This window comes from Nonomuraea indica, from assembly GCF_002850745.1.
In the GTDB taxonomy this organism is placed as follows: domain Bacteria; phylum Actinomycetota; class Actinomycetes; order Streptosporangiales; family Streptosporangiaceae; genus Nonomuraea; species Nonomuraea indica.
The window spans coordinates 605,326-658,499 of record NZ_KZ559467.1; the positions used below are offsets into that span (position 1 = coordinate 605,326).

General features: G+C 73.0%; 47 protein-coding genes and 1 pseudogene (1 of these 48 running past the window's edge). 25 read left to right on the forward strand and 23 right to left on the reverse strand.

Annotated elements, in window-relative coordinates:
- Together CXR44_RS40675 and CXR44_RS06820 are read left to right on the forward strand one after the other, a co-directional pair.
- Window positions 1–1,478 carry the 3' portion of an ATP-binding protein gene (locus tag CXR44_RS40675; protein WP_245898898.1) on the forward strand. It extends 4 nt beyond the left edge of the window, so 1,478 of the gene's 1,482 nt are visible here — the last part of the coding sequence; its start codon lies beyond the left edge, outside the window; the stop codon is at window positions 1,476–1,478.
- A complete protein-coding gene (locus CXR44_RS06820; protein ID WP_101784005.1) occupies window positions 1,472–2,671 on the forward strand; it encodes a tetratricopeptide repeat protein in 1,200 nt (399 codons plus the stop codon). The genes CXR44_RS40675 and CXR44_RS06820 overlap by 7 nt, the downstream gene beginning before the upstream one ends.
- A gap of 20 nt (window positions 2,672–2,691) precedes the next feature.
- Here CXR44_RS06820 and CXR44_RS06825 read toward each other — a convergent pair whose 3' ends face one another.
- The 4 genes from CXR44_RS06825 to CXR44_RS06840 are packed head-to-tail and all read right to left on the reverse strand — an operon-like array spanning window position 2,692 to window position 7,113.
- Window positions 2,692–4,059: a glycoside hydrolase family 5 protein gene (locus CXR44_RS06825; RefSeq protein ID WP_101784006.1), complete on the reverse strand. Its 1,368-nt coding sequence runs from the start codon at window positions 4,057–4,059 to the stop codon at window positions 2,692–2,694.
- A 2-nt stretch (window positions 4,060–4,061) separates the two neighbouring features.
- Window positions 4,062–4,877, reverse strand: coding sequence for a carbohydrate ABC transporter permease (locus tag CXR44_RS06830; RefSeq protein WP_101784007.1), 816 nt, complete (start codon window positions 4,875–4,877; stop codon window positions 4,062–4,064).
- Window positions 4,874–5,836 carry a carbohydrate ABC transporter permease gene (locus CXR44_RS06835; RefSeq protein WP_101784008.1) on the reverse strand — a complete coding sequence of 321 codons (963 nt, stop codon included), beginning with the start codon at window positions 5,834–5,836 and terminating at the stop codon, window positions 4,874–4,876. Before CXR44_RS06835 ends, CXR44_RS06830 begins: the two co-directional genes overlap by 4 nt.
- Window positions 5,833–7,113 (reverse strand): extracellular solute-binding protein, encoded by a 1,281-nt coding sequence (locus tag CXR44_RS06840; protein WP_101784009.1) that lies wholly within the window; start codon window positions 7,111–7,113, stop codon window positions 5,833–5,835. Before CXR44_RS06840 ends, CXR44_RS06835 begins: the two co-directional genes overlap by 4 nt.
- A 137-nt stretch (window positions 7,114–7,250) precedes the next feature.
- On the opposite strand from CXR44_RS06840, the gene CXR44_RS06845 reads away from it, so the two are divergent.
- Window positions 7,251–8,264: a LacI family DNA-binding transcriptional regulator gene (locus CXR44_RS06845; RefSeq protein ID WP_101784010.1), complete on the forward strand. Its 1,014-nt coding sequence runs from the start codon at window positions 7,251–7,253 to the stop codon at window positions 8,262–8,264.
- Between the two features lie 45 nt (window positions 8,265–8,309).
- Window positions 8,310–8,759, forward strand: coding sequence for a DUF6789 family protein (locus tag CXR44_RS06850; protein WP_101784011.1), 450 nt, complete (start codon window positions 8,310–8,312; stop codon window positions 8,757–8,759).
- Between the two features lie 3 nt (window positions 8,760–8,762).
- Here CXR44_RS06850 and CXR44_RS06855 read toward each other — a convergent pair whose 3' ends face one another.
- A complete protein-coding gene (locus CXR44_RS06855) occupies window positions 8,763–9,911 on the reverse strand; it encodes an alpha/beta hydrolase family protein (RefSeq protein WP_101784012.1) in 1,149 nt (382 codons plus the stop codon).
- A gap of 133 nt (window positions 9,912–10,044) precedes the next feature.
- Between CXR44_RS06855 and CXR44_RS06860 the strand changes: the two genes are divergently transcribed.
- From CXR44_RS06860 to CXR44_RS06870, 3 genes are read left to right on the forward strand one after another with little or no spacing between them, the layout of a single operon-like run.
- Window positions 10,045–11,184 carry a sensor histidine kinase gene (locus CXR44_RS06860; protein ID WP_245898899.1) on the forward strand — a complete coding sequence of 380 codons (1,140 nt, stop codon included), beginning with the start codon at window positions 10,045–10,047 and terminating at the stop codon, window positions 11,182–11,184.
- On the forward strand, window positions 11,181–11,825 hold the full coding sequence (locus CXR44_RS06865; RefSeq protein WP_101784014.1) for a response regulator: 645 nt from the start codon (window positions 11,181–11,183) through the stop codon (window positions 11,823–11,825). The genes CXR44_RS06860 and CXR44_RS06865 overlap by 4 nt, the downstream gene beginning before the upstream one ends.
- A 23-nt stretch (window positions 11,826–11,848) precedes the next feature.
- Complete coding sequence (locus tag CXR44_RS06870; RefSeq protein ID WP_101784015.1) at window positions 11,849–12,205, forward strand: nucleotide pyrophosphohydrolase; 357 nt, start codon at window positions 11,849–11,851, stop codon at window positions 12,203–12,205.
- On the opposite strand, the gene CXR44_RS06875 is transcribed toward CXR44_RS06870, so the two are convergent.
- Window positions 12,163–12,630 (reverse strand): hypothetical protein, encoded by a 468-nt coding sequence (locus CXR44_RS06875; protein WP_144069880.1) that lies wholly within the window; start codon window positions 12,628–12,630, stop codon window positions 12,163–12,165. The two genes, CXR44_RS06870 and CXR44_RS06875, sit on opposite strands and share 43 nt — an antisense overlap.
- Before the next feature lie 88 nt (window positions 12,631–12,718).
- On the opposite strand from CXR44_RS06875, the gene CXR44_RS06880 reads away from it, so the two are divergent.
- Both CXR44_RS06880 and CXR44_RS06885 read left to right on the forward strand, forming a co-directional pair.
- Entirely contained in the window at window positions 12,719–13,306 is a 588-nt protein-coding gene (locus CXR44_RS06880; RefSeq protein ID WP_219601690.1) for a TetR/AcrR family transcriptional regulator, read from the forward strand.
- A gap of 218 nt (window positions 13,307–13,524) precedes the next feature.
- Entirely contained in the window at window positions 13,525–16,968 is a 3,444-nt protein-coding gene (locus CXR44_RS06885; RefSeq protein ID WP_101784018.1) for a BTAD domain-containing putative transcriptional regulator, read from the forward strand.
- 95 nt (window positions 16,969–17,063) lie between these two features.
- Here the strand turns inward: CXR44_RS06885 and CXR44_RS06890 are convergent, their stop codons facing one another.
- Window positions 17,064–17,510: an SRPBCC family protein gene (locus CXR44_RS06890; RefSeq protein WP_101784019.1), complete on the reverse strand. Its 447-nt coding sequence runs from the start codon at window positions 17,508–17,510 to the stop codon at window positions 17,064–17,066.
- A 133-nt stretch (window positions 17,511–17,643) separates the two neighbouring features.
- Here CXR44_RS06890 and CXR44_RS06895 point away from each other — a divergent pair, with 133 nt between their 5' ends.
- Window positions 17,644–20,931, forward strand: a complete 3,288-nt coding sequence (locus CXR44_RS06895; protein WP_101784020.1) for a DUF7824 domain-containing protein — start codon at window positions 17,644–17,646, stop codon at window positions 20,929–20,931.
- A 368-nt stretch (window positions 20,932–21,299) separates the two neighbouring features.
- Here CXR44_RS06895 and CXR44_RS06905 read toward each other — a convergent pair whose 3' ends face one another.
- Window positions 21,300–21,737: a hypothetical protein gene (locus tag CXR44_RS06905; protein ID WP_144069881.1), complete on the reverse strand. Its 438-nt coding sequence runs from the start codon at window positions 21,735–21,737 to the stop codon at window positions 21,300–21,302.
- Window positions 21,738–21,973: 236 nt separating this feature from the next.
- Here CXR44_RS06905 and CXR44_RS06910 point away from each other — a divergent pair, with 236 nt between their 5' ends.
- The 3 genes and pseudogenes from CXR44_RS06910 (at window position 21,974) to CXR44_RS41930 (ending at window position 23,711) form a co-directional block, all read left to right on the forward strand.
- Window positions 21,974–22,783: an alpha/beta hydrolase gene (locus tag CXR44_RS06910; RefSeq protein ID WP_101784023.1), complete on the forward strand. Its 810-nt coding sequence runs from the start codon at window positions 21,974–21,976 to the stop codon at window positions 22,781–22,783.
- A gap of 49 nt (window positions 22,784–22,832) precedes the next feature.
- Window positions 22,833–22,967 (forward strand): annotated as a pseudogene (locus CXR44_RS42095) (hypothetical protein); the annotation flags it as partial.
- A gap of 381 nt (window positions 22,968–23,348) precedes the next feature.
- Window positions 23,349–23,711, forward strand: a complete 363-nt coding sequence (locus CXR44_RS41930) for a DinB family protein (RefSeq protein WP_342748529.1) — start codon at window positions 23,349–23,351, stop codon at window positions 23,709–23,711.
- 124 nt (window positions 23,712–23,835) lie between these two features.
- Here the strand turns inward: CXR44_RS41930 and CXR44_RS06920 are convergent, their stop codons facing one another.
- From CXR44_RS06920 to CXR44_RS06930, 3 genes are all read right to left on the reverse strand, one after another.
- Window positions 23,836–24,081, reverse strand: a complete 246-nt coding sequence (locus CXR44_RS06920) for a hypothetical protein (RefSeq protein ID WP_144069882.1) — start codon at window positions 24,079–24,081, stop codon at window positions 23,836–23,838.
- 648 nt (window positions 24,082–24,729) lie between these two features.
- Window positions 24,730–26,544, reverse strand: a complete 1,815-nt coding sequence (gene recQ, locus CXR44_RS06925; protein ID WP_101784026.1) for a DNA helicase RecQ — start codon at window positions 26,542–26,544, stop codon at window positions 24,730–24,732.
- A 489-nt stretch (window positions 26,545–27,033) separates the two neighbouring features.
- Window positions 27,034–28,275 carry a chymotrypsin family serine protease gene (locus CXR44_RS06930; protein ID WP_101784027.1) on the reverse strand — a complete coding sequence of 414 codons (1,242 nt, stop codon included), beginning with the start codon at window positions 28,273–28,275 and terminating at the stop codon, window positions 27,034–27,036.
- Between the two features lie 577 nt (window positions 28,276–28,852).
- Here CXR44_RS06930 and CXR44_RS06935 point away from each other — a divergent pair.
- Both CXR44_RS06935 and CXR44_RS06940 read left to right on the forward strand, forming a co-directional pair.
- Window positions 28,853–29,098: a type B 50S ribosomal protein L31 gene (locus CXR44_RS06935; protein ID WP_101784028.1), complete on the forward strand. Its 246-nt coding sequence runs from the start codon at window positions 28,853–28,855 to the stop codon at window positions 29,096–29,098.
- A gap of 212 nt (window positions 29,099–29,310) precedes the next feature.
- A complete protein-coding gene (locus CXR44_RS06940; protein WP_101784225.1) occupies window positions 29,311–29,550 on the forward strand; it encodes a DUF3040 domain-containing protein in 240 nt (79 codons plus the stop codon).
- 127 nt (window positions 29,551–29,677) lie between these two features.
- Here CXR44_RS06940 and CXR44_RS06945 read toward each other — a convergent pair whose 3' ends face one another.
- The gene (locus CXR44_RS06945) at window positions 29,678–30,382 is read right to left on the reverse strand and encodes a maleylpyruvate isomerase family mycothiol-dependent enzyme (RefSeq protein WP_101784029.1); all 705 of its coding nucleotides are present in this window, start codon (window positions 30,380–30,382) and stop codon (window positions 29,678–29,680) included.
- Between the two features lie 119 nt (window positions 30,383–30,501).
- Window positions 30,502–31,230, reverse strand: a complete 729-nt coding sequence (locus CXR44_RS06950) for a hypothetical protein (RefSeq protein WP_144069884.1) — start codon at window positions 31,228–31,230, stop codon at window positions 30,502–30,504.
- A 185-nt stretch (window positions 31,231–31,415) separates the two neighbouring features.
- Here CXR44_RS06950 and CXR44_RS06955 point away from each other — a divergent pair, with 185 nt between their 5' ends.
- Together CXR44_RS06955 and CXR44_RS06960 are read left to right on the forward strand one after the other, a co-directional pair.
- Window positions 31,416–32,288 (forward strand): sugar kinase, encoded by an 873-nt coding sequence (locus tag CXR44_RS06955; protein WP_101784031.1) that lies wholly within the window; start codon window positions 31,416–31,418, stop codon window positions 32,286–32,288.
- Between the two features lie 94 nt (window positions 32,289–32,382).
- The gene (locus tag CXR44_RS06960; protein WP_101784032.1) at window positions 32,383–32,910 is read left to right on the forward strand and encodes a carboxymuconolactone decarboxylase family protein; all 528 of its coding nucleotides are present in this window, start codon (window positions 32,383–32,385) and stop codon (window positions 32,908–32,910) included.
- Between the two features lie 58 nt (window positions 32,911–32,968).
- Here CXR44_RS06960 and CXR44_RS06965 read toward each other — a convergent pair whose 3' ends face one another.
- Window positions 32,969–34,228 carry a hypothetical protein gene (locus CXR44_RS06965; RefSeq protein WP_101784033.1) on the reverse strand — a complete coding sequence of 420 codons (1,260 nt, stop codon included), beginning with the start codon at window positions 34,226–34,228 and terminating at the stop codon, window positions 32,969–32,971.
- Between the two features lie 125 nt (window positions 34,229–34,353).
- Here CXR44_RS06965 and CXR44_RS06970 point away from each other — a divergent pair, with 125 nt between their 5' ends.
- The gene (locus CXR44_RS06970; RefSeq protein WP_101784034.1) at window positions 34,354–34,743 is read left to right on the forward strand and encodes a DUF1622 domain-containing protein; all 390 of its coding nucleotides are present in this window, start codon (window positions 34,354–34,356) and stop codon (window positions 34,741–34,743) included.
- On the opposite strand, the gene CXR44_RS06975 is transcribed toward CXR44_RS06970, so the two are convergent.
- From CXR44_RS06975 to CXR44_RS07005, 6 genes are all read right to left on the reverse strand, one after another.
- The gene (locus CXR44_RS06975) at window positions 34,703–35,698 is read right to left on the reverse strand and encodes a LacI family DNA-binding transcriptional regulator (RefSeq protein WP_101784035.1); all 996 of its coding nucleotides are present in this window, start codon (window positions 35,696–35,698) and stop codon (window positions 34,703–34,705) included. The genes CXR44_RS06970 and CXR44_RS06975 overlap by 41 nt on opposite strands.
- Before the next feature lie 32 nt (window positions 35,699–35,730).
- Window positions 35,731–37,101, reverse strand: a complete 1,371-nt coding sequence (locus tag CXR44_RS06980; RefSeq protein ID WP_101784036.1) for a GH1 family beta-glucosidase — start codon at window positions 37,099–37,101, stop codon at window positions 35,731–35,733.
- Window positions 37,098–37,901 (reverse strand): carbohydrate ABC transporter permease, encoded by an 804-nt coding sequence (locus CXR44_RS06985; protein WP_101784037.1) that lies wholly within the window; start codon window positions 37,899–37,901, stop codon window positions 37,098–37,100. The genes CXR44_RS06980 and CXR44_RS06985 overlap by 4 nt, the downstream gene beginning before the upstream one ends.
- Complete coding sequence (locus tag CXR44_RS06990) at window positions 37,898–38,854, reverse strand: carbohydrate ABC transporter permease (protein ID WP_101784038.1); 957 nt, start codon at window positions 38,852–38,854, stop codon at window positions 37,898–37,900. The genes CXR44_RS06985 and CXR44_RS06990 overlap by 4 nt, the downstream gene beginning before the upstream one ends.
- Window positions 38,851–40,146 (reverse strand): ABC transporter substrate-binding protein, encoded by a 1,296-nt coding sequence (locus CXR44_RS06995; RefSeq protein WP_101784039.1) that lies wholly within the window; start codon window positions 40,144–40,146, stop codon window positions 38,851–38,853. The genes CXR44_RS06990 and CXR44_RS06995 overlap by 4 nt, the downstream gene beginning before the upstream one ends.
- A 253-nt stretch (window positions 40,147–40,399) precedes the next feature.
- Entirely contained in the window at window positions 40,400–41,560 is a 1,161-nt protein-coding gene (locus tag CXR44_RS07005) for an acyl-CoA dehydrogenase family protein (RefSeq protein ID WP_101784040.1), read from the reverse strand.
- A gap of 142 nt (window positions 41,561–41,702) precedes the next feature.
- On the opposite strand from CXR44_RS07005, the gene CXR44_RS07010 reads away from it, so the two are divergent.
- The gene (locus tag CXR44_RS07010) at window positions 41,703–42,830 is read left to right on the forward strand and encodes a CaiB/BaiF CoA transferase family protein (RefSeq protein WP_245898901.1); all 1,128 of its coding nucleotides are present in this window, start codon (window positions 41,703–41,705) and stop codon (window positions 42,828–42,830) included.
- The gene (locus tag CXR44_RS07015; RefSeq protein ID WP_101784042.1) at window positions 42,827–43,513 is read left to right on the forward strand and encodes a GntR family transcriptional regulator; all 687 of its coding nucleotides are present in this window, start codon (window positions 42,827–42,829) and stop codon (window positions 43,511–43,513) included. The genes CXR44_RS07010 and CXR44_RS07015 overlap by 4 nt, the downstream gene beginning before the upstream one ends.
- Before the next feature lie 7 nt (window positions 43,514–43,520).
- Here the strand turns inward: CXR44_RS07015 and CXR44_RS07020 are convergent, their stop codons facing one another.
- Together CXR44_RS07020 and CXR44_RS07025 are read right to left on the reverse strand one after the other, a co-directional pair.
- Window positions 43,521–44,408: a serine/threonine-protein kinase gene (locus tag CXR44_RS07020; RefSeq protein ID WP_101784043.1), complete on the reverse strand. Its 888-nt coding sequence runs from the start codon at window positions 44,406–44,408 to the stop codon at window positions 43,521–43,523.
- A 38-nt stretch (window positions 44,409–44,446) separates the two neighbouring features.
- Window positions 44,447–46,231, reverse strand: coding sequence for an HsdM family class I SAM-dependent methyltransferase (locus CXR44_RS07025; protein WP_101784226.1), 1,785 nt, complete (start codon window positions 46,229–46,231; stop codon window positions 44,447–44,449).
- 76 nt (window positions 46,232–46,307) lie between these two features.
- Between CXR44_RS07025 and CXR44_RS07030 the strand changes: the two genes are divergently transcribed.
- The 4 genes from CXR44_RS07030 (at window position 46,308) to icmF (ending at window position 51,692) form a co-directional block, all read left to right on the forward strand.
- The gene (locus CXR44_RS07030) at window positions 46,308–47,078 is read left to right on the forward strand and encodes a PP2C family protein-serine/threonine phosphatase (RefSeq protein WP_101784044.1); all 771 of its coding nucleotides are present in this window, start codon (window positions 46,308–46,310) and stop codon (window positions 47,076–47,078) included.
- 114 nt (window positions 47,079–47,192) lie between these two features.
- Window positions 47,193–48,113 carry a CHAP domain-containing protein gene (locus CXR44_RS07035; RefSeq protein WP_101784045.1) on the forward strand — a complete coding sequence of 307 codons (921 nt, stop codon included), beginning with the start codon at window positions 47,193–47,195 and terminating at the stop codon, window positions 48,111–48,113.
- 22 nt (window positions 48,114–48,135) lie between these two features.
- Window positions 48,136–48,429, forward strand: coding sequence for an isochorismatase family protein (locus CXR44_RS07040; RefSeq protein ID WP_101784046.1), 294 nt, complete (start codon window positions 48,136–48,138; stop codon window positions 48,427–48,429).
- A 53-nt stretch (window positions 48,430–48,482) separates the two neighbouring features.
- Complete coding sequence (gene icmF, locus CXR44_RS07045; protein WP_101784047.1) at window positions 48,483–51,692, forward strand: fused isobutyryl-CoA mutase/GTPase IcmF; 3,210 nt, start codon at window positions 48,483–48,485, stop codon at window positions 51,690–51,692.
- A gap of 4 nt (window positions 51,693–51,696) precedes the next feature.
- On the opposite strand, the gene CXR44_RS07050 is transcribed toward icmF, so the two are convergent.
- Complete coding sequence (locus CXR44_RS07050) at window positions 51,697–52,500, reverse strand: SAM-dependent methyltransferase (protein ID WP_101784048.1); 804 nt, start codon at window positions 52,498–52,500, stop codon at window positions 51,697–51,699.
- 194 nt (window positions 52,501–52,694) lie between these two features.
- Between CXR44_RS07050 and CXR44_RS40680 the strand changes: the two genes are divergently transcribed.
- Window positions 52,695–53,174, forward strand: a 480-nt coding sequence (locus tag CXR44_RS40680; protein WP_342748530.1) for a helical backbone metal receptor, incomplete at its 3' end; no start/stop codon positions are given.

Sequence of the window (53,174 nt, forward strand, 5' to 3'; positions counted from 1 at the left end):
CCGACGATGCCGGCCTCCAGGCGCTCCGCGAGGCGGCGCGCTTCTCTCCGGACAACCTCCCTCTGCGACGGCACCTCGCCGACCAGCTCCTCGCCAAGGGATACCTCGCCGAGGCCGAGGCCGAGTACCGCGCGGCGCTGCTCCTCGCGCCCAAGGACCCGGAGATCAGCGCCGGGCTGGCCGAGGCGTTCGTCCGCCAGAGCTCCTTCGGGGCCGCGCTGACGGCGCTGGAGCCGTTCCTCGCCGAGCCGGGCCACCCGCCGCGCATGGGCCTGCTCGCCGCGCGGGCGCTGCTCGGCGAGGGCGACCTCAGCGGAGCGGCGTACCGCTACCGCGACGCCGTCTCCCGCGACCCGTCGCTCGCCGATCCCGAACTCGCCGCCCGCCTGGCCCCGCCGCCCGCGCAGCCGCCGGCGCACCCGCTGCCAGGTCACGCCCAGCCCTACGGGCAGCCCCACCAGCCGTACGGCTCTCCCCAGCCGGGCTACGCGCAACCGCACCACCCGTACAGCCCTCACCCGCCGGGCCACGGGCAGCCCCACCAGGGGTACGCCCCGCCGCAGCCCGTCCACGCACCGCCGGGAGCCGACCAGAGCACCGCCGAGGTGGAGCGCCCGCCGGTCACCTTCGCCGACGTGGCCGGCATGGAGGCGGTCAAGGAGGCGCTGCGGGTCAAGCTGCTCCTGCCGGTCCAGCAGCCCGAGCTGTTCGCCGCGTACGGCAAGCGCTCCGGCGGCGGCGTGCTGCTGTACGGCCCGCCGGGAGCCGGCAAGACCCACCTGGCCAGGGCCGCCGCCGGCGAGCTCGGCGCGTCGTTCGTCAACGTGGGCCTGGCCGACATCCTCGACATGTACGTCGGCTCCAGCGAGCGCAACCTGCGCGCCACGTTCGAGATGGCCCGGCGCAACCGGCCGTGCGTGCTGTTCTTCGACGAGGTGGACGCGCTGGCCGCGCGCCGCTCCGACATGCGCCAGGCGCACACCCGGCAGCTCGTCAACCAGTTCCTGGCCGAGCTGGACGGCGTGGACGAGCACGCCAACGAGGGCGTCCTGGTGCTGGCGGCCACCAACGCCCCCTGGTACATCGACGTGGCCTTCCGCCGCCCCGGCCGCTTCGACCAGCTCGTGTTCGTGCCGCCGCCCGACGCCGCGGCCCGCGCCGCCATCCTGCGCATCCTGTGCCGTGACAAGCCGCTGGCCGAGATGGACTACGACGCGGTGGCCCGGGTGACCGAGCAGTTCGTCGGCGCGGACCTCAAGGGCGTCGTGGACCGCGCGGTGGAGGCCAAGCTGCACCAGTCGATCGCCGCCGGGCGGCCGATCCCCATGTCCACGCCCGACCTGCTGGCGGCGGCGCGGACGGTCCGGCCGACGTCGGTGCGGGAGTGGCTGGCCACCGCGCGCAACTACGTGCTGCACGCCAACGAGTCCGGCGCGTGGGACGAGCTGATGCCGTGGATCAAGGGCGGAAAATGGTGACAGCGGCGGCGCCGATCGAGCGGGCCCGGACGCTGCTGCAGCTGCGCCGGCCCGCCGACGCCGAACGCGAGCTGCGCGGCGTGCTCGTCCAGGAGCCGCAGAACGCGCTGGCGCACGCCTTCCTCTCCGTCGCGCTGACCGAGCAGCGCCGCGGCCAGGAGGCGGTGGCGGAGGCGGGCGAGGCGGTGCGGCTCGTCCCCGACTTCTGGCTCGGCCACTACGTGGCCGGCCAGGCGCTCTTCCGGGCCGGCCGGCTCGACGAGGCCGTCGCGGCCCTGCGCACGGCGCTGCGGCTCAACATGTCGTACGCGCCCATCTGGGAGGTGCTCGCCCGCGTCCACCTGCAGCGCGGCGAGTGGTCCCGGACCGCCGACGCGGCCCGTCGCGGCCTGGAGCTCGACCCGGAGGACTCCGACCTGGTCAGCCTGCTGGCCCTGGCCCTCATCGGGCTCGGCCAGGCCGCCGCCGCCCTGGACACGGCGGCGCAGGCCATCCGGCTCAGCCCGGAGAGCGCGCTGGCCCACCTGGTGCGCGGGCGGGCGGCGCTGGCGCTGCGCCGCCCGGGGGAGGCGGCCGGCTCCTTCCGCGAGGTGCTCCGTCTCGACCCGGGCTTCGGCCAGGCCAGGGACCTGCTGGTGGCGGCGCTGAAGCAGCGCAACCCGCTCTACCGGTGGCTGGAGGGCCCGCGCCGCAGGTTTTTCGGCGGGTGGCGGATGGTGTTCCTGCTGCCGGTCGCGCCGCCGCTCATCGCCGTGTTCGTGCTCATCGCGCTGCTGCACTGGGCGGCGTGGGTGGCCGAGGCGGTCACCACGCTGCGCCTGACGCGGGCCAGGGCGACCATGCTGCTGTTCGAGGCGGGCGAGAGCCGGGTGGCCGCGCTGTGCTGCGGCCTCCTGGCGGCGGGCGCGGGGCTGCTCGCGCTCGGCATCGCGGTCGCGGGCGAGCCTGTCGGCACGGCGGGGGCGGCCGTCATGGCACTGGTCACCCCCGTTCAGGAGGCCGCCCACACCGGCTCGCCGCTCGGCCGCAGGATCCTGTACGGCTGGACGGGCCTGCTGGCCGTGGCGGCCACCGCGTCGGCGGCGCTCGGGGAGATGTCCGGCGCCCTGCTGAGCTGCTACGCCGCGCTGGCGACGATCTGGATCGCGGCCGGGGTGCGCCGCCTGTTCGCCCCGGCCCCCGATCCGGTCTGAGCCGCGCCGGCCCGCCGGCGCTACCCGCGCAGGTTGGCGGCCAGCAGGTCGAGCAGCGGCTCGCGGCGTACGCACCGCTCCAGCAGGAACGAGTCGGCCAGCGCGGTCAGCTCGTCGTCGCCGAGCCCGCGGAACAGCCCGGCGTACTCCGGCAGCAGCGCCTGCGCGAGCAGGATGTGCCTGACCAGGTCGTCGGTCTGGTAGCGGGCGCCCCACGGGTACGGCTTCCAGCCGGGCGCCTCCTCGGCGAGCAGCCGGTGCAGCGGCGCCAGCACCTCGGCCGTCTCCTCCATCGTCGAGCCCCACCGGTCCACGCCGAGCCGCCGCTTCTTGGCGATGAACGGCCCGAACCGGTCCAGGTACGGCCCCGCCGCGCACACCAGCCCCTGCAGGCCGACGTCCTTGTACGTCCACAGCGACCATCCGGCGTCGTGGGCGTCGTAGATCTCCAGCTGGTCGCGCAGGATCCGGTAGCGCTGCTCGTCCACGGCCGGGTCGCCGGTGTAGACGGGTCCGAACTCGCCCACCCACAGCGGCGTGCCCGTCTCCCGCTGGAAGCGTGAGCGCCTGGCGAACGCCTCCTCCAGTTGGGCCCGGTCACACCACTCGCCCCGGGTGTAGCCGGGGTACGGCCCGCCGTGGGCGAACCCGGCCAGGGCGTAGTCGTGGCAGACGAACACCGTGTTCTCGTACATCTCGCGGAAGACCGTGAAGTCGGTGGCGTAGGTGTTGCCGTCGAGGAACAGCACGTGCCGCGGGTCGGCGGCGCGCACCGCCTTGACCAGCCGGTCGTAGAACGGGCCCACCACCTTCCCGGACGGGTCGCCCGGCTCGTTGACCGGGTTGTAGCCGGCCACCCAGGGATGGTCGCGGTAGCGGTCGGCGATCGCCTCCCACAGGTTCACGACCCGGTCCTGGAAGTGGCGGTGCCGCCAGAACGCGGCCACGTGGGTGGGGTTGTCGGAGTGCCAGTGCTGGTTCTGCGAGCCGGGCAGGGCGTGCAGGTCGATGACGCTGTAGATCCCGTGGGCGCCGAGCAGGCCGATGACGCGGTCGAGGTGCCGGAAGCCGCGCTCGACGATCTCGAACGGGCGCTCGTCGGACTCCAGGTGGCGGTAGTTGACCGGGATGCGCACACAGTTCATGCCCAGCCCGGCGAGCAGGGCGGCGTCGCTGTCGGTGAAGAAGGAGGTCAGCAGCCGGTCGAAGAACAGCTCCGCGCGGTCCTCGCCGAGCACGTCGCGCACGGCGGCCCGCATCGAGCTCTCGTCGGCGGGGTAGCCGGTGATGAAGTTCTCCATGTTGAGCCAGCCCCCCAGGCCGACTCCGCGCAGTCGTACCGGCGTGCCGTCGGGCGCGCGGAGCTGCGATCCGGACACGTGCAGCATGGTCATCCTTTCGTGGCCCCAGCGGTGAGGCCCCCGACGAGGTGCCGCTCGGCCAGGGCGTAGAAGCCCAGCGCCGGCAGCATGGCGAGGACGAGGTAGGCGAGGATGCGGGCGGTGTCGGAGGCGTACTGGCCCTGGAACTGCTGGACGCCGAGCGGCAGCGTCCAGGACAGCTCGTCGCTGAAGACCACCACCGGCAGCATGAAGTTGTTCCAGCTCCCGACGATGGCGAGCACCGAGACGGTGGCCAGCGCCGGGCGGGCCATCGGCAGCAGGATCCGCCAGAAGAAGCCGAACGGGCTGCAGCCGTCGATGATGGCGGCCTCCTCGACCTCTCCCGGGATGCCGCGGAAGAAGCCCCGCAGAATGATGATGGTCAGCGGCAGCCCGAAGGCCGCCTGGGTGAGGATCACGCCGAGCGGGTTGTCGAGCAGCCCGAGCGTGCGCAGCAGCACGAAGATCGGCAGGATGGCCACCGCGAACGGGAACATCAGCCCCATCGTGAAGACCGTGAACAGCACCTCCCTGCCGCGGAAGGCGAACCGGGCGAAGACGAACGCCGCCATCGCCGACAGCAGCACGACGATCACGGTCGTGGTCACGGCGATGAACGTGCTGTTCCAGAGCTGGCGCCAGAACGAGCCCGCGCCGAGCACCTCGGTGTAGTTGCCGGTCTGCCAGGGGTCCGGCAGGCCGAAGGGGTTGGTGGACAGCTGGCCGGTGCTCTTGAAACCGCCGAGGACGGCGTACAGGACCGGGACGAGGATGAACGCGCCGACGATCCAGGCGATGGCGTGCAGCGGAAGGGTGCGTCTCAACGGTGGTCTCCCATCCGGGTGCTGGCGCCCTCCAGGTCGCGGCGCATCACGAACCGCTGGTAGAACAGCGCGAAGATGAAGCTGAGCACGAACATCACCACGCTGATGGCGCTGGCGTAGCCCACCTGGTTGCGGCCGAAGCCGAACTCCATCATCGTCACGGCCATGGTCTCCGAGGCGTGTGACGGGCCGCCCTCGGTGAGGATCCACACCAGGTCGAAGAGCTGGATCGTGTAGATGACCGACAGGAAGACGCTGATCCGGATCGTCGGGCCGAGCAGCGGCAGCGTGACGTGCCGGAAGACCTTCCACGACGTGCCGCCGTCGATCTGCGCGGCCTCGATCAGCTCGTTCGGGATGCCCTGCCGCCCCGCGAGGTAGATCATCATGTGGAAGCCGAAGTACTTCCACGTCATGACCAGGAACAGCGAGTACATCACGGTGTCCGGGGCGGACAGCCACGACGACTCCAGGCCGACGAAGCCCAGCAGGTGGTTGGCCAGGCCGCTCCCCGGCGACAGGATGAGCGAGAACAGCACGCCCGTGATGACCTCGGAGAGCACGTACGGCGCGAAGAACACCAGCCGGTACACCGCCCGCCCGCGGATGCGCTGGTTCAGCAGCATCGCGACGGCCAGCGAGAAGGGAAGCTGGACCACCAGCGAGAACACGACGAGCAGCACCAGGTTGCGCAGATCCTGGTGGAACAGGTCGCTGCCGAGCAGCCGGGTGAAGTTGTCCAGGCCGACGAAGTTGGTGGGCAGGCCCCCGAAGCCGTTCCACTTGAACGCGCTGGCGTAGAAGGCGACCACGATGGGCGCCACCACCAGGAGCAGGAAGAGCACCAGCGCGGGCAGCACGAACAGGGCGACGGTCACCCGGATGCGCCGCCTGCGGGGGTCGGCTCGCCGGAGGGCCGGACGCGCGGGCGCCTCCGGCCCTCGGGTCAGCGTGGTCATTCGCTCTGGGCCACTTCCGTGATCGACCGGACGACCTGCTCGGGTGTCTTCGTGCCGGCGATCAGCTGGGCCACGCTGTCGTTGATCTCCGCGCCGACGGCCGGCGGGTACGCCTGGTCGAGGTAGAGCTGGAAGCCCGTGGCGCCGGACAGCGACTCGGAGACGGCCTTGAGGTTGGGGTCCTTGACCGCGCTCTCCTCGCCCTGCAGCACCGGAAGCGTCCCGCCCGCCGCGGTGCTCTTGCTGTGGACGTCCATCTGGGTGACGTACTTGAGGAACTCCACCGCCTCCGCGGGCGCGTCCGCGCCGACGGCCAGCCCGCCGCCTCCGCCGAGCGCCTCGGTCACCGTGCCCTTGCCGCCGTCGACCGCCGGGAAGGGGAAGAAGGCGAGGTCCTCGCCGAGGCCCTTGCCCGCGTCGTTCTGCACCGACGGGGCCCACTGGCCCATCAGCTCCATGGCGGCCTTGCCGTTGGCGACGCTCGCCGCCTGGCCGTCGGGGGTGGAGTAGCCGGCGCCGAGGAAGCCCTTCTGGAACGGCTGCAGGTCCACCAGCGCCTTGAGCTGCCGGCCGGCGGTCACGAAGTCGGGGGTGTCGAAGTTCTTGTCCACCGCCGCCTGCTGGAGGGCGGGCAGGCCGGCGATCCGCATGGCGAGGTAGGTCCAGTAGTAGTGGCCGGGCCACTTCTCCTTGCCCGCGAGCGCGATCGGCGTGGTGCCAGCCGCCTTGAGCTTCCCGACCGCGTCGAGGAACGCGGTCCAGGTCGCGGGCGGCTGGGTGATGCCGGCCTGCTCGAAGAGCTTCTTGTTGTACCAGAAGCCCACCATGCCGATGTCGTACGGCAGCCCGTAGGTCTTGCCGTCGAACTGGTAGGCCGACAGCGACGCCTTGGTGAACGTGCCGAGGACGGGGGCCACGTCGGCGGAGAGGTCCTTGACCAGTTCGGCGTCGATCTGCTGCTTGAGCACGCCGCCGCCCCAGGTGGCGAAGATGTCCGGGGCCTTGCCGGACTGAGTCAGCGTGGTGAGCTTGGACTTGTACGCCTCGTTCTCCAGGACGGTGGCCTTGATGGTGACGTGGGGATGCCGGGCCTCGAACTCCTTCGCCCAGTTGGCCATGATCGTCTTCATGGGGTCGCTGGTCGACAGGTGCCACATCTCGAGCGTGACCTTCGCCGGCGAGCCGTTCGTGCCCGGTTCGGACGCCGTGGGCCCGCCGCCGCCACCGCACCCCGCGACGAGTGCCGCCGTCGCGATCAGCGCGAGACTCCGTTTCATAGGGGCTCTCCTCAGCCGAAAATTTCGTAAAACCCCCCGATAATTTCGTTGCCCGGAGCATAGGTAAACGCCGTGTTACGCGTCAATAGCAGGAAAGGCAGCATGTTGGGGCCGAAAGTTTCGGTAGACTGCGGGCCATGTCAGCGAAGAGGCGGGTGACGATAGCCCTGATAGCCGAGGAGGCCGGGGTGTCCATCCCCACGGTCTCCAAGGTCATCAACGGCCGTCCCGAGGTCGCTCTCGAGACCCGGCACCGGGTCGAGCGGCTGCTGCGCGAGCACGGCTACCAGCGGCGCGCCAGCCAGGGTGACACCCCGGCCGGGCTCGTGGACCTGGTGTTCGCCGAGATCGAGTCGCCGTGGGCCATGGAGATCGTCCGCGGCGCGGAGAGCGCGGCCCGCGAGGCCGCCGCCAGCCTCGTCATCTCCGTCCTGCACACCCACGCCGGCCCCGGCCGCGACTGGATGGAACGCCTGGCCGCCCGGCGCACCGACGGCGTGGTGATCGTCGCCTCCAAGCTGTCGGCGGGCGTCCAGGGCCAGCTCACCGCCCGTTCCCTGCCGTTCGTCGTGGTGGACCCGGAGGGGGAGCCGGCCCCCGGCGTCGTGTCGGTGGGCGCCACCAACTGGAACGGCGGACTGGCCGCCACCCGCCACCTCGTCGAGCTGGGTCACCGGCGCATCGCCATGATCAGCGGCCCCGCCGACATGCTCTGCAGCCAGGCGAGGATCGACGGCTACCGGGCGGCCCTGGAGACGGCCGGCATCCCGGTCGAGCCGGAGCTGATCCGGCGTGGCACGTTCCTCGTCGACTCGGGGCACGACCACGGCCACGCGCTGCTGTCGCTCGACGACCCGCCCACCGCGATCTTCGCGGGCAGCGACCTGCAGGCGTTCGGCGTGTTCGAGGCGGCGCGCCAGCGCGGCCTGCGGGTCCCCGAGGATCTCAGCGTGGTCGGCTTCGACGACCTGCCGCTGGCCAGGTCGGCCTGGCCGCCGCTGACCACGGTCCGCCAGCCGTTGCAGGAGATGGCGGCCCTGGCCACCCGCACGGTGCTCGGGATGGGCCGCGGCGAGGTGCCCGAGACGCGGCGGGTGGAGCTGGCCACGGAGCTGATCGTCCGCGAGAGCACCGCCCCGCTCCCCGCCTGACCGCGCGGGCGTTTTCCGGCGGCTCCCCGGGGCAGCCGGAGCGTCATGACGCGAACTCTCATCAGCGGGGCGGCCAGGGGCGCCGCCGGCGGCGCGCTCGCCACGGCGGCGATGAGCACGGTCATGCTGGCCGGTGAGCGCGCCGGCCTCATGGGCGACCAGCCGCCCAAGCGCATCGTCCGCTCACTGCTGCCGGGAAGCCGGCACCGGCGCAAGCCGGGTGAGGGCGTGCTCGGCACCGTCGCCCACTTCGGCTTCGGGATCGCCTCGGGCGCGCTGTTCGGCGCGCTGGCCCGGCGCCGCCGCGTGCCGCTGGGAGTCGCGTACGGGCTGGCGATCTGGATGGTCAGCTACGCCGGCTGGGTGCCGAAGGTGGCCACCCTGCCACCGATCCACCGTGACCGGCCGGGCCGCCCCGTCGTGATGGCCGCCGGCCACGTCGTCTACGGGGCGGCCCTGGCCTGCGCGCTCAACCGCTGGGACCGGCGCCGCTGACGATCAGCCGCGCCAGAACTTCACCTCCGGGTACGCCGGCGACGGGCCGTCCAGCAGCGGCCGCCGCTCGCGCAGCAGGTGCCGGTCGACGAACGACCGCACGTACGTCCTGGTGACGGCCACCGCACGCTCGCCGTCGAGCTCCTGCGCCGGCAACCCCACCTGCTCCTGCAGCACGGCGTAGTCGGTGAACGCCGCGTGGTTCGTGCCGGACACGGTCAGCCACCGCTTCCACCCCCGCACGTGCGGCCAGAACTCCGGCCACGACTCGTCACCGGCCGGCGTGTGGTTGACCTCGGTGCCGAGCATCAGGTACGGCCGGCGCACCGGCTCGGCGGGCGTCTTGGGCATGAGGCTGCCGTCCAGGTTGACCCCCGCCCGCACCCGGTGGTCGGCCGCCATCACCTGCGAGACGGCGTTGCCGCCCAGCGAGAACCCGGCCATGGCGATCCGCGACCGGTCGACCAGCCGGCCCCAGCGCCCCCGGAGCAGCTCGTCCAGCACGAAGCGCATGTCCTTCACGCGGCTGGCGGTGATCGTGGCGCCCCACTCCGGGGTCATCTTCTTCTGGCAGGTCACGCAGCCGACGGTCCGGCCGTCGGGCAGCGTCGTCGCCACCGACTCGTGGGTGTGCTCGACGGCCGCGACCACGTAACCGTGGCTGGCGAGATCCTCGGCCAGCGACGTCATGGTCGCCCGGGGGAACGCGTGGCCGGGAGACACCAGCACGAGGGGCAGCCTGCGCTTCGTCGCGACCGGCGGGGCGCCCGCCCGCGCGTGGGTCCGCGTTCTCGCCAGCGCGTCCGGCGGGACCTGCTTGTACGGCGCGAGCACGGCCGCCGACTCGGCCGCCGTCAGGTAGGGAGCGGGCTCGCCGGACGCCCTGGCCGCCGGGTACCACACCGACACCATGAGCTGCCGGTCGCCGAACCCCGGCACCCACGGGTCCGGGCGGCCGGAGTCCACCAGATGCAGCGAGCCGAACCCGACCGGCTGCCTCCCGGTGGGCGCGGGCAGGGCCGTACGGACGTCCGGGGACGGCCCGGTGGAGGGCTGCACGGTGGGGGAGGGCGAGGGGCTCTGGGCGTGGGCGGCCGGCGCCGCGAGGAGCGAGCAGGCCACGCCGAGGGCCACGAGGACATGTCGTTTCATGGTCATCACCCTGGGGGCGCGGATCCGGTCCCGTCCCGGCCCGGACGTCGACGGGCACCCCCTCCTTTCGTCGCATGCCGGCGATCCGATCGGCGCTTCCGGCCCACCGCGATCCGCGCCGTAGCCTGTCGGGGTGCGGGTGAACAGGCAGATGACGCCGGTGCTGCTCGGGGTGGCCGTCTTCGCGGTGTCCCTGGGCTCGACGAGCGGCGGGCTGGGCGTCGTGTCCGGCCTGCCGTTCCCGCTGCCACTGGTGGCGGCGGGGGCGGCCGGTGCGGCGGCCTGGCGGGTGCGGCGCTCGTGGTGGCCGCTCGCCGCGATCGGCGCCGTCGCCTACGTGGTGCTGGTGATGTGGCCGCCGCTGGTGGTCGCTTCCTACCACGCGGGCACCCGGCTGCGCCGGACCCGTGACATCGCCCTCTACCTGGGCGCCGCCGTCGTCGTGCTCGTCGCGTCGGTGGGCGCGGGCCGGATCGCCGGAGGCCCCCGCGAGCTGGCGACGGCCACCCCGGCCAACGCGCTGCTGATGGCCGTCGCGGCGATGGTCCTGCCGCTGGTGTACGGGCTGTGGATCAGGTCCAGGCGCGACGTGCTCGCGGCGGCCAGGGAACGGGCCGACAGGCTGGAGAGCGAGCAGGTGATGCGGGCCGAGCAGGCCCGGTCCCAGGAGCGGGCCCGCATCGCCCGGGAGATGCACGACGTCGTCGCGCACCGCGTCTCGCTCATGGTGCTGCACGCCGGGGCCCTGGAGCTGGCGGCGGGCGACGAGCGCACCGCCGAGGCGGCGGCCATGATCGGCGGCATCGGCCGCGAGGCGCTGGCCAACCTGCGCGAGGTCCTCGGGGTGCTGCGCTCGACCGAGCAGCCCGCCCCCCTGGCGCCGCAGCCCACGCTGGCCGACCTCGACCGCCTGCTCGACCAGTCCCGCGCGCTCGGCATCCCGGTGACCCGCCATGACCACGGCGAGCCGCGCCCGCTCCGCTCCACCGTCGAGCGGACGGCGTACCGGGTGGTGCAGGAGGCGCTCACCAACGTGCACAAGCACGCGGCCGGCGCGGCCACCGACGTGCACGTCCACTTCCTGCCCGGCGAGCTGCGGGTGGAGGTGCGCAACCGTCCGGCGCGGGGCGGCCCGGCGCCGCTGCCCGGCTCCGGCTGGGGGCTCGCCGGGCTGCGCGAGCGGGTGGAACTGCTGAACGGCACGCTGCGCACCGGCCCCGAGGACGGCGGCGGCTTCGGCGTGATCGCCGAGATCCCCCTGGAGGCGGCGTGATCCGGGTGCTCGTGGTCGACGACGAGGCCCTGGTGCGCTCCGGGCTGCGGATGATCCTCGACACGGCCGGCGACATCGTCGTGGCGGGCGAGGCGCGCGACGGCGCGGAGGCCGTCGGCGCGGTGGCCAGGCTCGCGCCGCACGTCGTGCTGATGGACGTCCGCATGCCCGGCCTCGACGGCCTGGCGGCCGCCGCCCGCATCCTGGCCGCGCCGGACGCGCCCCGCGTCGTCATGCTGACGACGTTCGACCTCGACGAGTACGTGCACGAGGCGCTGCGGCTGGGGGCCGTCGGCTTCCTGCTCAAGGACACCCCGCCCCGCGACCTCATCGCCGCCGTCCGGACGGTGGCGGCGGGCCAGGCGATGCTCTCGCCGTCCGTCACCAAGAGACTGATCACGGCGTTCGTGGACCGTGCGCCGTCGCGGGCCGAGCAGGCCCGTGCCCGGCTCGCCGCGCTGACCGGACGGGAGGAGGACGTGGTCAGGGCCGTGGCCCGGGGCCTGTCCAACGCCGAGATCGCCCGCGAGCTGCGCCTGTCGGAGGCGACGGTGAAGGCGCACCTCAGCCGGGTGCTGGCCAAGCTCGGCATGACCAACCGGGTCCAGGCCGCGATCCTGGTGCACGACGCCGACCTGTAGGGCCGGGGATAGGGTCTGCTCACGTGAGCACCGAGTGGGAGCGGCTGTCCGAACGGCTGCGCGAGTTCGTCCGGGTCCGGGACTGGGAGCAGTTCCACACGCCGAAGAACCTGGCGATGGCCCTCGCCGGCGAGGTCGGCGAGCTGGTGGCCGAGCTGCAGTGGCTCACGCCGGAGGAGTCGCGCGACCTCGACCCCGACACCCTGGCCAGGGTGCGGGCCGAGCTGGGCGACGTGGCCGGCTACCTCGTGCGGCTCGCCGACGTGCTCGGGGTGGACCTGGTGGAGGCGGCCCATGCCAAGCTCGACGAGAGCGAACGCCGCTACGACGCCGACTCCTACCGGGGATCGGCCAGGAAGGCGCCCCCGCTCGCCCCCTGACGAGCCCCGGCCCGGCGCCGCCCGCGCCGGGCGGCCAGCAGCAGGGCGCACGGGACGAGCACGGTGACGAACGGCGACGGCTCGAAGCAGATCGCGCCGACCAGCGCCCAGAGGGCGAGCCCGCCCGCCACGTACGCCGGCGGCACCCGGCCGCCGCGCCCCGCCCTCGCGACGAGCGCGCCGAGCAGCCCGAGAGGCACGGCGAAGCTCCCCCAGACCAGCCAGAACGCGCCCACGTTCACCGGCGGTGAGCCGAGCTCGGCTAGCCCGCCCGTGCCCGGCAGCCAGGCCTCGCCGCGGAACCAGCCGGGGATGTGCGGCGCGGCGGCCAGGCCGGTGATGGCGAGGTGCACGCAGGCCAGGAACACGAGAATCCCGCCGGCCCACACCACACTCTTTACGGAAACACTAGTTTCGGAACTCATGGTTCCTTATCCTGACGTCACAGCGAGACCGCCGCAAGGTCGCCTCCGTCACACTTTCCAGAACCGCGAGTCTCGTATGCTGGCCGGTGTGAAACCGTCACTCGGGCGCCCGCGCGACGACCGCGTGGACCGGGCCATCGCCGACGCGACCCGCGCGATCCTCGCCGAGACCGGCTACGCGCAGCTCACGGTGGACGCCGTGGCCGCGCGGGCGGGCGTGGGCAAGGCCGCGATCTACCGCCGGCACGCCACCAAACAGCAGATGATCTTCGCGGCCGTCCTGCACGACCTGCTGCTCGCGCCGCCGCCCGACTCCGGCTCCCTGCGGGGCGACCTCACCGCGCTGCTGCGCGTCATCGTCGCCAACCTCACGGCGCCGCCCGCCGGGGTCGTCCCCGCCCTGCTGGCCGACGTCCACGGCGATCCGGCGCTGGCGGCCGCGTTCACGAGCACGTTCGTCGCCGCCGAGCGGGGATGCGTCGAGGAGGTCCTGGACCGCGCCGTCGCCCGTGGCGAGCTGCCGCACCGCCCGGACCCGGCCGTCGCCCACGCCCTGCTGCTCGGCCCGGTCTTCGCCTGGCTGTTCCTGCTCCGCGAAGACCCGGCCAGGCTCGGCCCGGTGACCGCCGCCCTCGCCGAGACGGCCGCCACCACCCTGACCGCCGCCCCTGCCTGACTCGGCCGCCCCACGCCCGCTCAGGCCGTCCGCCACCCCTGCCTCTGCTCGGGCCGTCCGCCACCCCTGCCTCTGCTCGGGCCGTCCGCCACCCCTGCCTCTGCTCGGGACGTCGCCACCACCACCCCTGCGCTTGCTCGGGACGCCGCCTCACCCTGACCCTGCTGGGGGCGGCCGCCCCACCCTGACCACCCCGCGGCCCCGTTAGGGTGACGGGCATGCGATTCGGGGTGCTGGGCTCGCTGGCCGTCTGGACCGACGCCGGGAAAGCCGTCACGGTGCCCGGCCTGAAGGTGCGCGCCCTCCTCGCCGACCTGCTCGTCAACGCGGGCCAGGTGGTCTCCGCCGACCGGCTCGTCGACGACCTGTGGCGCGGCGAGCCGCCCGCCAACCCCGCCGGCGCGCTGCAGGTGCGGGTCTCCCAGCTGCGCCGCGCCCTGGAGGACGCCGAGCCGGGTGGCAAGAACCTCGTCGTCTCGCGCCCGCCCGGCTACCTCCTCCTCGCCGCGCCGGGCACGCTCGACGCCGCCGTGTTCGCCGAGCTGGTGACCCGGGCCGGCGCCGCGGCGAGCCCGCGCGAACAGGCCGCGCTGCTGGCGGAGGCCCTCGGGCTGTGGCGCGGCCCGGTGCTCGCCGACTTCGCCGACGAGGAGTTCGCCAGGGCCGCGATCGCCCGGCTGGAGGAGCAGCGCCTCGCCGCCCTCGAACAGCACGCCGAGACGCGGCTGGAGCTGGGCCAGCACGGCGCGCTCGCCGCCGAGCTGGGTGACCTGGTGGCCCGCCACCCCCTCAGGGAACGCCTCAGGGCCGCCCACATGCTGGCCCTGTACCGCGCCGGACGGCAGAGCGAGGCCCTGGCCGCCTACGCCGACCTGCGCGACCGGCTGGCCGAGGAACTGGGCCTGGACCCCGGCCCCGAGCTGGCCGAGCTGCACCGGGCCATCCTCGTACAGGACCCGGCGCTGAGCTCGGCGCCGCCGCCCGACCGCCCCCGTACCAACCTGCCGGCCCCGATGAGCGGCCTCATCGGCCGGGACGCCGAGCTGACCGAGATCCGCGCGCTGCTGGAGGACGCCCGGCTGGTGACGCTCACCGGCAGCGGCGGCGTCGGCAAGACGCGGCTGGCGCTGGAGGCCGCCACCCAGGCGGCGGAGGCGTACCCCGACGGCGTGTGGCTGGTGGAGCTCGCCGCCCTCGACCGCCGCCCACCGCCCGCGCCCGAAACCGCGCCAGGAGCCGACCCCGAAACCCCGCCAGGAGCGGGCCCTGAAGCCACGTCCGGCCCCGAACCGGCAGCGGGGCCCGGCGCCACGTCCGGGCCCCAACCCGCAGCCGACCCCGTGGTCACGTCCGGACCCGAACCCGGAGCGGGGCCCGGCGCCGAACACGATGCCGGGCCGGTGGCGGAGGCGGTGCTGGCGGCGCTCGACATCCGGGAGAGCGCCGAGACCCGCACCCCGGCCGAACGGCTGGCGCAGGCGCTGCGCGAGCGCCGCACCCTGCTGGTGCTCGACAACTGCGAGCACCTGGTCGAGCAGGTGGCCGACCTCGTGGAGCCGCTGCTGCGCGCCGCGCCCGGCCTGCGGGTGCTCGCCACCAGTCGCGAGCCGCTGGCCCTGCCCGGCGAGGTGCTGTGGAGCGTGCCGCCGCTCGACCTGCCGGCGGACGACGACCTCGACACGGTGCGGCGGTCCGGCGCGGTCCGGCTGTTCGCGGCCAGGGCCGCCGCCTCGACCAAGGGCTTCGTGCTCGACGCCGGCAACGCCGAGGCCGTCGCCCGGCTGTGCCGCGCCCTCGACGGAATCCCGCTCGCGCTGGAGCTGGCGGCCACCCGGGTGCGGGCACTCGGCGTGCACGGCGTGGTGAAGCGGCTGGGCGACCGCTTCCGGCTGCTCGGCTCCGGCCCGCGCGGCGTCCCCGAACGGCAGCGGACCCTCGCGGCGGTGATCGACTGGAGCTGGGACCTGCTCGGCGAGCCCGAACGCGCCGTGCTGCGCCGCCTCGCCGTCCACGCGGGCGGCTGCACGCTGGAGGCCGCCGAGGAGATCTGCGCCGCCTCAGATCCCGGCCTCGACGTGCTGGACGTGCTGGCCAGGCTGGTGGACCGGTCGCTGGTGGACGTGGTGGAGACGCCGGCGGGCATGCGCTACCGGCTGCTGGAGTCGGTCGCCGCGTACTGCCTCGACCGGCTCTCCGACGCGGGTGAGCTGGACCGGGTCCGTCGCGCGCACGTCCGCCACTACGTGGCGCTGGCCGTCCGCGCCGAACCCGCCCTGTACGGACCCTACCAGGGGGAGTGGCTGGCCCGCCTGGACGCCGAGTCGGCCAACCTGCGGGCGGCGCTCGACATCGCGGCCGGCTCGGGCGACGCGGCGGGCGCGCTGCGGCTGGTCAACGCGCTGACCTGGTACTGGTTCCTGCGCGGCAGGCTCGCGGAGGCCCGGCGCTCACTGGAGACCGCACTGACCACAGCCGACCGAGCCGGCGGCGCGACCGAACGGGGCGATGGCGCGTCGGACCGGGCCGGTGGCGCGACGGACCGGGCCGGCGGCGCGAGCGGCGGGGCCGGTGCTGCGGCGGGCCGGGCAGGGGAGCTGCCCGGCAGGGCCAGGGCGGCGATCTGGCATGCCGGGTTCGCGCAGCTGCTCGGCGAGGACGTCGCCTGGGACAGCTCCGCCGTGACCGACCCGGGCGAGCGGGCCAGGGCCGAGCTGTTCCTCGCGATGGCCGTCAGGGACGTCCAGGTCGCGCAGGAGCTGGTGAGCGGAGCGCTGGCCACGTTCCGTGCGATCGGCGACGAATGGGGCGTCGCCGCGGCGCTCAGCCGGCGCGGCCGCGACCACTTCACCCAGCGCGACCTCGCCGCGCTCGAACGCGACTGCGGGGAGAGCGCCCGGCTGTTCGACCGGCTCGGCGACCGCTGGGGACGGCTCCAGGCCATGGAGTGGCTCGCCGGGCTCGCCGAGATGACCGGCGACGTCGAGCGGGCCCGGCGCCTGTTCGAGGACGGTCTGCGGATGGCCGAGGAGCTGGGGCTGTGGCCGGAAGCCGCCCGGCGCACCGCCTGGCTCGGCTGGATGGCCCTGGGGACGGGCGACTACGACCGGGCCATGGAGCTGTGCGGGCAGGCGCTGCGGCTGGCCGCCGGACAGGGCTACCGGGAGGGCAAGGTCATGGCCGAGATGGGGCTGGCCTTCGCCGCGCGCCGGGCCGGCCTGCTCGACCTGGCCGAGACGCACCTCCTCCACCTGCTCGACGGCGTCCCGCGGCATCCCGGCGCCGAACCCGCCATGCACCTGCCCACCACCTGCATCGAGCTGGGGTACCTGCGCGAGCGGCGCGGCGACCCCGCGGACGCCCGGGAACTGCACCTGGAGGCCCTGGTGGCAGCCACGCGGATCGGCGACCCGAGCACGATGGCCTGGGCGGTGGAGGGCCTGGCCTCCGCCTCGGCGGCGGCCGGCGGCCACGAGCGGGCAGCGCGGCTGCTCGGCCTGGCCGCCGAGGCCCGGCACGCCAGCGGGCTACCAGGCAACGTCTCCGAACTGGGCGAGGTCCAACGCGTCACCGCGGCGGCACGCGCGGCGCTCGGCGAGGAGGCGTTCACCGCCGCGTACGAGCAGGGCCGCACGCTCAAGCCGGACGACGCCGCCGGCCTCTAACACCACGGTCACGCCCCCACACAGCTCGCCCCGCCGGTCGAAGTCCCCGATTCACGCCTGCGACACCAGCTCGCCCAGCCGGTCGAATCCCCGATTCACTGGGACACCAGCTCGCCCAGCCGGTCGAAGAACTCGATCCAGCCCGCCTTCGCCTGCTCGGCGTGCTCCGGGGGCGTGTTGACGCCGTACTGGTGGAACCTCATCAGCGTCCTGTCGCCGTACACGTCCAGCGTCACGGTCACCACCGAGGCCGGTCCGTCACCGGGCTGGTCCGGGTCGCCCGTGGTGAACACGAGCCTGCCGGGCCCCGCCACCTCACGGTAGACCCCGCCGAGCGACACCTCGAAGCCGCCGTCTCCGACGAGCGTCACCTCCCAGGCGCCGTCCGGCCGGACGTCCAGGCGCGTCCGCTCCACCGGCGCGGTCATGGCGCGCGGCCCGAACCAGCCGGAGAACAGCTCCGGCTCCGTCCACGCGGCGAACACCCGCTCGCGCGGGGCGTCGAGGATGCGGGTGATCTCGTACTCGGCGGTCTCGCCCATCGTGCTGCCTTTCGTCCGGTGTTCCGTTCTGCTCGCAACGATGCCGCGGACCGCTTACGGTTTCCTTCCCGTGCTCTTCAGCACGGGTTCTGTCGGTACCGCTCAGTACGGTCCCCGCCATGGAGATCATGGAATGAACCCGTGGCGTGAGGTTCTCGGCCGCATCGAGGCAGGCGACAATGCGGGGCTGGTGGAGTTCGTCGACGGGCTCGGCGACGTCGGCCGCCGCGCGGTCGCGGCGCAGCTGCCCGGGCACCTGGCCGAGCGGCTCGCCCGAGGGTGGCAGGAGCGCTGGGAGCTGCGCGACCGGGCGGCCGGCTACCGCCTCGCGGGCGCCGCCTGCCTGAGCGGCGCCGCCCAGGTCGCGGCCTGGCTCAACCGGCGCGAGCTGCGCGACGTCGCCGGCCGTACCGACGCCGAGCGGATCCTCCGTCTGCTCAGGCGGCGGCCGGAGGACTGGCGCCGAGACCTCGCCGTCCGCCTGGTCGAACGGCTCAGGCTGCCGCGCGGCCGGGCGGCCTGGCGGTGGACGGGCGGGCTGCCGGGCTGGCACCTGGCGGCCGGGCTCGTGCTCCAGACCGGTGTGGAGCCGCCCGCGAACGACGCCTTCACGGCCGGCTGGGTCCTGCGCATGGCCGCGGAACGGGAGGTGCCACGCCCCGACGACCCCCTGCTCGACCTCATGGTGGCGCGGTTGTTCCAGGCCACCGGGGTCGCCGCGGGACTGACATGGAGCCAGGCCCGCAACTCCGGCAACGACATCGTCACCACATTGGTGACGATGTCCGGCGACGGCCGCCTGAAGCGGCAGGACCTGCTCGATGGATGCCTGGCCCGGTTCCTGTCCGGGGCCCCCGCCGACGAGCTGGCGCCGTTCGTGGCGATGTGGCGGCAGCTCGCGCCGGAGGCGGCGGAGATCCCCGTGCTGGAGCTCGCCCGGCTGCTGCCGTCGGCGCCGCCGGTGTTCGCCCAGCTCGCCCTCGACGAGCTGCGGCGCGCCGACCAGGCCGGGCTGCTGGACGGCGAGCTGTTCGGGGAGGCGGTGCAGGCGTTGGCGTACCGGCCCGAGCGCAAGCACGTCACGGCGGCCCTGAAGTGGATCGCCGACACGGTCCCGTCCGGCCGCCCCCGCACCCGCCCCACAACCCCCACCGACGGCCCACCCACCTCTACCTCGACCGCCACAGGCCCGGCCACCTCGCACCCGGCCACCTCGCACACACATCCGGCCACCTCACATCCGGCCACCGCGAACTCGACCACCTCAGCCTCAGCTGCCTCAGGCCCCGCCACCCCAGGCCCGGCCACCTCAGGCCCGGCCACCTCAGGCCCGGCCATCCCAGGCCTGGAGATGTCGGCTGCGGTGGTTTCGGGCCCGGCGACCTCGGGCCGAGTACCGCCGGGTGCGGTGACGTCAGGCGCGGCCGTCTCCCGCGTGAGGGCCGGAGGAGCGCTGATAGCGCTGGCGACGGCGTTCTCCCATGAGGCGCCCGCCGTGCGAGACCGCGCGGTGCGCCTCGCGCTCAAACTCGGCGCCCGCCACGTCCCGGGCGATGGCCCCGGCTCGGGCCGGGGCCGAGGCCGCCACGTCCCGGGCGGCGACCCCGGCCCGGCGTCCGCTTCAGGTCCCGAGCACGCGGCCGAGCACGCGGCCGACGAGACGGCCGACGAGACGGGGGCACCCGGCACCGCACCCGACGACTTGCTCACCCAGGGGTGGGACGCCGTCCGGGAGGCCGCAACGGCCCTTCCCGACGACCTGCGTGTACGGGTGGCCGCCGTGTTCGGCGAGGTGGCACCGCCCGACGACGAGCCGTCGGCGGGGGCACCGGTGCCGGCGGCCCGCCCGCTGCCCGCGCTCCTGCCGCCGATCGAGACGCCTCACGAGCTGGCCGACGAGCTGTCCCGGTTGAGCCGGCCCGAGGACCCGGCCGTCTTCGAGCGCATCCTCGCCGCGCTGGTCGCCCTCACCCACCGCGACCGCGCCGCCGTGGTGGAGGCTTTGGGGCCGTGGTGGCGCGACACGTGGGCGCAGCCTTTCGAGCCCCGCCACTACGCGTACGCAGGGGAGCTCGACCGGAATCCCGGGCCCCTGCTGCAGCGGTGCGCGCTGGCCGTCGTGTCGCCCGCCGACAGCCGCGCGTTGACCGCAGTCCTCGACGACGGCATGACTTCTCACTTCCCGTATGACGAGCCCCCGCTCCAGCAGTTCATCCAGCGGCGGCTGCGGGAGGTGATCAGCCTGTTCGAGCGGGGCGGGACGGTCCCCGTGCTGCTTGCCACCCCGACCACGCCCACCGGCCACGTCGACCCCGAGACACTGCTGGCCCGCCTCGAACTGCTCGAGGGCGCGGAGCCGCTCCCGGCCGACCTCGATCAGGCGCTCCTCCGCCTCCCTCGCCTGACCGCCGCCGCGCCCCTCCCACCCGGAGCACCAGCTGAGGACACCTGGCCGGTAGCCGCGACCGTCCAACCGGGCACGGCAGCAGAGACAGACGCATCGGCCGTCCAACCGGGTGCGGCGGTGGAGATAGACGCATCGGCCGTTCAGCCGGGTGCGGCGGCGGGGACGGACGCTCCCGTCGCTTCCGTCAGGCTGCTGCCCTGGTTGTCAACGCTCGCCGGACGCGCCGACGCGATCGGTACCGAGGCCGGGCGGCGGCTGGCAGGCTGGTTGCGCGCCGGCGGGCTGCCCGACCCGGTCGTCCGGTGCACCCTCAGGCCCGCCCCCGCCGTTTACGGCGAGACGAGCTGGGACACGCGGATCACTCCGGCCGCCGCCGTTCCGGACGGGATCGCCGACCTGATGGTGGTTCCTGCGCCCACCAGCAGCTGGGGTGGCGCGGTCTGGTGGCCCTGCAGCATGCCGTCCCACCGCGAGATCGTCGCGGCGCACCTGCTCCCCTTCGTGAACGGGTTCGGCGAACCTGGCTTGGCCGAGGCGCTGGCCATGCTCGTCCACGGTGACGGACCGCTCGGCGAGGCGACCGCGACTGCGCTCGCGACGGTGATGGGCGACAGACGACCCGAATGGCGGGCCGCCGCCGCGGACGCCCTCGTCACGTTGACGGTACGTGGTGATCTGTCAGGCTTCGGAAACCTCGTCGGAGATGTCGTCGGCCAGGCGGTGCCAGCCGGACTGGTCAAGCTCGCCCGGGTCAACACCGTGCTCCAGGAGGCCACCGAGTCGGGCGCCGGCACCTGGCCGGTCCTCGCCGCGGCGCTGGAGGTGCTGCTGCCCGAGCCGGGCGCGAAGGTCCGGGCCGGGCTCGGCGACCTCCTCGCGACGGCGGTGCGTTCAGCCGTACTGGCCGGGGCCCGTGGCGACGTCCCCGGCCTGGCGGCACTGGCGGCCCGCAAGGGAGCCAGCCGCGCCGGCGAGGAGGCCCGCCGCCTCCACCACCACCTCACCAGAGCCTGACCCGACCACCCGCAAGCTACCGCCGCCCAAGGCGACCCTGCCCGCACCACCGCATCACAGGAGCCCGCCCCAGTGGCCCGCCCCGCTTCAGCCATCCCCGCGCTGTCTGGGGCGGGGCCGAGCGGCAGCACCTCGACCGTCCCCGTCCCTCTCTGGGCGGGCCCGAGCGGCAGCACCTCGACCGTCCCCGTCCCTCTCTGGGCGGGCCCGAGCGGCAGCACCACGACCGTTCCCACGCCTCTCTTGGTTTGGGCCTCTGCGGCAGGCGCGCCGGTTCGGCCGTCCCCGCGCCTTTCAGGGCGGGACCCTGCGGCCTGTGGCATGACGTCGGCAGATCTGGCCGCGGTCGTACGGTAGGGGCTTCGGGGTCAGGCCGGTTCGGACAGGGGGTCGGCGGCGAGGTAGCCGGTGAAGTCGGGGTCGTGCGGACGGGCGAGCACGTGCTCGATCCATGCCCGCCGTTCGCCGTCGATCGCCAGCAGGGCCCACACGCAGGCGGCCGGTCCGTCGGGCGGAACCTGGCGCAGACCGGCGCCGCCCGGCTCGGCTCGCCACAGCCGCTGGTAGAGGACGTCGGCCTGCCACCGGCACACGTTCACCCACAGTGCCTCGTCGCCGCGCTGCACGATCACGAACGCGATGCCGCCCTGGTGGGGCAGCTCCCGTTCGGCTGCCTGCAGGGCCGCCTCCACGTCGAAGTCGTCGGGCAACTCGGCCTCGGCCGCGATGCCGATGACCTTGACTGTCCAGCCGCCGAGCCGCGTCACGCCGAGAGATCGGGTTCTGCGCGGGCGGTAGGGGATCATCGAGGCTCCGTGAGGGCGAACGTGGTTCGGGGGACGGGACCGATCCTACGGTTGATCAAGGGCCCGAGGTGGCCGTATCTCTCATCGGCCCGCAACAGCCCGGCTCGGCTCCGCGACAGCCCGACCTGGCTCCCTGACAGCCCGGCTCGGTTCCGTGAGAGGCGGCGGCCGTAGGGGAGGGGGGAAGATCGCCGCGTACCGGGACATAGTGGAGATCACTGGGCATAGGTGAGGTCATGACGACGTCACGCGAACACACCTTCACCGGCACCCGAGGCGCCAACGTCGCCCGAGAGTGGCCGCACGCCGACCCCCGCTACCTCGCCATCCTCGTCCACGGCTACGGCGAGCACATCGGCCGGTACGAGTGGGTGGCCGGCACGTTGGTGCGCCACGGAGCCGCGGTGTACGGCGTCGACCATCTGGGCCACGGCAGGTCGGCCGGGGAGAGGGTGCTCGTCGAGGACTTCGAGGACATCGTGACCGACGTGCACACCCTCCGGCGGCGAGCCGAGGCCGACCATCCCGGCGTGCCCGTGGTGGTGATCGGCCACTCCATGGGCGGGATGATCGCGGCCAGGTACGCCCAGCGCCACGGCGCGGGTCTGACCGCGCTGGTCCTGTCGGGGCCGGTGCTCGGCGAGTGGGAACCGGTGCCGGCGCTGCTGGCGCTCGACGAGATCCCCGACGTCCCCATCGACCCGGCAACCCTCTCGCGCGACCTGTCCGTCGGTGACGCCTACGCGGCCGACCCGCTCGTCTGGCACGGCCCGTTCAAGCGGTCCACGCTGGAGGCGTTCGCCGCGACCCTGGCGGCCATCGCCGAGGGCGGCTCCCTGGGCGCGCTGCCCACCCTCTGGGTGCACGGTGCCGACGACCTGCTCGTGCCGTTGAGCGGCAGCCGGGCCGGCGTAGAGGCCATTCGCGGGGACGACTTCACCGAGCGGATCTACCCGGAGGCCCGGCACGAGGTGTTCAACGAGATCAACAAGGAAGAGGTGCTGGCCGACGTCGCCGCCTTCATCGATCGTGCCCTGAAGCGCTGACCGATGATTCCCCGCCCGCCCGGCCGTCTGTACGAGGTGGAGGTGGGACATGGACGAAGCCGTAGTCCGCGCGACGAGCCTGCTGGAGCGCGCCATCACGTACACGCTGGGGACCCTGTCGCCGGTGACCCGTGACGACCTGTACCGGGCCACGCCGTGCGGCGGCTGGGACGTCGCCAACCTGCTGGCACACCTGGACGACTCCGTCGCGGCGCTGTACGAGGCCGCCGACCTCGGCTGCGTCCGCCCGGGCACGAGCACGGGACCAGTCACCGGACCCGGCACCGGACCAGTCACCGGACCCGGCACCGGACCCCGCACAGGCACCGGCATCAGGCCAGGGATCGGGCGAGGCACGGGTGCAGGCATCGGGCGAGGCACGGGTTCAGGCATCGGGCGAGGCACGGGTGCAGGTATCGGGCCAGGTATCGGGCCAGGCGCCGGACCCGGTATTGGGCCAAGCACGGGTGCAGGCATCGGCGCAGGGGTGGGAGCAGGCGCTGGCCCAGGCGCCGGGGCCCATCTGTGCGCGTCCGGGGCGGGTGGGCGTGGCGGCAGGGACCCCGTGCTGGTGCTGCGGGACCGGGCGGCCATGATGCTCGGTGCGTGGGCCGGCACGTTACGCCGGCAACGGGTCCGCATCGGTGACTTCTCGCTGTGCGCCACGGTCGTGGCGCAGGCCGGCGCTGTCGAGGTGGCTGTGCACGCATGGGACCTCGCCCGCGCCTGCGGACGCCCTCGTCCTATCCCGCCCGCGCTGGCGGCGGACCTGCTGGCCGTCGTCCCGGCGCTCGTCACGGACGCGGACCGGCCGGACCGCTTCGCCGTGCCGGTCGCCGTGCCGGCGCGTTCGGCGGCCGAGGACCGGCTCCTCGCGTTCCTCGGTCGCAACCCCACCTGGGTCACCCGCCACCGCAGGGCGGGGTGACGCGCACGGCCGACGGGCATCTGCGTGTGACGGGCCTGCGGGCGTCCACGCCGGTTCGGGTACCGGCGGTGGGCAGGAACCGGCCCGGGGTCAGCGGTCAAGGCCCCGGGCCGGTGCCGTGGTCTCAGTCGTCGGCGTCCAGGCTCTTCAGGATCTGGTCCCACCAGCCGGCCTGCAGGGCGACCTGGGCACCCTTGCACTCGTTGAGGCCCCGCTTGCCGGACGTGGTCTCGCCGTTCTCGGTGCTCTGCCAGGACGATGACGTGCTGGTGTTGGCGGTGCAGTAGACGTCCGCGCCGGCCGGGCCGGCGGCCGTCATGGTGAGTGCCGCGGCGACCAGCATGCCGCCGACTGCGATGAGGCTTTTCATGATTCCCCCCTGTTATCACGAAGTGATATGGCTTTGTCACTGTACGTATCCATTGGGGCTGGAGTGGCAAGCGCCACGCGGGGTTTTCCCATTCCGCTAGCGACGATCGGCGAGCCCGCTACCGGCCCGTCACCGGCAGTTTTCCTGCCGCGGGGCCGCCCGGCGGGGCGGTGGGGCAGTGATCGGCCCTGGGTGGATGCCAAGGCGGGGCCGGTGTCCGGCTAATGTGGAATTGAAGCTGACCGCCCGCTATCGGAGCGAGCAGCGCGGTGGCGACGACCGTTCTTCGTGCGGCCGTCGCCACCACCATCCGCCCAGCCGCGCCCCGCGCACCCTTGGGCCCAACCGCCCCGTGCCTCCTGAACCCGGTCCCGCCCCGCGCCACTGCGGCTCGGTCCCACCCCGCGTCCACTGCGACCCGTTCCCGCCCCCGCGTCTCCAGGGGGCCCGCTGCCCCTGCGTCTCCCTGGGGTCCGTTCGCGTCCGCGTTCATGGGGGGGCCGACGAACACGCCGACGCCGCTCCAGGTGCCGGGGTTGTCGACGCGGGCGGACACGCCGGGCGCGCGGCTCTGTGCCGCGCGCAGGGGATGCCGCGCGCAGGGGATGCCGCGCGCAGGGGATGCCGCGCGTGGTGTGGGTGTGGTGGTCAGGAGGCGATGGTCTCCAGGACCTGCTCGCCGTACTTGGCCAGTTTGTTCTCGCCGACGCCGTTGACCTTGCCCAGCTCGGCCAGCGACGAGGGGGACAGGGTGGCGATCTCCCGCAGCGTGGCGTCGTGGAAGATGACGTAGGCGGGCACGCCCTGCTCCTTGGCCGTGGCGGCGCGCCAGGCCCGCAGCCGCTCGAAGAGCGGCACGGCCTCCTCGGGAAGCTCGACGACGGGACGGGCACCAGCGCCGTTGGACGTGCCGGAGGCCCTGGTGCGCGCCGGGCGGGGGGCATCCCGGCGCAGCCGGACCTCGCGCCGGCCGCCCAGCACGTCACCGCTGGTGTCGGTGAGCACCAGGGTGCCGTGGTCGGGCTCGACGGCCAGCAGGCCCTGCGCCAGGAGCTGCCGAGCCACTCCGTGCCAGTCCGCGTTGCCCAGCTCGCCGCCCACGCCGAACACCGTCAGCGCGTCATGGCCGTGCTGCAACACCTTGGCCGTCTTCTTGCCGAGCAGGATGTCGACGATGTGACCCACCCCGAACCGCTGACGCCGCTCCCGGTCGAGCCGCCACACCGTGGACAGGAGCTTCTGGGCGGGGACGGTGCCGTCCCAGGACTCGGGAGGGGACTGGCAGGTGTCGCAGTTGCCGCAAGGCGCGGAGTCCTTCTGGCCGAAGTAGTCGAGCAGCATCACGCGCCGGCACCCGACGGTCTCGCACAGCGCGAGCATCGCGTCGAGGTGGAGCACCTGCCGACGCCGGTGGGCCTCGTCGCCCTCCAGAGCGAGCCGCCGGTGCTGCACCACGTCCTGGAGGCCGTAGGCCATCCAGGCGGTGGCGGGCAGGCCGTCACGGCCGGCCCGGCCGGTCTCCTGGTAGTAGCCCTCCACCGACTTGGGCAGGTCGAGGTGGGCCACGAACCGCACGTCGGGCTTGTCGATGCCCATGCCGAACGCGATCGTGGCGACCACGACCAGCCCGTCCTCGCGCAGGAAGCGCGCCTGGTGGGCCGCCCTCGTCGCGGCGTCGAGGCCCGCGTGGTAGGGGACGGCGGGGATGCCGTTGCCGGCCAGGAAGGCCGCGATCTTCTCGACCGACGAGCGCGACAGGCAGTAGACGATGCCGGCGTCGCCCGGATGCTCGCTCCGCAGGAACTCCAGAAGCTGCCGCTTGGGCTCGCTCTTGGCGGTGACGCGGTAGTGGATGTTGGGCCGGTCGAAGCCGGCCACGAAGTGCCGGGCCTGGTCGAGGCCCAGCCGGGAGGAGATCTCGGCGTGGGTGGCCGGCGTGGCGGTGGCGGTCAGCGCGATGCGCGGCACGCCGGGCCAGCGCTCGTGGAGCCCCGACAGCGTGAGGTAGTCGGGCCGGAAGTCGTGGCCCCACTGGGACACGCAGTGGGCCTCGTCGATGGCGAACAGCGAGATCTCGCCCTTGGCCAGCAGCCGCAGGGTCGCCTCCACGCGCAGTCGCTCGGGCGCGAGGTAGAGCAAGTCGAGCTCGCCGGCCAGGAACGCCGCCTCGACGGCCTGCCGCTCGCCGAAATCCTGGGTCGAGTTGAGGAACCCCGCACGCACGCCGAGCGTGGTGAGCGCGTCGACCTGGTCCTGCATCAGCGCGATCAGCGGCGAGACGACCACCCCGGTGCCCGGGCGCACCAGCGCCGGGATCTGGTAGCACAGGGACTTGCCACCGCCGGTCGGCATGAGCACCAGCGCGTCGCCACCCGCCACGAGGTGCTCGATGATCTCTTGCTGGCCCGGCCGGAAGGAGTCGTAACCGAAGATGCGCCGCAGGACCTCGATGGGGGTATCCATGCGGCTACCTTACGTGGTCGCGTGAGGTCTCAGGGACGGATTCGCCGACGGCGATATGGCTCCCGTCCTCGGCACGTCCGGGGCTTCCACCATGACGGCGCCTGAGCCAGTCCGCCGGGAGGAGACGCAGGTGAGGGACGTCGTCCTCGGCCACCTCGCCTCCACGGTGTCCGTCCCCGCGAGCACGACGCCGCGACCGGCCGCGTAGAGACGCCGTGCTGACGCCACCGGGGCCGCACGCTGTCTGTCGGGGCGTTCGCGCCCCGCGTCATCCTCGCGGGGGTGAGGACCGGCGTGCCCTGCTCCGCCGCGATCACCGGTCTGCCAGACGCGAACGCTCCGGCCCGGCGCCGACACCCCGACGCCGGGCCCTGAGCGCCGTGGCGGCCGACGGACCGCCCGCGCCGCCGACCCGCGTGCCCGAGGAATGGGCGGATGGACGCGGCAGGGCGCCCGTGCTCGCGGGAGCACGGGCGCCTCAGGACGGGATCAGGAAGTGGTGACGACCTCGGCGTCGAAGAGCTGCTGGGCATAGGAGATCGAGGTGTAGAAGAGAGCGCAGCCGCCCGGGATCGAGCCGACGGCAGAGATCACCCCGGAGGCCCGCACGCCCCCTGTCACCGGCTTGTAGACGGCACCGCCCGAATCGCCGTAGTAGATGCACGCGCCGCTGAGGTTTTCCGCCATCACCACGGGCGTCCTGAGTTTACCCTCCGAGTTGCGCACCGACATGAAGTTGTCCGTGATCTTGTAGCCGCAGGTCGTGCCGGTCCTCGCCCCACTCGCGCACATGGAGTCGTTGACCGCCGGAAGGCCTGTCTGGGTCGAGACGACAGCGGCGGAGCTCGTGCCGTCGGGACCGCCGGTGTAGATTCGCGGCGCGACGCCGTCCACCTTGATCACTGAGATGTCGCCGTACTTGGTGGAGCCGATGTCGCAGCTTTCCCCCGTCGACTGGCAGAAAGAGCTCTGGTAGCCCTTGCTCGTGCCGATGACGTTGCTCCAGCTCGTCTCGCTGCTGTTCATGGTGGCCGCGTCTAACTGATAGGGGTGGTTGCAGTGCGCGGCCGTCACCAGGAAGTGCTTGGATCCGTCCGGGCGCTTCATCGGGAACGACGTGGAGCAGTGCATCTGGCCCGCCCGCGGGGGCGCCCAGCCCGATGCGCCCCAGTACGGGTACCGGTCGCGCAGGCGGCTGGGTCCCTCGTGGTCCCGTGGCGGTGTCATCTGCCGCACCGTGACGATGTCACCGTAGTCGGCCGCCAGCGCTGCCCTGGCTTCGTCGGTGACCTTCTCCAGCCCGACGACGAGACCGTTGCGTTCCCAGTCCATAGCGGCGCTCACGATGCCCACCGACGCGATCGAGCCCCGCTGCATGATCGTGTCGGAGAGCTGTGCCAGGTCGGCGAAGCTCCGCTCGACCTGCACCACCGTTCCGTCGGAGCCCGCCTTGGACCATGCCTCCTTTCGGGTGCCTTCCGAGGCGCCGCCGGCGACGGCGGTCACCACCCGTCCGGTCGTCGCGTCGTACCAGGTGCCGGCCCATTGAGTGGGCTCGGCCAGGGTCGCGCGATTGACCGCCTCCATCGCCTCGATCGCGGACTGCGGCGGGGAGGTCGCGGCGGTCGCCTTCGCCAGGGGAGCCAGGGGGCGCTCCGGGCCCGGATCCGCGGCGGCGACGCCGTTCGTGCTCAGGCTCAGCGCCGTCACGGCGACCGCCAGGGGCAGCATGAATGCTCGCTTGCCACGAGGAGATCTCACTCGCATTCCTTTCTTCAGGCAACGCACGAGATGGAACAAGGGACAAATCAGGAGGAACGAAGGAATATGGCGGAATGAGAGGGATTTATGGCGTACCTCGGTGCGAGGATGCCTATCTCATGCGTCACATCGCTCACGCGCAGCGAGGTCCTTCTCTCCTTCAGAGAGCCTGAAGCTTAGCCGTAGCTTCAGGCGATCTGAAAGTTGAACTGTGGAGCCCGCGTCTGCGGACTCGCCGGACTTCGCCGAGGTCGGAACACGTTCAGCACACCTCGGGCGGGCGCCTCGCGCGGTGGGGGTGGCGCGATCCGTGGGATATGCGTCGCTGACGCCGCCGCCTGAACGGCCGGACTGCCCCTCGGCGGGTGGCGGATGGGGGCGGGTCTCGCACTCGGCACGGTGCTGGGCTGTTCGTGCTGCGCGTCGAGCGGGCCGGCCACCGGCCGACAGGAGCCGGTGTGGCGGCCGCCGGTGGTGGGACGGCATGGTGACGACGTCACCCATCCAGCTCGGGAATGAAAATCATCGTCAGATGGTTCGAAGGGGCATGAAGAAGAACCTGCACCCCTCGTACCGTCCTGTCGTGTTCCGCGACCCGAGCGTGGGGTTCGCCTTCCTGACCCGTTCGACGGTCACCAGCGACAAGACCGTCGAGTGGGAGGACGGCAGGACCTATCCGGTCGTCGACGTGGACGTCTCGTCCGCCAGCCATCCCTTCTACACCGGCCGTGGCCGCATCGTGGACAGCGCCGGACGGGTCGAGCGCTTCAACCAGCGCTACGCCAGGAGCTGACCGGCTCCCTCAGGACGGGCTCGGGCGCGACTCCCGAGCCCCGACGACGGCTCCGGGTGCGGAGAGCACGCGGAGCGAGCTCCCCGCACGCCCGCGCCAGGGGCGGGCGCGCGCGGGTGCCCCGTGGGTCCGGTCGCGGCCCAGGGCCTGCATGTCTGCCGTTACTTGGGGGTAGTTAACCTGCACCTGCGGTGGGAGCGATGGTGATCGCGATGGGTCTCTCGGGGAAGGAACGCCGCATCCTCGCGGAAATCGAGCACGCCCTGGCCCTGGAGGACCCGGACCTCGCCAGGCGCGTCGCGGCGATCAACAGTATCGAGTCCGGTGCGGAGACGGGCCTGCGGCCGTACGGCCGGCAGGCGCGTGACTGGTTGACCGCGCACATCTGGACGATCGTCGCCGTCGTCGTGGCCGTGGCGGCGCTGCTCGCCATGGCCGTGGCGCTCGCCTGAGGCCCGCGTGCGCGAGGGCGTCAACCGCGGGTCCGGCGGCGCCGCCGCACCACGAGGTCCACGGCCGCCACGACGGAGACCGCCAAGTCGCAGGCCCGCCCTGCGGGCGCATCCGTTCGCCGGCAGGTCAGCCGAGGCACCTCAGCTTCGACGCGAGCCGCGGGTCCAGGTCGTGACCGGCCGGCAGGCGGCCCACCGTGGCCGCCACGAACTCGGGATACGACAGCGACGCCTCCACCCCGTCCGTGTGCGCCCAGATCTGCTCGGCCGTCTGCTCGACCTGGACGTCGGCCTCCTGCTCCGCCAGCGCCAGCCGGCCGACCGCGACGCGCCACCACGTCCGGTCGTCCACCTCGTCGTCCGGCACCGGCGCGCCGACGTCGTCGGCGTGCGTGGCGTACTCGGAGGCGTAGTGGAAGGCCTGGAGCCCGGCGGGGTAGGGCCCGGCCATCGTGTCGATGAGGGCATCACGGCCCAGTTCGCGCATGCGCCGGCGGGTCGCGCCGTTCTTGGCCCGCCACTCCTCCAGCACCTCGTGCACGGGTACGGCCCGGCGCTGCCGCACGCTCCACTCGTTGAAGTCGTGGAAGCCGTCGACCCCCTCCCGGGCGAGCCGGGCCAGCAGGTCCTGCACGTTGCCGTCGAGGCAGGCGTGGTTGTACAGCTCCTCGCCCGCCAGGTGGCCGAGCACGTCGCGCACCGACCAGCCCGCGCACCGCGAGGGCCGCTCCCACGCCTCGGCGTCGAGGCCGGAGAAGTGGCGGTCGAGCCGGGCCGCCTCGGCGTCGAAGATGTCGAACGGTTCCCACTCTTTCAGCAGGTCCTCACTCATACCTCGACGCTACCCCCGCGACGGCGCGTCCAACGGCCGGTGCGCGGGCGGGCACGCCGGCCGTCGCACAAGCAGGAGCCCGGCCCCGCGAACGGGACCGGGCTCTCACTCAGTGGTGATCAGCGACGCCACCAGGCGCCGTAGACCCGCACGTAGTCGGTACGGCTCTGCGACCCGTTGAGCTCCTCGTCGCCGGCGTAGACGGCCTTGAACGTGCCGCTCCGGTAGGCGCGCGTCTGGGCCGTGAACTTGCCGCCCCACTTGGTGTAGCCGGAGGCGACCCACTTCCAGCCGGAGGAGCCGTTGGCGCGGTGGTAGACGTTCACCTTCTCGCCGCGGACGCCCTCCCAGCCGTCGTCGTCCACCTGGAGACGGCCGGAGAAGTAGATCGACTTACCCTTGCGGACCTTGTAGGGGTCGGCGCTGAAGCGCGTGATGCGCGTGTCGGCCTTGCCCTCCTCGATCTCGACCGCGAAGACGGCGGTGTCGGTCGCGACGACCTTGCCGTCCTTGACGGCCTCGGCCGTGGCCTTCCACTTGCCTTCGTAGTCGCCGTCGTTGAACGGGATGGCGAAGCGCCAGCTCTCGAGCTCGCGGGCCTCCTTCTCGCGCATCGTCCGGAACTGGGCCTGCGGCTCGACGCTCAGCCGGACGCTGTCCACGTCGGAGCTGGCGTCGATCTTGAAGTAGGCGTTGGTCTCGCCGCCGGCCTTCACCACGACCGGGTTGGGCCGGATGTCGCGGATGTCGATGGTCGACGTCTTGGTCTGGGCCGTCGCGGCCCCACCGGAGACGAGCATGGCCCCGCCGACGAGGGCGGAGACGATTCCTACAGCGATCTTTCTCATGAGGGTGCTGATTCCTCTCCCCGTGAAGCCGGAGCCGGCGCGGGATCGCCGACCCCTCTACTCCTTTGAGGGGCGAAAGAGGAGAAAAGTTGGCTAAGACTTTGGAAAAGATTTGATCAAGGAGCTGACCTGGGGCGAGAGCGTGAATCCGATTGCGCGCCGCATGACCGACTACAGTCGGCCTCATGACCGACGTCTGCACCCTGGGCGAGGCGCTGGGCGTGGTGTCCAGCGGGCGGGTTCGACACGAGAACGAGGCCAGGCTGGACGTCTGCGGCCCCGAGTTCACCGTGGCCGTGGCCCTGGCCCGGCTGGGCCACCGGGTGTGCTTCCTCGGCAAGGTCGGCGGTGACGAGCTGGGCTCGCGGGTGCTCACCGTGCTCAAGGGCGAGGGCGTCGACGTCGCCGACGTGCGCGTCACCGAGGGGACCCGCACCGGCCTGCTGCTCAGGGAGTCGCGGGTCGGGCGGGAGCCGCGGGTCACCCACTATCGCGCCGGCTCGGCGGGCTCGGCGCTGGCGCCCGGCAACGTGCCGATCGACCGGATCGCCCGCGTCAAGATGCTGCACGTCACCGGCGTCACGGCCGCGCTGGGGCGCGACGCGCTGGAGGCCGTCCGCACCGCGGTGAGCGCCGCCAGGACGTCCGGGGTGATGATCTCGTTCGCCGTCCGGTACGTGCCCGAGCTGTGGCCGTCGGTCAGGGAGGCGGAGGAGGTGCTGGGCGAGCTGGCCTGCGCCTCCCACCTGCTCTTCCTCGCCCAGGACGAGCTGGACCTGGTCAAGCCGGCGCTGACGCCGGAGCGCGAGGTCGTGGTGGACCGGGGCGCGAAGGGCGCCAGCGTGCGGGCCGACCGCATGCGCTACGACGCGCCGCGGGTGCAGGTCCCCGTGGTGGACACGGCGGGCTCGGACGACGCGTTCGCGGCGGGCTACATCAGCGCCGCCCTCGACGGGCTGACGCCGCCGGAGCGCCTGCAGCGAGGCGCGCTGCTGTGCGCCGCCGCGGTCGCCAGCGCCAGCGACTGGCAGGGCCTGCCGGTCAGGGCCGAGCTCTGACCTCCCGAGGGGCCCGGCTGATCGTCGGTGGGAGGATGGAGAACTGGCCCGCAGCGGGCGGATGACCGTCCTCCTGAGGCGTTAGCATCGGCCGATGAGACGCCTGCCGCCCCAGCCCCCGTCCGACCTCACGCCTGACGCGCGCGCCGTCTACGACGCCGTCGTCGAAGGGCCGCGCGGCACGTCGATGCTGGACGAAGGGGGCGAGCTCATGGGGCCGTTCGGCGCCATGCTGCTCAGCCCGCCCGTGGGAGACGCCCTCCAGCGGCTCGGCGCGGCGATCCGCTACCGGACGAAGCTGGGCGACCGGGCGAGGGAGATCGCCATCCTCGTGGTGGCCCACGCCTGGGACTGCGCGTTCGAGCGGCGGGTGCACGAGGAGATCGGGCGGGGTCTCGGCCTCACGGAGGCGCAGCTCGACGCGTTGCGCACCGGCGCGCCGCTGGAGCTGGACGACCCGGAGGAGGCGGCGGTGCTCCGCCTCACCAGGGCGCTGGTGTCGCGCGCCGACCTCGACGACGAGGAGTACGGCGCGTTGCCGGCGAGCGCGGTGTTCGAGCTGACCACGCTGGTCGGCTACTACGCCACCCTCGCCCTGCAACTGCGGGTGTTCCGCGTCTAGCCCCGCGTCGCGGCCGAGCCTCGCCGGGGGCCCGGAGCGGGTGGACCGGCGCGGGGGCTCAGGTTCCGGGCGAGGCGCGGCGGCGGCGCGCGAGCAGACCGCCGGCGGCCGCGAACGCGACCAGCGCCGAGCCCGTGAGCAGGAACACCCGCCCGTCGGGGCCGGCGTCGCCGCCCGCGCCGGTGGCGACCCCGTCCTTGGGCGTCCGGGACCTCCCGGGCTCGCGCGCGGGCCCGGTCTCGCGGGTGCGCGTCGTGCTGGGGGAGGGCGTCGGCGTGGGGGTGGACGTCGCGGACGGGTCCGTCCCGCCCGCGCCGACGGTCAGCGGGTACGTCCTGAGCGCCTCCCTGTCCTTCACCTCGCACTCGATGAGCGGGGCGTTCTCCTGGGCGCCGATGTTGACGGCCCCGGGCCGCACGGTCGCGCTGCCGGTCCTCCCGGACGTGGCCTTCAGCTCCACCGAGGAGGGCAGCGCGATGACCTGCCCGGGGGTGACGGCGCCCGGCGTGCCGGCCCCGGTGGCGGAGGTCAGGCCGGGCAGGCCCGAGATCCCGGCGTGCGCGTAGAGCTTCACGCCGGCGGGGAGCCCTGCGGCCGGGGCCTTCAGCTCCGCGCCCGGCTCGTAGGCGCCGGTCCAGCCGATGGTGAACGGCACGCCGGCTCCGGGGCTGTCCGGCATGGTCAGGGTGACTCTGATCCTCACCTCCTGCCTCGCCTGGGCCTGGTCGGTGCAGGTGTACTCGACCAGGTCGCCGGCGCCCGAGCCGCCGCCCGGCTGCCCGACGGCGACGGTCACGCTCTGTGTGCCCGTGGTCGTGCAGGTCGTCACGGCGGCCGGCGCGTCGGCCAGGCTGAACATGAGGCTGCCGGGTTCGGCCGACGGCTTGACCGTGATCTGGCCGCCCGTCACGGCGGTGACGGTCACCGTGCTGGTCTTCTGGGCCGCCGGCACGGAGGTGGCGCCCGCGGCGACGGCCGTGTCCGTGACCTCGAGGTCGGCGTGCACGCCCCCGATGACCTGCAACGCGCCCGCCACCAGGAGCTGCGTCGCCGTGGCCGGCGCCGTCCGCAGGGTGAGCGCGGGCAGTTTCCAGGTGACCTCGAACGTGCCGCTCGCGGTGTCCGGGACGGAGATCGGCACCGTGAGCGACGTGTCGCCGACCGGCCCTCCCGTGCAGGTGTACGTCACGGTCAAGGTCTTGTCGGCGGCCCGTACGGGCGAGGCGGGGATCACGGCGGCGAGCACGGTGGTGAGCACGGCGAGGGCCGCGGCGGATGAACGGGCGGCGAGACGCCACCACGCCCTGGGGGTGGGCACGGTCCGGCTCCCTGACGGCGGGGGATCAACAGGGGCCCCCAATATCCCAACCGCGGATCACGGTTGGGTGGAGATCCGGCGTGCGGGCATGAAGGGGAGGACGGTCACCGGGGAGGGGGACGGCGGTGAAGCAGATCATCGAGGCCGTCGGCGCGGCGCTGGACGTCGCGGGCGTGCTCGTCATCGCCGGTGGCACGGTCGTGGCCAGCGTCGTGTTCGGGTTGCGGTGGGTGCGGGCGCGGCGGGAGGCCGACGTGTACCGCCTGTACCGGCAGGGGGTGGGGCGGGCCATCCTGCTGGGGCTGGAGCTGCTGGTGGCCGCCGACATCATCAGGACCGTGGCGGTGTCGCCGACGTTCCAGAGCGTGGGGGTGCTGGCGGTCATCGTGGCGGTGCGGACGTTCCTCAGCTTCTCGCTCCAGGTGGAGCTGGAGGGGCGGCTGCCCTGGCAGCCGCCGCCCGCGGCGGACGGGGTCAGGCCGACTCGCGGACGACCAGCTCCGTCGGAAGGATGACCGGGTCGGCCGGGCCGCCGCCGAACAGGCCGAGCAGCAGGCGGACCATGGCGGCCGCCTGTTCCGCCACCGGATGGCGGACCGTCGTCAGCGGCGGCTCGGTGTACTTGGCGGCCTCGATGTCGTCGAACCCCACCACCGCCACGTCGTCCGGCACGCGCCGACCCGCCTGGCGCAGCGACTGGAGCGCCCCGACCGCCATCAGGTCGTTGGCCACGAACACCGCGTCGAGCGCCGGGTCGTCGCCGAGGAGCTGGCGCATCGCGACCGCGCCCGACTCGCGGGTGAAGTCGCCCACCGCGACGATCGAGCGGCGGTCGGAGTCACGCAGCACGCTGCGGTAGCCGGCCAGCCGGTCCTGGCCGCCGATCATGTCCTGCGGGCCCGCGATCGTGGCGATGCGCCGCCGACCGGCCGCCACCAGGTGGCGGACCGCCAGCTCGGCGCCGCCCACGTTGTCGTTGTCCACGTATGGGATGTCGACGGGCACGGCCGGGCGGCCGTAGGAGACGACGGGGACGCGCAGCCGTGACAGCGCGGCCGGCAGCGGGTCGGCGCCGTGCATCGAGATGAGCATGACCCCGTCGACGTGCCCGCCGGCGATGTAGCGCTCCACCCGCGCGTGGCTCTCGGCGGAGGAGGCGAGCATCAGCACGACCTGCTTGTTGACCGCCTCCAGCTCCACGCTCGCCGAGCGGATCACCGTGGAGAACAGCGGATCCTCGGAGAACACCCTGGTCGGCGGCTCGGAGACGACCAGGGCGATCGAGTCGGTGCGCTGGGTGACCAGGCTGCGCGCGGCCGAGTTGGGCACGTAGCCGAGCTCGTCGATCGCGCGTTGCACGGCGTCGCGGATGTGCGGAGCGACCGTCGTCTGCCCGTTGACCACGCGCGACGCCGTGGCGCGGGAGACCCCCGCGCGGGCGGCGACGGCCTCCAGCGTCGGGCGTCTCATGGCTGGACCGAGTGGGAGAGCACGGAAAAAATCTACAGCCCGTTCCTGACGATCACGTCTCTGAACCACAGCGCGCTGTCCTTCGGCACCCTGGCCTGGGTCGCGTAGTCGACGTGCACGATGCCGAACCGCCGTGAGTACCCCTCGGCCCACTCGAAGTTGTCCAGCAGCGACCACACGAGGTAACCGCGCAGGTCCACGCCCGCCGCGATGGCGCGGTGGGCCTCGCGCAGGTGGCCTTCGAGGAAGGACACCCGGTCGGCGTCGTGCACCCGGCCGTTCTCCACCACGTCGTCGAAGGCGGCGCCGTTCTCGGTGACCATGAAGGGGACGCCCGGGTAGTCGCCCGACAGGCGGACGAGCAGCCTCGACAGGCCGTCGGGCACGATCGGCCAGCCCATCGCGGTGGTGGGGGCGTCGGCGCTCCGGAACCCGACGTCCTCCGAGCCCGGCCAGGCCGCGTCGGCCGGCTCGCCCGGGCTCGCCTCGACCACGCAGGGGTTGTAGTAGTTGATGCCGATCTGGTCGATCGGGGCGGCGATGATTCTCAGGTCACCGTCGTGGATGTGGCTGGTGCCGCCGTTGCGCCGGGCCGCCTCCAGCACCTGCTCCGGGTAGCGGCCGTGGATCACCGGGTCGAGGAACTGCCCGGTCAGCAGCGCGTGCACCCGCTCGGTGGCCGCCGCGTCCGCCGGGCCGGGTGTCGCGGACGGGTCGTTGACCTGGGCGGGCGTGAGCACGGGGGCGGAGTTGACGACGAGCATGAGGTGCCGCGCGCCCTGCTCGCGCAGCCGGGCGGCGGCCAGGCCGTGGCCGAGCAGCAGGTGGTGGGCCGCGCGCATGGCCTCGCCCGGGTCGCGCCGGCCGGGCGCGTGCACGCCGTTGCCGTAGCCGAGGAACGCCGACACCCACGGCTCGTTGAGCGTCGTCCAGTGGCGGACCCGGTCGCCGAGCCGGTCGTGCACGAGCGCCGCGTACTCGGCGAAGCGGTATGCGGTGTCGCGCTCCGTCCAGCCGCCCCGGTCCTGGAGCGCCTGCGGCAGGTCCCAGTGGTAGAGCGTCACGTACGGCGAGATCTCGGCGGCGAGCAGGCGGTCCACGAGCCGGTCGTAGAAGGCGAGCCCGCGCGGGTTGGCGGGGCCGGACCCGTCGGCCTGGATGCGCGGCCAGGCCACGGAGAACCGGTAGGCCGCGAGCCGCAGCTCGCGCATCAGGTCGACGTCGTCGGCGTGGCGATGGTAGTGGTCGCAGGCCACGTCGCCGGTGTCGCCGCCCGCGACGTTGCCGGGGGAGTGGGAGAAGGTGTCCCAGATCGACTGGCCGCGCCCGTCCTCCTTGACCGCCCCCTCGATCTGGTAGGAGGCCGTGGCGGCACCCCAGACGAAGTTTTCCGGGAAAATCATCCTTTGACCGCTCCTTGCATGATTCCACCAATGATCTGCTTGCCGAACAGGACGAAGACGAGGACGAGCGGGAGCGTGCCGACCGCCGTGCCCGCCAGGCCCAGGACGTAGTCGTTGACGTAGCCGCTGGCCAGCGTCGACAGGGCCACCTGCACCGTCGGGTTGTCCGGCTGGAGCACGACCAGGGGCCAGAAGTAGTCGTTCCAGGCGGACATGAACGTGAGCATGCCGAGCACCGCCGCCGCCGGCCGCGCGACCGGCAGCACCACGTGCCAGAACAGCTTCCAGGTGGTGCACCCGTCCACCCGCCCGGCCTCCAGCAGCTCGGTCGGCAGCGCCCGTGACAGGAACTGCGTCATGAAGAACACCCCGAAGGCGTTCACCAGGGCGGGCACGACGAGCGCGTACATGGTGCCGGTCCACTCCAGCTTCACCATGAGCATGTAGAGCGGGATGCTGCCGAGCAGCGCCGGCACCATCATGGTGGCGACCGTGATCAGCAGCAGGATGTCGCGGCCACGGAAGCGCAGCTTGGCGAAGGCGAACCCGGCCAGCGTCGAGAAGAACATCACCGCGACCGCGATCGACCCGGCCACGACGAACGAGTTGAGCAGCGCCAGCGCGAACGGCACGGTGTCGAAGACCCGCGACACGTTGGCGAGGAGGTTGCCGCCCGGCAGCAGCGGCGGCGGCACCTCGGCGAGCGCGGAGTTGTGCCGCGAGGCCACCACCACGCTGTAGTACAGCGGGAATGCGGAGAAGAAGGCCACCGCGACGAGGGTGAGGTAGCGCAGTCTCATCCCAGACCGCCCTTCAGCCGGCGGGTCAGCAGGAAGTTGATCCCGGCGACCAGCACCACGGCCAGGAACATCAGCCAGGACGCCGCCGAGGCGTAGCCGAAGTCGAACTTGGTGAAGCCCTGCTCGTAGACGAACAGCGCGAGCGTCTGGTACTGCCGGTCGGGCCCGCCGCTGACGGCCCCGCCGCCCACCCCGCTGCTCGCGCCGAACAGCAGCGGCTCGGCGATGATCTGCATCGCGCCGATCGTGGAGACGATGACGACGAAGACGATCGTCGGCCGGATCATCGGCACGGTGATCCGGCGGAGCTGCGTGAACGAGCTCGCCCCGTCGAGGGTGGCGGCCTCGTACAGCTCCTTGGGCACGGCCTGCATGGCCGCGAGGAAGATCAGCGCGTTGTAGCCGGTCCAGCGCCACATGATCATCGTGGAGAGCGCGACGTGCGAGGTGGCCGTGCCGGCCGCCCAGTCGATGGCGCCGGCGCCGAACCACGACAGCACCCAGTTGATGACGCCGTAGTCGCGGCCGAAGAGCTGGCTGAAGATCACCACCACGGCCACCACGCTGGTGACGTTGGGCAGCAGCAGCGAGACCCGGAAGAGGGTCTGGAACCTCATCGGCCGGTTGAGCAGGTGCGCCAGCCAGATGGCGAGCAGGAGCTGCGGCGCGGTGGACAGCACCCCGATGGACAGGGTGTTGAAGGCGGCGTTCCAGAAGTAGCCGTCGGTGAGCAGCGTGGCGAAGTTGTCCAGCCCGACGAAGGTCTGCTCCTCCTCCAGCAGGGTCCACTCGTGCAGGCTCACCCAGGCCGTGTAGACCAGCGGGAACAGCCCGAACGCGCAGAACAGCAGGAAGAAGGGCGCGACGTAGGCGTACGGCGACACCCTCACGTCGAGGGTGTGCCGCACGCCACGCCCGCGCCGCCGGGGGACGGCGAGAGGCAGGGCGCTCATTTGATCTTCTTGACGTCCTCGAGCACCTGCGCCCACGCCTGGTCGGGCGTCTGCTTGCCCTGCTCGACGCGCCCCAGCCCGTCGCCGATCACGACGCGGACCTCGGCCTCCTTGGGCCCGAGGTGCTGCGGCTTGAGCGCCTTGGCCGCCTCGGAGTAGATCTTGCCGATCGGCGCGTCGCCGAAGAAGGGCTTGGTGAAGTTCTGGATCGACGGGTCGTCGTAGAGCGCCGGGATCGACGGGAACGTTCCCTCCTCCTTGAAGACCTTGGCCTGGTTCTCCTTGGAGGTGAGGAAGTCGATCAGCTCGGCCGCCTCCTTGGGGTGCTTGCTCTGCTTGGGGACCATCAGGTGGGAGCCGCCGCTGTTGCCGGACCCGCCGGGCACGGTCGCGATGTCCCACTTGCCGGCGGCGTCCTTGGCCTGCTCCTGGATGTAGCCGGTCATCCAGGCGGGGCAGATGATCGTGGCGAAGGCGCCCTTGGCGAAGCCGGTGTTCCACGGCGGCGAGAAGGCGGCCAGCTTGGCGGTCAGCTTCTCGGAGGTGAGCCGGTTGGACAGGTCCCACGCCTTCTTCACGTCGGGGTTGGACGCGACGATGATGTTGTCCTGCTGGTCGTACAGGCCCGTCGGGGCCTGGTTGACCATCGCCCGGAAGATCTCGCCGGGGCTGTCCACGAACTTCGCGCCCGCCACGTCGGCGGCGGCGAACTTCTTGCCCGTCTCGATGTACTGCTCCCATGTCGGCCAGAGCTCGGCGACCTCGTCCCGGTCGGTGGGCAGTCCGGCCTTCTCGAACAGGTCCTTGCGGTAGCACATGGCCAGCCCGCCCACGTCGGTGCCGAGCCCGAGCAGCTGGCCGCCCTGCTTGCTGAGCCCCTGCTGCCACTTCCAGTCGAGGTAGTCGCCCTGCCGCTTGTCCAGGCCGAACTGCCTGAGGTCGTGGAACCTGGCGGGCTGGGCGGTGAACGTGCTGATGTAGCCCACCTCGACGGCCTCGACGTCCGCCGCGCCGGCGTTCGTGGCCAGGCGCTTGACCAGGTTGTTGTGGTGGTCGTTGAACTGGGTGACGTTCTCGGCGATCTCGATGTTCGGATGGGTCTTCTTGTACTCCTCGTAGAGCGGCTTGAAGCCGAAGTCGCCGAACAGTCCGACGGTCAGCTTGATCTTCTCTCCGGGCTTGGCGGCCGTGTCCGCGCCGCCTCCACCGCCCGCGCCGCCGCACGCCGCGGCCAGGGTGAGCAGGGAGGCGGTGAGCACGGGTACGGCGAGTCGCCGGATGCGAGGGGTCATGGAACCCTCCTGGGTTCGGGCTGGGGGATGTCCGTGAGAGCGCTCTCTCGGTAGAGTCCTAGGTCTCACACCGGCTCGTCAACATGAGTTGGATAACGATCCGGGTTGCGAGAGAGCGCGTTCACGCACACGCCCGGCCCGTGGCGGCGCGGGCGGCGCGGGCGGCGCGCGCGGGGCGGGCGGCGCCCGCGGCGCGCGCGGGGCGGGCGGCGCCGGCGGCGCGCGCGGGGCGGGCGGCGCGCGCGGGGCGGCGTCAGTGGAAGGCGGGCAGGCCCGTCAGCGCCCGGCCGATGACCAGCGCGTGGATCTCCGAGGTGCCCTCGTAGGTCAGCACCGACTCCAGATTGACCGCGTGCCTGATCACCGGGTACTCCAGCGTGATGCCGCTCGCGCCGAGCAGCGTCCGGCAGGTCCTGGCGACGTCGAGCGCCTCGCGGACGTTGTTGAGCTTGCCGGCGCTCACCAGCTCGGCGGTCAGGGCGCCGCGCTCCTTCAGCCGCCCGAGGTGCACGGCCAGCAGCAGCCCCTTGCCGAGCTCCAGCGCCATGTCGGCGAGCTTGGCCTGGGTGAGCTGGAACGAGGCGAGCGGGCGGGCGAAGACCTCCCGCTCGGCGGCGTAGGCCAGGGCGGTCTCCAGGCAGTCGAGCGCCGCCCCCATCGCGCCGAACACGATGCCGAACCTGGCCTCGTTCAGGCAGCCCAGCGGCCCCGACAGGCCGCGCGCGCCCGGCAGCATCGCCTCGGCCGGCAGTCGCACCCCGTCGAGCACCAGCTCGCTCGTCACGCTGGCGCGGAGCGAGATCTTGTGCTTGACGTCGTGCGCGGCGAAGCCCGGCGTGCCCGCCGGCACCAGGAAGCCGCGGACGCCGTCCTCCGTGCGGGCCCAGACGACCGCGACGTCCGCCACCGACCCGTTGGTGATCCACATCTTGGTGCCGTTCAGCACCCAGTCGGAGCCGTCGCGCTTGGCGGTCGTGCGCATGCCGCCGGGGTCGGAGCCGAAGTCCGGCTCGGTGAGGCCGAAGCAGCCGATCCGCTCGCCCGCCGCCATGGCCGGCAGCCACTCCTGCTTCTGCTCCTCGCTGCCGTACTTCCAGATCGCGTACATGGCCAGCGAGCCCTGCACCGACACGAGGCTGCGCAGGCCCGAGTCGGCGGCCTCCAGCTCCAGGCAGGCCAGGCCGTAGGCGACGGCGCCGAGCCCGGCGCAGCCGTACCCGTCGAGGTGCATGCCGAGGACGCCGACCGAGCCGAGGGTGCGGGCGAGCTCCCGCGCGGGCAGCTCGCCCGTCTCGAACCAGCCCGCGACGTGCGGCCGGATCTCCCGGTCGCACACCTGGCGGACGGTCTGGCGGATGGCGCGCTCCTCGTCGGTGAGGAGGCCGTCGAAGGCGAACAGGGCCGAGGGGTGCATGGGCGCTTCTCCTGTATTTTGGATCCAATATTGATTATTCAATATGCCACAGTTAGAGTGCGGTGACCATGGACCTGCTGCACGCCTCCCCGCCCGCCCCCCGCCACGACCGGACCGTGACCGGCCGCCCCGGGGTCCCCGCGTGAGCGGCGCGCTGTCCGGGCTGCTGGTGGCCGACTTCAGCCGGGTGCTGGCCGGGCCGTACGCGACCATGCTCCTCGCCGACCTCGGCGCCGACGTCGTCAAGGTCGAACGGCCGGGCACCGGCGACGACACCCGCTCGTGGGGGCCGCCGCACGCCGGCGGCGAGGCGACGTACTTCCTGGCCGTCAACCGCAACAAGCGGTCGATCGCCCTCGACCTGCGCGACCCCGCCGACCTGGAGGTGGCCCGCGCCCTGGCCGGCCGGGCCGACGTGCTCGTGGAGAACTTCCGGCCCGGCACCATGGACCGGCTCGGGCTCGGCTACGACGCGCTGCGGGCCGCCAACCCCGGGCTGGTCTACTGCTCGGTGACCGGGTTCGGGACGGGCGAGGGCGCGGGCCTGCCCGGCTACGACCTGATCGTCCAGGCGGTCGGCGGGCTGATGAGCGTCACCGGCGAGCCGGGCGGGCCCGGCACCAAGGCCGGCGTGGCCCTCGTGGACGTGATCACCGGGCTGCACGCGGCGCTCGGCGTGCTGGCGGCCCTGCGCCACCGGGACGCGACGGGCGAGGGGCAGCGGGTGACCGTCTCGCTGCTGTCGTCGCTGCTGTCGGCCCTGACGAACCTGTCCTCCGGCTACGCCGCCGCCGGGGTGGTGCCCGCCGCCATGGGCAACCGGCACCCCAGCATCGTGCCGTACGAGGTGTTCCAGGCCGCCGACCGGGCCATCGTCATCGCGGCGGGCAACGACCGGCAGTTCGGCGCGCTCTGCCGGGTGCTCGGGCTGGACGGCCTGGCGGCCGACCCCCGCTTCGCCACCAACGCCGCGCGGGTCGCCCACCGCGACGACCTGGTCGCGCGGCTCACCCGCGCGCTCGCGGCCCGCACGGCCGCCGAGTGGTTCGCCGCGCTCACCGCCGCCGGGGTGCCGTGCGGGCCGATCAACTCCGTGGCCGACGCCTTCTCGCTGGCCGCCGAGCTGGGGCTGCGGCCCGTGGTGGGGGAGGGAGCGGCGGCTCAGGTGGCGAACCCCATCGGGCTCGACGTGACGCCGCCCGAGTACCGCCTGCCGCCGCCGGCACTCGGGCAGGACGAGCAGTGGGTTCGTGAGATATTGGGCGAATGACCGCGCCAGAGGGGCGGCTCGCCGCCGACGAGGGACGCCGCAGGCCGCCGACGGCCCAGCAGTTCGTCCTCGGCGAGCTGCGGCGCGCCATCACCACCGGCCGGCTGCGCCCCGGCGACCCGATCCGGCAGGAGTCCCTGGCCGAGGAGCTCGCCGTCAGCCGCGTCCCGCTCCGCGAGGCGCTCAAGACGCTCCAGGGTGAGGGGCTGGTCACCTATCAGGCGCACCGCGGCTACTTCGTCGAGCGGCTGTCGCTCGACGACCTTCGCGAGGTCTACCTCATCCGTGAGCTGCTGGAGGCCGAGGCCGTCCGCCGCGCCGTGGCCCGCCTCACCGACGAGGTCGTCGAGGCGGCCGAGCAGGCGCAGGCCGAGGTGGAGCGGGCCGCCGCGGCCGGCGACGTGCTCGCGATGGCCGAGGCCAACCGCCGCTTCCACATGACCGTCTTCGAGGCGGCCGGGCTGCCCCGCCTGGTGCGGATGATCAGGACGCTGTGGGACTCCACCGACGCCTACCGGTCGGTCTACTACGGCGAGGAGGCCAACCGGCGGCGGGTCGTCGAGGAGCACCGGGCCGCGCTCGACCTGCTGCGCCGGCGCGACGCCGACGCCGCGGTGCGCGCCCTGGCCGCGCACCGCACCCACGCCGTCACCAGCATCGAGGCGGTCCTGCCGCCCCCCTGACGCCCCGTCAGGTGAGGACGCGGCCGACCATGCGGGCGTACATGCGCCCCGGGCTCGGCGCCTGGGCGAGGAAACCGGGCAGCATGGGCAGCCCCACCACGAACGGCTCCAGCCGCGCGTACAGCTCCTCCGCGCCCGACGGCCGGTCGTCCGGCCGCTTCTCCAGCAGCTGCCCCAGCAACGCGGCCAGCGGGCCGGGCAGCCCGGGCACGGCCGGCGGCCGCTCCTTGACCTGCTTCTCGAAGACCACGTAGTCGGTCGGCCCGGTGAACAGCTGCCGGCCGGTCAGCATCTCGTGCAGCACGCAGCCCAGCGAGTAGAGATCGCTGCGCGGCTCGGCGACCCCGTGCTGGATCTGCTCCGGCGCCATGTAGGCGGGCGTGCCGAGGATCTGGCCGATCCGGGTGAACGTCGTGACGTCGGTGTCGCGCAGCATCGCCAGGCCGAAGTCGAGCACCTTCACGCTGCCGTCGGGGCAGAGCATGAGGTTGGTCGGCTTGAGGTCGCGGTGACAGATCGACAGCGCGTGCGCGGCCGACAGCACGGCGCACGCCTGGGCGGCGATCCCGGCGGCCCACGGCACCGGCAGCGGGCCGTGCTCGCTCACCACGTCGGCCACGGTGACGCCCTCGATGAACTGCATCACCTGGTAGAGCCGCTGCTCGTGGGTGCCGAAGTCGTACAGGACCGGGGCGCCGGGATGCTCCAGCCGGGCCAGGATGCGCGCCTCGCGGATGAAGCGGCGCTCCAGCTCCTGATCGGGGCCGCTCGGCAGCCGGAGCAGCTTGACCGCCACCCGGCGGTCGAGGTGCCGGTCGTGGCCGGCGTACACGGCTCCCATGCCGCCCTGGCCGAGGGGAAGGTCGTCGAGCACATAGCGGTCGCCGATGACCATTCGCCCTCCCCCCGCTGCCTTCGGGAAAAACTACACCGTCAGGACTGCGGGTGCAGGTGGCCGTCGGCCAGCCCGTCGAGCCCCAGCCGGATGAGCGTCTGGCCGAGCGCGGTGGTCTCGCGCAGCGCGTCCTCCAGCACCGCGAGCTGCCGGAAGGCCTCGCCGTACGCGCCCTGCTCCTTCAACGGCAGGCGGGGCAGGCGGGTGCGCCGCACGTCGAACCGGCTGGACCCGGTCGTCACCCGGCCGCCGGCCGCGCGCAGGAACCCCGCCAGGAAGTCGGGGTCGAGCCGGCGCCGGTCCACCCGGTAGAGCGTCAGATGCGGCCCCAGGACGCAGCCGCCCTCCGCCATCACCCGCACGCTGGAGTAGGACGCCACCACGTCACCCGGCTGCACCTGCACGAGGCCCTGCCGCCCCCCGGTCCGGCCGGTCGGCGCCGCGCCCTGGGCGAGGTCGTCGGCCGTGAGCACCGCCACCTCGCCGGCCCCGGTCGCCATCCTGGCCGGCGCCTGCAGCACGGTCACCAGCCCCTCCTTGATCAGGTCGCCGACCGTGGTGAAGGGCTGGTCGAGCGGCTGCTCCAGCACCTTGAGGTCGGGCGGTGCGGCCGTGGCGGCCAGGAAGCGGTCACGGGCCTCGGTGAAGGCCCGCCCGAGGTCGTCGCGGCGCTGGTGACGGGCCGGCGTCATGTCGACCTCGTCGGCCAGCAGGTCGATGATGCGCACGGTCTGGTCGGAACGGTCCTCCAGGTAGGCCCGCCAGGCCGGCTCCACGATCGCCAGGTCGTCGGTGGCGTCGAGGATGAGCACGTCGGACGGCGGCCGCTCGCCGGCCGCCGGGCGGCGCAGCAGCCACAGGTCGGAACCGGGCAGCGCCACCACGGCACGCAGCGCGCCGGCGCGCAGCAGGTTGGCCCGGATGCGCCGGCCCGCCTTGCGGCTGGCCGCGGCGGGCGGCATGAGGACGGCCACCCGGCCGCCCGGCCGGACGTGGGTCAGACAGTGCTGGACCCAGGCCAGCTCGGGCTCGCCGCGCGGCGGCAGGCCGTACTCCCAGCGCGGGTCGCCCGTCAGCTCCTCGTAGCCCCAGGTGCGCTCGTTGAACGGCGGGTCGCACACGACCGCGTCGGCGCGCACCCCGGCGAACCCGTCGTGGCGCATCGAGTCGCCCGCGGCGATCTCGGCCGGCACGCCGCGCAGCCGCAGCCGCGCCGTCGTGATGCGGGCGGAGGTGTCGTTCAGCTCCTGGCCCAGCCTCCGGCCGGCCGGTGCGGCCGGGCCGGGGGCGAGCAGCAGCGTGCCGACGCCGCAGGCCGGGTCGAGGAGGGTGCCGCCGCCGGCCTCGCCCGCCGCGCCGCCGCCCGCGCCGACCAGCCGGACCATCAGCTCCGCGGTCTCCTCGCGGGTGACCGACAGGCTCCGGGAGTGCGCCTCCAGGTAGCGCTCGCAGAGGAACTCGTACGCGGTGAGCGGGTCGTGCCGCTCGGCCAGCTCGGTCACCAGCCCGGCCAGCTCGGGGTCGAGCGCGCTGCGGCCGGTGGTGAGCAGCGTCCCCGCCTCGGCGACCAGCTCGCCCAGGCGCAGATCTCCCGCGGCCCTGAGGCGTTGCCACACCCGATCTCCCAGCGAGACCTGGTAGGACTTCCCATAGCGTCGCAGCCACGCCTCCACCTGCGGAAGCGAGAACAATGGCTGATTGGTGGTTCCTCCGACGGGACGGGGGAAGTCGTCGTGGCGGCGCCGCCAGTTGCTCACCGCGGCACGCCCGACCCCCGCGAGCCGGGCGATGTCCCCGGCGTTCACGGTGGGGTCGTGGCTCATGCGGCCCACAGTAGTTCACAAGAGTCTTCAGCGCATCTGCTTGTGAAGTCTTTCAACCAATGATTTACTGCTGGGTATGAAGCACAACATCCGCTATGCCGCCGGATCAGATGTGGGCCGCCGCCGAGAGCAGAACGAGGACTCCGGCTATGCGAGCGGCCGGTTGCTCGTGGTGGCTGACGGGATGGGTGGACACGCGGCCGGCGAGCTGGCGAGCTCGGCGGCGATCGCCGTCATGCGCGAGCTGGATGCCACGCTTCCCGAGACCGGTGCCGACCTGGAGGCCGCGCTGGAGGGCGCCGTGCACGAGGCGGCGCGCAGGCTGGTCGAGCTGGCCGAGATCGACCCCGCGCGCAGGGGGATGGGGACCACGGTGACCGCCCTGCTGTGGGACGGCTACCGGTTCGCCCTGGCTCATCTCGGTGACTCCCGCGGATACCTGCTTCGCGATGGTGCTCTTTACCAGATGACCAAGGATCACACACTTGTGCAGTCGATGGTGGACGAAGGACGGATAACGGAGGATCAGGCCGCCGTGCATCCCCGTCGTTCCATGGTGCTGCGGGTGCTGGGCAGCGAGGGCCGGGCCGAGCCCGACATGGCGCTGCGCGAGGCCGAGCCCGACGACCGCTACCTCCTGTGCTCCGACGGGCTCACCACCGTCCTCGGCCCCGAGACGCTGCACGAGGTCCTGACCACGGTCGCCGACCCGGCCCTGGCCGTCCAGCGGCTCATCGACCTGGCCAACGAGGGCGGCTCGCCCGACAACGTGACCGTGATCGTGGCCGACGTCGTGCCGCCGGGCACCGGCGACGACCAGGTCTACCGGGTCGGCGCCGGCGCCTGACGGCGGAGGCCGCCCCGCCGGTCCACTCCAGGTCACTTCTGTCGCTTCTGTCACTGCGTTCGCCACTTTGCCGGTGTTCGGCGCGCGATCACGACGGCACGATTAAAGTCCATCGTGATCTGCCCGATTCTGGGAGGTGCGGCCCTGGACCCGATCGCGGAAGCCCTGCTGAAGCAAGTCCGCCACGAACTCGGTTACCGGGAGAAGGGCGGCCAGCACACCAAGTTCGGCCACTGGTACGCCGAGCGCGTCCAGGACCCCCAGTACCGGGACGCGCCCTGGTGCGACATGTTCATCGCCTGGGCGGCCGACAAGGCGGGGGTCGCCGACTACGTCGGGCAGTTCGCCTGGACGCCGTCCCATGCCGTGTGGTTCATCAAGCAGGACGCCTGGAGCACCGAGCCCGAGCCGGGGGCGCTGGTCTTCTTCGACTGGAAGGGCGGCAAGAGCTACCAGGGCGTGGACCACGTCGGCGTCGTCGAGCGCGTGTCCGGGGACAAGATCCACACCATCGAGGCGAACGTCGACCGCGTCTGGCTCAAGCGCAAGGTCCGCGACACCGACAAGGTCGTCGGCTACGGGCTGCCGCGCGTCGTCAAGGCCAACGCCCAGCTCACCGAGATCCGCAGCACCGAGCGGCCGCTGGCGCCGGCGGCCCGCGCCCGCGAGGCGCAGGACTCGCCGTTCGACGTCCTGGGCACGCCGCAGGCGCTGCTGGCGGCGATGGTGCTGACGACGGTTGTCCTGTCCCTCCGCTTCGCCGGCCGCCGCCGCGGCACCCACCGCCGCCTCGCCACCCTCTGGAACGCGCCACCCCACCCCCGCACACCGCCGCCCCACACGCGACCTCGCCCCACGGCAGGCCACCTCACCGCCGCCCACCCCACCGTGGACCCCACCGCCCACCCGACCGTGGACTCCGCCGACGGGCCGTCCGGTCCGCCGTCCGTGACCGTTCCCCGGGCGCGCGTTCCCGCCGGAGCCGGGAGCGCCGGCGCCCCCACCCGGCGCAGGCCGTACGAGCCGAAACCCTGACGGGACAGCGGGGGACGCGGACCTGGATCGGCGGCTGCGGGTTCGCGGGATCACCACCCTGGTCGTCGCCGGCATCACCACCAGCGGTGTCGTGCTGTCCACCGTCACCGACGCCGCCGACCGCGACCAACGGCTCCACGTCCTGTCCGACTGCGTCACCGATCCGGACCCGCGAACCCACCGGACGCTGATGACCGGCGCTCTCCCGAGGCCGGCCGACATCGTCGACACCGCCGGACTGCGCTCGCTCCTGTACGAGAACGGCCCGCTTCCGCCGGGGGCCGGAGAGTCCGTCGCCCCATTCGGTGGGAAATAGTAGGACGTCCTAGTATCTTCGTAGTGAGGCCCCGCACAAAGGAGTGAGAAGCCGTGCACGCACCGGTTCACCCCGTCCGATTCGTGACGGCCGCGGCCCTGTTCGACGGCCACGACGCGGCGATCAACATCATGCGGCGCATCCTCCAGTCGCAGGGGGCGGAGGTCATCCACCTCGGGCACAACCGCTCGGTGGACGAGATCGTCACCGCCGCCATCCAGGAGGACGTCCAGGGCGTGGCGATCAGCTCCTACCAGGGCGGCCATGTCGAGTTCTTCAGCTACCTCGTCGAGCTCCTGCGCGAGCGCGGGGCCGGCCACATCAGGGTGTACGGCGGAGGCGGCGGGGTCATCGTCCAGGACGAGATCGACCTGCTCCACTCCCGTGGCGTGGCCCGCATCTTCTCGCCCGAGGACGGCCAGCGCCTCGGCCTGCCCGGGATGATCAACAAGCTGATCGAGGAGTGCGACGTCGAGCTGACGGGCGAGCCCCCGGTCGAGGCCGTCGTCTCCGGCGACCAGGCCGCCCTCGCCCGGGCGATCACCCTCATCGAGACCGGCAGGGCCACGGACACCCTGCTCGACGGGCTGCGTGCCGCCGGACGCGAGCGGCGGGCGCCCGTGCTCGGCGTCACGGGCACGGGCGGCTCGGGCAAGTCGTCGCTCACCGACGAGCTGGTGCGGCGCTTCCGGGTGGACAACGACGACAAGCTGCGCATCGCGATCATCGCCATCGACCCGACCCGCAGGCGGGGCGGCGGCGCGCTGCTGGGCGACCGCATCCGCATGAACAGCCTGGGCCCCCAGACCTACTTCCGCTCCCTGGCCACCCGGGGCGCCGCGAACGAGGTGCCCGCCTGCCTCGACGACGTCGTCACCGCCTGCCGCTCGGCCGGCTACGACCTGGTCGTCGTCGAGACCCCCGGCATCGGCCAGGGCGACGCCGGGATCGTGCCGCACGTGGACGTGCCGGTCTACGTCATGACGCCCGAGTTCGGCGCGGCCTCCCAGCTGGAGAAGATCGACATGCTCGACTTCGCCGAGGCCGTCGTGATCAACAAGTACGAGCGGCGCGGCGCCGAGGACGCCCTGCGCGACGTGCGCCGGCAGCTCCTGCGCAACCGCGAGGCGTTCGGCGTGCCGCCGGAGCAGATGCCGGTCTTCGGCACGATCGCCGCCCGTTACAACGACGCCGGCGTCACGGCCCTCTACCACCATCTCAAGGGCCTGCTGGTGGACAAGGGGATGCAGGCCGGCCCCGGCCTGCTCGCGCCGGTCCGCGGGCGCACGTCCGAGATCTCCGCGGCCATCGTGCCGCCGGCCCGCGCCCGCTACCTCGCCGAGATCGCCGAGACCGTCCGCGCCTACCACGCCGAGACCGAGGCCCAGGCGGAGGTGGCCCGCCGCCGCCAGCAGCTCGCCGCGGTCCGCGCCCTGCTCGACGGGGACGACGACCGGCTGGCAGAGCTGGAACGGCGGGCCGAGGGGGAGCTGAGCGACGAGAGCCGGGCGCTGCTCGACTCCTGGCCCGCCACCCGCGAGCAGTACACCGCCGACGAGCTGGTGGTGAAGGTCCGCGACCGGGAGATCCACACGCCGCTGTGGCGCGAGACGCTGTCGGGCAACCGCATCCCCCGGGTGGCGCTGCCCCGGCACACCGACCACGGCGAGCTGCTGAGGTTCCTGCGGGCCGAGAACCTGCCCGGCAGGTTCCCGTTCACGGCCGGGGTGTTCCCGTTCAAGCGGGACGACGAGGACCCGACCCGGATGTTCGCCGGCGAGGGCGACCCGTTCCGCACCAACCGGCGGTTCAAGCTGCTGTCGGAGGGCCAGCCCGCGACCCGGCTGTCCACCGCGTTCGACTCGGTCACGCTGTACGGCAACGACCCCGACCTGCGGCCCGACATCTACGGCAAGGTGGGCACGTCCGGCGTCTCCATCGCCACGCTCGACGACATGAAGGTCCTCTACGACGGCTTCGACCTGACCGCGCCCAACACGTCCGTCTCGATGACCATCAACGGCCCGGCCCCGACGATCCTGGCGTTCTTCCTCAACGCCGCCGTCGACCAGGCTCTCGACAGGTGGCGGGCCGAGCACGGGCGCGAGCCGGGTCCCGACGAGGCCCGCGAGGTGCGGGCGCGCACCCTCGCCACGGTCCGCGGCACGGTGCAGGCCGACATCCTCAAGGAGGACCAGGGCCAGAACACCTGCATCTTCTCCACCGAGTTCAGCCTGCGGATGATGGCCGACATCCAGGAGTGGTTCATCGCCAACGGGGTGCGCAACTTCTACTCGGTGTCGATCTCCGGCTACCACATCGCCGAGGCCGGAGCCAACCCGATCAGCCAGCTCGCCTTCACCCTGGCCAACGGCTTCACCTACGTCGAGGCGTATCTCGCGCGCGGGATGAAGGTGGACGACTTCGCGCCCAACCTGTCGTTCTTCTTCTCCAACGGCATGGACCCCGAATACAGCGTGCTCGGCCGGGTGGCTCGCCGCATCTGGGCGGTCGCGATGCGCGAGAGGTACGGCGCCGGCGAGCGTTCCCAGAAGCTCAAGTACCACATCCAGACCTCGGGCCGGTCCCTGCACGCCCAGGAGATGGACTTCAACGACATCCGCACGACCCTGCAGGCCCTCATCGCCGTCTACGACAACTGCAACAGCCTGCACACCAACGCCTTCGACGAGGCCGTCACCACCCCGTCGGCCGACTCGGTGCGCCGCGCGATGGCCATCCAGCTCATCATCAACCGCGAGTGGGGCCTGGCCCGCAACGAGAACCCGCTGCAGGGCTCGTACATCATCGACGAGCTGACCGACCTGGTCGAGGAGGCGGTGCTGCGCGAGTTCGAGCGGTTGTCGGACCGGGGCGGCGTGCTCGGCGCGATGGAGACCGGCTACCAGCGCGGCCGCATCCAGGACGAGTCGATGCTGTACGAGACGCGCAAGCACGACGGCTCGCTGCCCATCATCGGCGTCAACACCTTCCGCAACCCGCGCGGCGACGAGCCCCGGCAGGACAAGCTGGAGCTGGCCCGGGGCACCGAGGAGGAGAAGCGGTCGCAGCTGACCCGGCTGCACGACTTCCACGAGCGGCACCGCGGCGAGTCGCCCGCCGCGCTGGCCCGGCTGCGCGAGGTCGCCATGTCCGACGGCAACGCCTTCGAGGTGCTCATGGAGGCCGCCCGGGTCTGCTCGCTGGGACAGATCACCGACGCCCTGTTCGAGGCGGGAGGCCAGTACCGCCGCAACGTGTGAGCACTCAGGCCTTGCGGCCGACCCCGCCCAGCGCCAGCGACGCGGCGGGGTCGGCCGTGAAGTCGACCGCGTCGGCCTCGTCGGGCCGCCACTGCGGCAGCCAGACCAGCCCCGGCTCGGCCGGCTCGAACCCGGCGAGCAGTTCCGCGATCCGGTCCCGGCCGCGCGGGGTGAAGGGGATGCCGGCGCGCCGGTAGACCTCGCCGGCCGCCGCCACGGCGGCCGGCCGGGCGTCGCCGGTGGCGTGCGACAGGACGAGGTGGCTGCCGGGCGCCATCGCGCGGCGCAGCGCGGCGACGATGCGGGTGGGGCCGTCGGCGTCGCCGACGAAGTGCAGGACGGCGCCGAGGACGATCCCGACGGGCTCGGCGAAGTCGATGACCCGCAGCACGTCGGGATGCCCGAGGATGGCCTCGGGATCGCGCAGGTCGCCCTCCGCGACGGCGGTGCGGCCGTCGTCGGCGGGCAGCGCCCGCAGGTGGGTGAGCACGACGGGGTCGTGGTCCACGTAGGCCACGCGCGCCCCCGGCGCGGCCCGGCCGGCCACCTCGTGCACGGTCGCCCGGGTGGGCAGCCCGGTGCCGATGTCGACGAACTGCCGCACGCCCGCCTCCGCCAGCCGCCGCACGGCCCGCAGCACGAACGCCCTGTTGGCCCGAGCGGCGGCACGCATCTCGGGCGCCGCGCGCAGCATCTCCTCCGCCGCCTCCCGGTCCACCGCCAGATGGTCCTTGCCCCCGAGGAGGTAGTCGTAGAGCCGGGCGATGTTGGGCGTGGTGGGATCGAAGCCCTGTAATTCTCGCTCCAACCGGCGATCCCCCGATCCAGAGACGATCTTTTGCTGAGAGTGTACGGATCCGTCAGCCCTTTTGTGGAGTACTCTACGCAATTCAACAGAATTTTGTTCGTCCCGCCGGAAGCGGCCCCGCGTCCGCGCCCGAGAGCGGCGCCGGGTCCCGGGCGCTCCGGACCGGCGCGGCCCCGGCCGTTAGGGTGGCGAGGGTGACGGACGACGCGGAATTCGCCGACGACACGAAAACGGCAGACGCGGCATGCGCCGACGACACCGGGGCGGTTGTCCGCGTGCCCGGGACCGTGCGGCGGATCGTGTCGCTCGTCCCCTCGCTGACCGAGTCCGTGGCGGCGACCCTGCCCGGCGCCCTGGTGGGGGCCACCGACTGGTGCTCCCACCCGCCCGGCCTGGACGTCGCGCGGGTGCGCGGCACCAAGAACCCCGACCTCGACGCGATCAGGCGGCTGCGGCCCGACGTGGTGCTCGCCAACGCCGAGGAGAACCGCGAGCCGGACCTCGTGGCGCTGCGCGAGGCGGGCCTGGCCGTGTGGGTGACGCGGATCGAGACGCTCGACGGGGCGTTCGCCTCCCTCGACCGGATGTTCCGCCACGCGTGCCGCACCGGCCGGCCCGGCTGGCTGGAGCGGGCCGAGCAGGTGTGGCGGGGGGGGGGGGGGGGGGGGGGGGGG

What these genes read in the sequence shown, in the direction of transcription:
- CXR44_RS06855 (WP_101784012.1), bottom strand. Translation starts at nt 9,911, where the DNA reads ATGAAACGACATGTCCTCGTGGCCCTCGGCGTGGCCTGCTCGCTCCTC.
- CXR44_RS06890 (WP_101784019.1), bottom strand. Translation starts at nt 17,510, where the DNA reads ATGGGCGAGACCGCCGAGTACGAGATCACCCGCATCCTCGACGCCCCG.
- recQ (WP_101784026.1), bottom strand. Translation starts at nt 26,544, where the DNA reads ATGGATACCCCCATCGAGGTCCTGCGGCGCATCTTCGGTTACGACTCC.
- CXR44_RS06960 (WP_101784032.1), top strand. Translation starts at nt 32,383, where the DNA reads ATGAGACGCCTGCCGCCCCAGCCCCCGTCCGACCTCACGCCTGACGCG.
- CXR44_RS06885 (WP_101784018.1), top strand. Translation starts at nt 13,525, where the DNA reads ATGCGATTCGGGGTGCTGGGCTCGCTGGCCGTCTGGACCGACGCCGGG.
- CXR44_RS07005 (WP_101784040.1), bottom strand. Translation starts at nt 41,560, where the DNA reads ATGCACCCCTCGGCCCTGTTCGCCTTCGACGGCCTCCTCACCGACGAG.
- CXR44_RS06985 (WP_101784037.1), bottom strand. Translation starts at nt 37,901, where the DNA reads ATGAGACTGCGCTACCTCACCCTCGTCGCGGTGGCCTTCTTCTCCGCA.
- CXR44_RS06920 (WP_144069882.1), bottom strand. Translation starts at nt 24,081, where the DNA reads ATGAAAAGCCTCATCGCAGTCGGCGGCATGCTGGTCGCCGCGGCACTC.
- CXR44_RS06840 (WP_101784009.1), bottom strand. Translation starts at nt 7,113, where the DNA reads ATGAAACGGAGTCTCGCGCTGATCGCGACGGCGGCACTCGTCGCGGGG.
- CXR44_RS06930 (WP_101784027.1), bottom strand. Translation starts at nt 28,275, where the DNA reads ATGCTGCCCCTGGCGGTCGCCGTGACGGCGCTGAGCCTGAGCACGAAC.
- CXR44_RS06905 (WP_144069881.1), bottom strand. Translation starts at nt 21,737, where the DNA reads ATGATCCCCTACCGCCCGCGCAGAACCCGATCTCTCGGCGTGACGCGG.
- CXR44_RS06895 (WP_101784020.1), top strand. Translation starts at nt 17,644, where the DNA reads ATGAACCCGTGGCGTGAGGTTCTCGGCCGCATCGAGGCAGGCGACAAT.
- CXR44_RS06835 (WP_101784008.1), bottom strand. Translation starts at nt 5,836, where the DNA reads ATGACCACGCTGACCCGAGGGCCGGAGGCGCCCGCGCGTCCGGCCCTC.
- CXR44_RS06945 (WP_101784029.1), bottom strand. Translation starts at nt 30,382, where the DNA reads ATGAGTGAGGACCTGCTGAAAGAGTGGGAACCGTTCGACATCTTCGAC.
- CXR44_RS06820 (WP_101784005.1), top strand. Translation starts at nt 1,472, where the DNA reads ATGGTGACAGCGGCGGCGCCGATCGAGCGGGCCCGGACGCTGCTGCAG.
- CXR44_RS06875 (WP_144069880.1), bottom strand. Translation starts at nt 12,630, where the DNA reads ATGAGTTCCGAAACTAGTGTTTCCGTAAAGAGTGTGGTGTGGGCCGGC.
- CXR44_RS07020 (WP_101784043.1), bottom strand. Translation starts at nt 44,408, where the DNA reads ATGGTCATCGGCGACCGCTATGTGCTCGACGACCTTCCCCTCGGCCAG.
- CXR44_RS06975 (WP_101784035.1), bottom strand. Translation starts at nt 35,698, where the DNA reads ATGAGACGCCCGACGCTGGAGGCCGTCGCCGCCCGCGCGGGGGTCTCC.
- CXR44_RS06980 (WP_101784036.1), bottom strand. Translation starts at nt 37,101, where the DNA reads ATGATTTTCCCGGAAAACTTCGTCTGGGGTGCCGCCACGGCCTCCTAC.
- CXR44_RS06935 (WP_101784028.1), top strand. Translation starts at nt 28,853, where the DNA reads ATGAAGAAGAACCTGCACCCCTCGTACCGTCCTGTCGTGTTCCGCGAC.
- CXR44_RS06950 (WP_144069884.1), bottom strand. Translation starts at nt 31,230, where the DNA reads ATGAGAAAGATCGCTGTAGGAATCGTCTCCGCCCTCGTCGGCGGGGCC.
- CXR44_RS06850 (WP_101784011.1), top strand. Translation starts at nt 8,310, where the DNA reads ATGACGCGAACTCTCATCAGCGGGGCGGCCAGGGGCGCCGCCGGCGGC.
- CXR44_RS07030 (WP_101784044.1), top strand. Translation starts at nt 46,308, where the DNA reads ATGAAGCACAACATCCGCTATGCCGCCGGATCAGATGTGGGCCGCCGC.
- CXR44_RS06845 (WP_101784010.1), top strand. Translation starts at nt 7,251, where the DNA reads ATGTCAGCGAAGAGGCGGGTGACGATAGCCCTGATAGCCGAGGAGGCC.
- CXR44_RS06990 (WP_101784038.1), bottom strand. Translation starts at nt 38,854, where the DNA reads ATGAGCGCCCTGCCTCTCGCCGTCCCCCGGCGGCGCGGGCGTGGCGTG.
- CXR44_RS06940 (WP_101784225.1), top strand. Translation starts at nt 29,311, where the DNA reads ATGGGTCTCTCGGGGAAGGAACGCCGCATCCTCGCGGAAATCGAGCAC.
- CXR44_RS06910 (WP_101784023.1), top strand. Translation starts at nt 21,974, where the DNA reads ATGACGACGTCACGCGAACACACCTTCACCGGCACCCGAGGCGCCAAC.
- CXR44_RS07025 (WP_101784226.1), bottom strand. Translation starts at nt 46,231, where the DNA reads ATGAGCCACGACCCCACCGTGAACGCCGGGGACATCGCCCGGCTCGCG.
- CXR44_RS06825 (WP_101784006.1), bottom strand. Translation starts at nt 4,059, where the DNA reads ATGCTGCACGTGTCCGGATCGCAGCTCCGCGCGCCCGACGGCACGCCG.
- CXR44_RS06955 (WP_101784031.1), top strand. Translation starts at nt 31,416, where the DNA reads ATGACCGACGTCTGCACCCTGGGCGAGGCGCTGGGCGTGGTGTCCAGC.
- CXR44_RS07015 (WP_101784042.1), top strand. Translation starts at nt 42,827, where the DNA reads ATGACCGCGCCAGAGGGGCGGCTCGCCGCCGACGAGGGACGCCGCAGG.
- CXR44_RS06995 (WP_101784039.1), bottom strand. Translation starts at nt 40,146, where the DNA reads ATGACCCCTCGCATCCGGCGACTCGCCGTACCCGTGCTCACCGCCTCC.